General features: G+C 60.0%; 38 protein-coding genes, 1 tRNA gene and 4 pseudogenes (2 of these 43 only partly in view). 20 read left to right on the forward strand and 23 right to left on the reverse strand.

The annotated features are described in order from the left end of the window. Both OKW45_RS16590 and OKW45_RS16595 read left to right on the forward strand, forming a co-directional pair. Positions 1-1242 carry the 3' portion of a glycosyltransferase family 87 protein gene (locus OKW45_RS16590; RefSeq protein WP_429469910.1) on the forward strand. It extends 24 nt beyond the left edge of the window, so 1242 of the gene's 1266 nt are visible here — the last part of the coding sequence; its start codon lies off the left edge, out of view; the stop codon is at positions 1240-1242. 167 nt (positions 1243-1409) lie between these two features. Next, a complete protein-coding gene (locus tag OKW45_RS16595) occupies positions 1410-2093 on the forward strand; it encodes an ureidoglycolate lyase (RefSeq protein WP_429469912.1) in 684 nt (227 codons plus the stop codon). A gap of 125 nt (positions 2094-2218) precedes the next feature. Here OKW45_RS16595 and OKW45_RS16600 read toward each other — a convergent pair whose 3' ends face one another. After that, complete coding sequence (locus OKW45_RS16600) at positions 2219-3118, reverse strand: DMT family transporter (RefSeq protein WP_429469914.1); 900 nt, start codon at positions 3116-3118, stop codon at positions 2219-2221. 971 nt (positions 3119-4089) lie between these two features. Here OKW45_RS16600 and OKW45_RS16605 point away from each other — a divergent pair. Both OKW45_RS16605 and OKW45_RS16610 read left to right on the forward strand, forming a co-directional pair. After that, entirely contained in the window at positions 4090-4575 is a 486-nt protein-coding gene (locus OKW45_RS16605; RefSeq protein ID WP_018421551.1) for a hypothetical protein, read from the forward strand. A 392-nt stretch (positions 4576-4967) separates the two neighbouring features. Further along, positions 4968-5288 carry a DUF2278 family protein gene (locus tag OKW45_RS16610; protein ID WP_429469916.1) on the forward strand — a complete coding sequence of 107 codons (321 nt, stop codon included), beginning with the start codon at positions 4968-4970 and terminating at the stop codon, positions 5286-5288. Positions 5289-5519: 231 nt separating this feature from the next. On the opposite strand, the gene OKW45_RS16615 is transcribed toward OKW45_RS16610, so the two are convergent. Then, positions 5520-7412, reverse strand: a complete 1893-nt coding sequence (locus tag OKW45_RS16615) for a phospholipase D-like domain-containing protein (protein WP_429469918.1) — start codon at positions 7410-7412, stop codon at positions 5520-5522. Between the two features lie 884 nt (positions 7413-8296). After that, the gene (locus OKW45_RS16620) at positions 8297-9229 is read right to left on the reverse strand and encodes a LysR family transcriptional regulator (RefSeq protein ID WP_429469920.1); all 933 of its coding nucleotides are present in this window, start codon (positions 9227-9229) and stop codon (positions 8297-8299) included. 113 nt (positions 9230-9342) lie between these two features. On the opposite strand from OKW45_RS16620, the gene OKW45_RS16625 reads away from it, so the two are divergent. Both OKW45_RS16625 and OKW45_RS16630 read left to right on the forward strand, forming a co-directional pair. Further along, positions 9343-10740, forward strand: a complete 1398-nt coding sequence (locus OKW45_RS16625; protein WP_429469921.1) for an MFS transporter — start codon at positions 9343-9345, stop codon at positions 10738-10740. A gap of 229 nt (positions 10741-10969) precedes the next feature. After that, positions 10970-11068 (forward strand): annotated as a pseudogene (locus OKW45_RS16630) (integrase); the annotation flags it as partial. Between the two features lie 10 nt (positions 11069-11078). Here OKW45_RS16630 and OKW45_RS16635 read toward each other — a convergent pair. From OKW45_RS16635 to cysS, 4 genes are all read right to left on the reverse strand, one after another. Beyond that, positions 11079-13193: an acyltransferase family protein gene (locus OKW45_RS16635; protein ID WP_429469923.1), complete on the reverse strand. Its 2115-nt coding sequence runs from the start codon at positions 13191-13193 to the stop codon at positions 11079-11081. A gap of 297 nt (positions 13194-13490) precedes the next feature. After that, complete coding sequence (locus OKW45_RS16640; protein WP_429469925.1) at positions 13491-13802, reverse strand: hypothetical protein; 312 nt, start codon at positions 13800-13802, stop codon at positions 13491-13493. A 436-nt stretch (positions 13803-14238) separates the two neighbouring features. Beyond that, positions 14239-15042 carry a lipid II flippase Amj family protein gene (locus OKW45_RS16645; RefSeq protein WP_429469927.1) on the reverse strand — a complete coding sequence of 268 codons (804 nt, stop codon included), beginning with the start codon at positions 15040-15042 and terminating at the stop codon, positions 14239-14241. 301 nt (positions 15043-15343) lie between these two features. Then, a complete protein-coding gene (cysS, locus tag OKW45_RS16650) occupies positions 15344-16753 on the reverse strand; it encodes a cysteine--tRNA ligase (RefSeq protein WP_429469929.1) in 1410 nt (469 codons plus the stop codon). Positions 16754-18068: 1315 nt separating this feature from the next. Here cysS and OKW45_RS16655 point away from each other — a divergent pair. Next, a complete protein-coding gene (locus OKW45_RS16655; RefSeq protein WP_429469931.1) occupies positions 18069-26411 on the forward strand; it encodes an autotransporter-associated beta strand repeat-containing protein in 8343 nt (2780 codons plus the stop codon). A 432-nt stretch (positions 26412-26843) separates the two neighbouring features. Here the strand turns inward: OKW45_RS16655 and OKW45_RS16660 are convergent, their stop codons facing one another. Then, positions 26844-27431: a DUF4865 family protein gene (locus OKW45_RS16660; RefSeq protein WP_429473295.1), complete on the reverse strand. Its 588-nt coding sequence runs from the start codon at positions 27429-27431 to the stop codon at positions 26844-26846. A gap of 838 nt (positions 27432-28269) precedes the next feature. On the opposite strand from OKW45_RS16660, the gene OKW45_RS16665 reads away from it, so the two are divergent. The 7 genes and pseudogenes from OKW45_RS16665 to OKW45_RS16695 all read left to right on the forward strand — a co-directional run bounded on the left by OKW45_RS16665 (position 28270) and on the right by OKW45_RS16695 (position 34073). After that, positions 28270-28560 carry a hypothetical protein gene (locus OKW45_RS16665; RefSeq protein WP_018421542.1) on the forward strand — a complete coding sequence of 97 codons (291 nt, stop codon included), beginning with the start codon at positions 28270-28272 and terminating at the stop codon, positions 28558-28560. Between the two features lie 241 nt (positions 28561-28801). Further along, a pseudogene (locus OKW45_RS16670) lies at positions 28802-28870 on the forward strand (type II toxin-antitoxin system ParD family antitoxin); the annotation flags it as partial. Positions 28871-28986: 116 nt separating this feature from the next. After that, the gene (locus OKW45_RS16675) at positions 28987-32130 is read left to right on the forward strand and encodes a CheR family methyltransferase (protein WP_429469933.1); all 3144 of its coding nucleotides are present in this window, start codon (positions 28987-28989) and stop codon (positions 32128-32130) included. 9 nt (positions 32131-32139) lie between these two features. Continuing rightward, a complete protein-coding gene (locus OKW45_RS16680) occupies positions 32140-32514 on the forward strand; it encodes a response regulator (protein WP_429469935.1) in 375 nt (124 codons plus the stop codon). A gap of 7 nt (positions 32515-32521) precedes the next feature. Further along, complete coding sequence (locus tag OKW45_RS16685) at positions 32522-32965, forward strand: DUF3987 domain-containing protein (protein WP_429469937.1); 444 nt, start codon at positions 32522-32524, stop codon at positions 32963-32965. Beyond that, positions 32962-33462, forward strand: a complete 501-nt coding sequence (locus OKW45_RS16690) for a hypothetical protein (protein ID WP_429469938.1) — start codon at positions 32962-32964, stop codon at positions 33460-33462. The genes OKW45_RS16685 and OKW45_RS16690 overlap by 4 nt, the downstream gene beginning before the upstream one ends. A 14-nt stretch (positions 33463-33476) precedes the next feature. Beyond that, on the forward strand, positions 33477-34073 hold the full coding sequence (locus OKW45_RS16695; protein ID WP_429469940.1) for a hypothetical protein: 597 nt from the start codon (positions 33477-33479) through the stop codon (positions 34071-34073). Here OKW45_RS16695 and OKW45_RS16700 read toward each other — a convergent pair. Further along, positions 33965-35524 (reverse strand): annotated as a pseudogene (locus tag OKW45_RS16700) (IS3 family transposase). The gene OKW45_RS16695 and the pseudogene OKW45_RS16700 sit on opposite strands and share 109 nt — an antisense overlap. A 68-nt stretch (positions 35525-35592) precedes the next feature. On the opposite strand from OKW45_RS16700, the gene OKW45_RS16705 reads away from it, so the two are divergent. After that, on the forward strand, positions 35593-35802 hold the full coding sequence (locus tag OKW45_RS16705) for a hypothetical protein (protein ID WP_429469942.1): 210 nt from the start codon (positions 35593-35595) through the stop codon (positions 35800-35802). A gap of 850 nt (positions 35803-36652) precedes the next feature. Here OKW45_RS16705 and OKW45_RS16710 read toward each other — a convergent pair. The 6 genes from OKW45_RS16710 to OKW45_RS16735 all read right to left on the reverse strand — a co-directional run bounded on the left by OKW45_RS16710 (position 36653) and on the right by OKW45_RS16735 (position 44355). Further along, the gene (locus OKW45_RS16710; RefSeq protein ID WP_429469944.1) at positions 36653-37681 is read right to left on the reverse strand and encodes a hypothetical protein; all 1029 of its coding nucleotides are present in this window, start codon (positions 37679-37681) and stop codon (positions 36653-36655) included. Positions 37682-37933: 252 nt separating this feature from the next. After that, on the reverse strand, positions 37934-39004 hold the full coding sequence (locus tag OKW45_RS16715) for an alpha/beta fold hydrolase (protein ID WP_429469945.1): 1071 nt from the start codon (positions 39002-39004) through the stop codon (positions 37934-37936). Between the two features lie 59 nt (positions 39005-39063). Beyond that, positions 39064-40788 (reverse strand): AGE family epimerase/isomerase, encoded by a 1725-nt coding sequence (locus OKW45_RS16720; protein WP_429469947.1) that lies wholly within the window; start codon positions 40786-40788, stop codon positions 39064-39066. A 111-nt stretch (positions 40789-40899) separates the two neighbouring features. Then, complete coding sequence (locus tag OKW45_RS16725) at positions 40900-42306, reverse strand: UDP-N-acetylmuramoyl-tripeptide--D-alanyl-D-alanine ligase (protein WP_429469949.1); 1407 nt, start codon at positions 42304-42306, stop codon at positions 40900-40902. A gap of 2 nt (positions 42307-42308) precedes the next feature. Next, positions 42309-42974 carry a cupin domain-containing protein gene (locus OKW45_RS16730; RefSeq protein WP_113061945.1) on the reverse strand — a complete coding sequence of 222 codons (666 nt, stop codon included), beginning with the start codon at positions 42972-42974 and terminating at the stop codon, positions 42309-42311. A gap of 1132 nt (positions 42975-44106) precedes the next feature. After that, the gene (locus OKW45_RS16735; protein WP_429469950.1) at positions 44107-44355 is read right to left on the reverse strand and encodes a hypothetical protein; all 249 of its coding nucleotides are present in this window, start codon (positions 44353-44355) and stop codon (positions 44107-44109) included. Here OKW45_RS16735 and OKW45_RS16740 point away from each other — a divergent pair. Next, positions 44354-44527 carry a hypothetical protein gene (locus tag OKW45_RS16740; RefSeq protein WP_429469952.1) on the forward strand — a complete coding sequence of 58 codons (174 nt, stop codon included), beginning with the start codon at positions 44354-44356 and terminating at the stop codon, positions 44525-44527. The genes OKW45_RS16735 and OKW45_RS16740 overlap by 2 nt on opposite strands. 76 nt (positions 44528-44603) lie before the next feature. Here the strand turns inward: OKW45_RS16740 and OKW45_RS16745 are convergent. The 4 genes and pseudogenes from OKW45_RS16745 to OKW45_RS16760 form a co-directional block, all read right to left on the reverse strand. Then, a pseudogene (locus tag OKW45_RS16745) lies at positions 44604-45927 on the reverse strand (IS5 family transposase). 249 nt (positions 45928-46176) lie between these two features. After that, entirely contained in the window at positions 46177-47232 is a 1056-nt protein-coding gene (locus OKW45_RS16750) for a hypothetical protein (RefSeq protein WP_429469954.1), read from the reverse strand. Positions 47233-47631: 399 nt separating this feature from the next. Then, positions 47632-48681 (reverse strand): D-alanyl-D-alanine carboxypeptidase family protein, encoded by a 1050-nt coding sequence (locus tag OKW45_RS16755; protein WP_429469956.1) that lies wholly within the window; start codon positions 48679-48681, stop codon positions 47632-47634. 3 nt (positions 48682-48684) lie between these two features. Then, complete coding sequence (locus OKW45_RS16760) at positions 48685-50004, reverse strand: Mur ligase family protein (RefSeq protein ID WP_429469958.1); 1320 nt, start codon at positions 50002-50004, stop codon at positions 48685-48687. Between the two features lie 1163 nt (positions 50005-51167). Between OKW45_RS16760 and OKW45_RS16765 the strand changes: the two genes are divergently transcribed. After that, on the forward strand, positions 51168-51770 hold the full coding sequence (locus OKW45_RS16765) for an HD domain-containing protein (protein WP_429469960.1): 603 nt from the start codon (positions 51168-51170) through the stop codon (positions 51768-51770). Positions 51771-52356: 586 nt separating this feature from the next. On the opposite strand, the gene OKW45_RS16770 is transcribed toward OKW45_RS16765, so the two are convergent. The 3 genes from OKW45_RS16770 to hemN all read right to left on the reverse strand — a co-directional run bounded on the left by OKW45_RS16770 (position 52357) and on the right by hemN (position 55372). Continuing rightward, the gene (locus tag OKW45_RS16770; protein ID WP_429469962.1) at positions 52357-53577 is read right to left on the reverse strand and encodes a tyrosine-type recombinase/integrase; all 1221 of its coding nucleotides are present in this window, start codon (positions 53575-53577) and stop codon (positions 52357-52359) included. A gap of 201 nt (positions 53578-53778) precedes the next feature. Continuing rightward, a tRNA-Leu gene (locus tag OKW45_RS16775) sits at positions 53779-53863 on the reverse strand. Positions 53864-53986: 123 nt separating this feature from the next. Then, positions 53987-55372: an oxygen-independent coproporphyrinogen III oxidase gene (gene hemN / locus OKW45_RS16780; protein WP_429469964.1), complete on the reverse strand. Its 1386-nt coding sequence runs from the start codon at positions 55370-55372 to the stop codon at positions 53987-53989. 205 nt (positions 55373-55577) lie between these two features. Here hemN and OKW45_RS16785 point away from each other — a divergent pair, with 205 nt between their 5' ends. From OKW45_RS16785 to OKW45_RS16795, 3 genes are all read left to right on the forward strand, one after another. After that, complete coding sequence (locus OKW45_RS16785; RefSeq protein WP_018421537.1) at positions 55578-55853, forward strand: YkgJ family cysteine cluster protein; 276 nt, start codon at positions 55578-55580, stop codon at positions 55851-55853. 84 nt (positions 55854-55937) lie between these two features. Beyond that, on the forward strand, positions 55938-56531 hold the full coding sequence (locus OKW45_RS16790; protein ID WP_018421536.1) for a DUF1439 domain-containing protein: 594 nt from the start codon (positions 55938-55940) through the stop codon (positions 56529-56531). Positions 56532-56621: 90 nt separating this feature from the next. After that, the gene (locus OKW45_RS16795) at positions 56622-57458 is read left to right on the forward strand and encodes an undecaprenyl-diphosphate phosphatase (protein ID WP_429469966.1); all 837 of its coding nucleotides are present in this window, start codon (positions 56622-56624) and stop codon (positions 57456-57458) included. A gap of 72 nt (positions 57459-57530) precedes the next feature. On the opposite strand, the gene trmB is transcribed toward OKW45_RS16795, so the two are convergent. Continuing rightward, positions 57531-57671, reverse strand: the 3' end of a protein-coding gene (gene trmB, locus OKW45_RS16800) for a tRNA (guanosine(46)-N7)-methyltransferase TrmB (protein ID WP_429469968.1). 666 nt of this gene lie beyond the right edge of the window; 141 of the gene's 807 nt are visible here — the last part of the coding sequence; its start codon lies beyond the right edge, outside the window; its stop codon occupies positions 57531-57533.

A 57671-nucleotide genomic window follows, 5' to 3' on the forward strand; every position in this document is an offset into this window, starting at 1 on the left:
ACCAGGTCGAACTTCGGCGCGGGTGCCGCGCTCCTTTTGCTGATTGCGGTAGCCTGCCTCGCGCTGCGTATCCTGCACGTCGTCGCGAAGTTTCGTGGCAACGTCCCTGACGCCTTCGGCGATTTCAATTTCTACCTGTATGCCTTCAACGTCGTGCTGCATGACCCGGCGCGCCTGTACGATCACGACGCGCTCATCGCGTTTTTGCAGGGCATCGGCGCGCGCTCGACGGGCGACGACATCTTCTACGCCTACCCGCCGCAGTTCGCGCTGGTGTTTGCGCCGCTCGCGCTACTGACGCCGCTCGCCGCGAAAATCGTCTGGGTGAGTACGTCGATCGTGTTGTTCTCGGTGGCTTTGTATCTCGTCGTCGCGATGGCGTACCGCGGCACGGAGCGCAGCGTGAACCTGCTGCTGGTGGCGGTTGCGCTGCTGAGCTTTCCGCTCGTCGAAGATACCTACGATGGCCAATCGAACGAACTGCTGTTCTTCCTGTTGGTTGCGACTTTCGCGCTGATCGAGCGTGGCAAAGGTTCTGCCGCTGGACTCTTTCTTGGCTTTGCGATCGCGATCAAGCTCACGCCCCTGGCCGTTGCCGGCCTGCTGTTGCTGCGTCGCGAATGGCGGACGTTCGTGATGGCGAGCATCGTTGCGATTGCGTTGACGCTGATCACGGGAGCGCGCGTCGGCTTCGACGTTTTGTGGCACTACTTCGTGTCGGACATGCCGCGCCTGAACGGCATGGCACTGGCGATGAGCGGTGGCGGCGCGCCGATGAACAATGCCGTGAGGGGCGCGCTGCAGACGCTATCGGCGACGGTCGGCATGCCGGTGTCCGGTACGTTGCTGTCGATTGCTTCGCATGCGTTGGTGCTGGCTGCTTGCCTGCTGTCCGCGTATCTGGTGTTTCGCCGCCATCGGGACAGCCGCACCGACCACGCGCTCGCTTCGATGACGATGCTCGTGGCTTATCCGATCCTCGAGCCGATCCACATGGTGCTCGCGTTGATCCCGTTGCTGATTTTGCTGGGCACCGCTTTCGAAGCGCGCGGCGGGCAACTGTCGGCGCTCGGTCCGAGACTGGAGATGCTGCTGGCCGCGGTCGTCGTGGTCTTGCTGTTCTTTGCGGCGCGATTCGTGTCCTATACGGTCGCGGCGCTGATCATTTACGGGCTCTGTGTCGCAAGGTACTTTCCACCGTCGGGAGTGAGGCGGCGAGGGCGTGCTTACCAGCCTGGATGAATGATGATGCGACTTGCGATGTTTTCCGGACGATTGGGAATCGGGAAGATTGTTTGATGGTGCCAGGACCGGAATGGAAAAATTCCTGCTAACGCTTTGCTGGGGCGGGTTCGTGAAATTTGCCCGGTGCTGATACCGCCAACGTTCTACACCTGTAGACTGCCGCAATGACCCAAGAAATCGATTACCTCAATCCCAGCCTTCCTTCTGGCCTTCGGCGCGTGTCAATGCCCGTGGTCGATGCGACCCCAACAACGCTTGATGGATTCGGCAGACTTGTAGCCGACCCGAGCGAGTGTTTGATCGAGATTGTGCAGTGGCCGGCAATGGGTGCAAGGCCCGTTGACCCTGGAACCGGTGATGAGGCAGGCACCACCGAAGGCACATTTGTGAGCGAATGGCGCGGGGACATTCTGTACGGTCGAAACGAGGCTGTGGGCGGCAACTACATCCTTGCGTACGCAGTGGAGCCTGAAGCAGCCCGTGACGACAACACCAATGTACCTGAGCGCATGTTGCTTTGGCACGCGAACTACCACCCAGACGGTGGACAACTGTTCTTTCCTCTCGACCATCGCCCGTTCTACGTTCCCTTGGCGCTGCCCGGGGACGACATAGCGCCAGAGAACTTCGTGTGCTTTCGCTTTGACGGACAGCAGGGCCTCTACATCCATCCAAACATCTGGCACGAAGGTGTGTTCACTCTCGAAGGAACCCAGCGGTTCTTTGACAAGCAGGGCGCCGTCCACGCGCGCGTCTCTGTCGACTTTGGCCGCGAGTTTGGTTGTCTCCTCGAGGCACCGATTGCCCGCGACGCCCAACCCCTCCGAGGCGGCGGCCTACAGCGGTAGCGAGAAGGGAACACGCGCTCCCGACCCTCCAGGGACCTTCAGCTTTCGCGATAACGGCCGCTCGGCAGTCGGGGCAGAACTTGGTTGGCACCTAAGCGGTCTCTACGCTCGAACTCGCTCCGGCGTTAAACCGCTGGTCCCTCAGGAGGTTGTTCGCGGACCGCCACAGCGATGGAACTTCCAATAATTGATGCTATTCCAACGATGGATAAGAAACTCAGCGTCTCGCCCCATACGATGAAGCCGAGTAACGTGGCCCAAATGATACTGGTATAGGTATACGGTGCTAACGCTGCTGCACTCTCTCGCCTTACCGCGACAGTGAAAAGGAGCTGGCCCACCGTGGCGAAAACAGCCAGCAATGCCATGATCGCCAGATCTCTGAGTGTCGGAGTGCGCCAAGCGAAAACAAGAGACAAGCCGGTTACCACAGTCCCGAAAGCTGTGAAGTACAGAACGGTTATGCCGGAGTCGTCGCTGGTTCTGAGTTTTCGAATTTGAATCATGGAAAGCGCACCGCATAGGGCGCTTGATAGCAGAAGGATGGGGCCAATGAGATTCGATAAACTACCTTGAGGTCGCACCACCAAAAGAACACCTACGAATCCGATGCAAGCAGCAATGGCGTTGCGGGCTAGCAAACGCTCGCCGAGCATGAATGGCGCGAGAAGAATGACGAAGATCGCTTCTGAATAAACAATTGCGACGGCCTCGCTCAAGGGCAGATAAGGCAGTCCCGCGAAAAACAATGCTGAAGCGCCGAGCAGAGTCAGAGCGCGGATAGTCTGCCCGCGAATGTCAAGATTACGAATTCGAGCCGTTATCGAGGGTCCATGCATACTGACTGCGACAGCAGGGACCATCCCAAATAACATACGGAAAAACGTGACTTCGTTCGCGGGGTAGCTGAGCGCCACGGCTTTGCCAAGTGCATCGACGACCGCAAAACAGAACATGGATACGAGTATCAAAGCAATGCTTTGATATTGGGCGGTGCGCTCGGCAACGATATCGTTAAGTCGCATGTATTCTCGTTGGACAGGCTAGGCGGTTCGACGGACGACGAAACAGGAAGGAAGGCGGCTAGATTGTCGACGATCTCGCAGGGTTAGTCCAACGTCCGGACTTTGGCCGAACCCGGTCCAATAGCTGAATTGAGAACCGCTTGCCGGCCCGGCAGCGGATGATCGTCGCAGGTCGGCCCTCAACGGCCCTACGCGGTCGCGATGGCTCGAAGGCCGCTTCCAGCGGTACAGTGGTCATTCGTAGACACGGCATACCATTGTCATATCGTCCCAATGTCCCAAGCATTGTTACGTCTCCGAAAGCCGCTCAGCCGGCGACTCCCAATGCCTGCCCGGTGCAAAGCCACTGCATATTGGACTCGAGCGACGCTGCAATCCGTTTGATTGCGTTGAGCGGAGGCACCGCAATTCCCCGGCGCCAGAACTGAACAGTTCGGAGCACAGGCTTATCGCACTCGACCAGAAGCGCACTCGCGTGCGTGCAGTGGGAACGCGGGGACCGTTACAGCGACCGGATTGCCAAGGCATCCGATTGAACAGCAAATACGTGTGGGCTACCGCACACTGACCGTCGACTCCAAGCCTAAAGATCGCCATACATTGCCTAATCTCATAGAGAATCGCACCGGGCAAATTTGCGATAGAACAAGATTTCCTGCAGAGACGCAACTAAAAGCCCCGAAGCGCGGAAACAGACGGCACATAAAAATCAGCTTACTGAGTGAGGGCCATCTTCGCGGAAGCACGGTTGTTTCCGATGGTGACATCTCATCCTTGGCGCCAGAAATTGCGGATGGGTCGCCGGGCTTGGTGACGCCTTCGCTCACGGCTTTCGCATTTGCGTAGAAAACATACGCCGATCTCCCTCGTCAGTATCTCGTTTGGTGCACTCACTGAGTGCTTTCCACCGCTTATCGCGTCAAAGCGACGGCGACGTGATGCGGTATGCCATTTTGACATGAGGTGATGACATGCCAACAAATCCGAAATTCATTCTCGTCATGCGACACGCGGAGAAGCCGGCGGACCCCATGGACCCAAACTTGTCTGAACAGGGATTTGCTCGAGCCAGGAGCCTGGCCACGTACATACCTGAAACACGTGAGACTCTTGGGTCACCGGACTTTATCTTCGCGGCAGCCATTTCGAAGCATAGCGCCCGGCCATATGAGACGGTGGAACCGTTAGCAAAGGCGACGGGAAAACCGATCGACGCGACTTTTGCGGATCAGGATTACAGCGCTCTTGCCAGCACGTTGCTCTCGACACCGCCATACGCCGATCAGCAGCTCGTAGTCTGCTGGCATCATGGGAACATTCCTTCCCTGATGCGAATGCTTGGCTGCAAGGAAGGAGCCTATCCCAACCCTTGGGATCACAAGGTTTTCAATCTTATTCTGAAGGTCGAATTTGCTCACGGCACACCCAGCGTTTCGCAGATTGTAGAACCGTTCTAGCGAGCGCGGCTGTCTCGCCATCTTGTGTGACTGGCGGGCATGGAGTAGCGCGCAGGCTTCCGACCTGTGTGAGATCGACGACCTGCAACCCTCTGCGCTCCGGTCGTTTGCACTTCCTTTTGGTTGTTATCGACCCGGAGATCTGCAAAATGGCCAAAAACGTATATACCCTCTTCAAAGGGGGCGCTTAAATTCGGCGTTCCCTATCTTCACAGTTACAACGGCGATCACCATTACGTGATTGTGGTCGATGACGGAAACGACGGCCTGTTCAGGATTGTGGCCAATGTCAAGTCGGACAGCTCACAAGACGGCCCCGATGGATACGATGTTCTCTGCACGTGGAGTCAATTTTTCGATCATCCAATGGTCCCCGCGCTCAAGCCCTTCCAATGGGGCTTGCGCAACCAGGATTCCCGAAACTCGATTACGTGCACGACCCACGATTGCTTGACCTCGGCAGCACGAGGCCCATTGCTTTCGATACTGATGACGAGACAAATGACATCAATGATGTCCTGGACGGTATGCTGCGACTCGACCGCAGTACCGAGCCGGTGAAATATGTCTATCCGGGCAAAAGCGGCGACGACCTCAGGAAAAGCTGGACATCGCCTCAAGACGTCATTGCGTACGGTTTTGGCTTCCTGTTCGAACCGAAGCAGGATGGTCTCCATGAAACCCACATGAACCAGCGAAATCCAAAGCCATGACCGGGAAGTCACGTCAGGGACCATTCGTCGGAAAATGGCCCATTCCAGGATGGCGCGGTGATCGCGCAGGTTGCGCGACAGTTTTGAAGCCCTGTTTGTTGCTTTCCAGACGCAGCTTGTGCCCACCGACAATCGTGGAAGACCGGTTCGCCTCGGAGCCCACCCCATTTTGACGCTAAGCTAGGGATGCTGACGGTGACCCGCGGGTCACCGTCAGAAGCGGTTCGGAGATTAGCCAAGGTAACGAGCTAACGAGGGTGCTTGCATGTCGGACGTCTTTTGCCAGCTGGCGTCTGTCTTGAGAAACCCGCTCCATGGCCGCTTTCCGTCATGTTTTAGCTCTGCCTGAACACCGCGGAAGCGATAATGCTCGTACAGGTCAAGGACGTGGACCATGTAAGCCTTTGCTAACGCCGGGTTACGTCGAACGATGAGGAGATTGTCGTCATTCGCGTAGGATGCCTTGTAGCCGAGATTGTGACTTCCCGTCACCACCACGCAGTCATCGGCAGAGAGCGGATCAATCACGAGAATCTTGTCATGGATGATCGCGTTACCAGCGCTCAGCATCTCGCGCTCGAAATTACCCGTGATATCGCCCGCGTTCAGTGCATTGGCGCGCACGATATGCACTCCGCTCTCCTCGAATAACGACGGCTCATAGTGCGCGTCTGGTGTGTCTTCACTGTCGTCGTCACCACCGGCCGCTCTATCTTTCGGGCTGACGTAGTTAGGCATGGCCATCGGACTGCTGATTGCGCCATAGACCAGCAAGGTACTGTCCTTGCGGCCAATGTCGATCGCCTCCTGGATGATGCTGGTCGCTCCCTTCATGCCGGGCAGAAATACTGCGAAGAAGACAGCCTGCCTCGCGTTTCGAAGGAGACCATATACCTCAGTAAGGTCCGGCGGCAGAGCAGGACTCGTCGACGGCTTGTTAGCCTGACGCGTGTTGGGCGACCTCCAGAGACGAACGGCCCCGTTCGTCAGTTCAAGTGCCTTGAGTGGGGCAGCGTTTTGGCTACGTAGAGGCGCACCCTGCACGTTGCGCGTCGGAGCGGAGACAGGGTGGGGTTGCTCGAAATGTCCGCTGTCGTCGCGAAGTCCCTTCCAGTAGTCAAGGAACTGCTCGGCCAGTTCCTTGTGCTCCGCTACATAGCAGTTATTACTCTGGGCACAAAGGCCGTTTTGTGTCCAGTTCGTGCTTCCGGCGAGAACGGTTTGGGCCTGTCCAGTTTTATCAACGTAAACACCAAACTTGTTGTGCCCGATGTGAGCGTTGTTGTTGAACATCCGGTCGTACATCTCGGCAAGACCTGCTTCATGCAACTGGGCGCGGAAAGGCTTGTTCTCCAGGTCCCACTGTTCGGTCTTCTTATCGAGACTGGTATTGGAAAGAATCAAGTGAATTTTCGGGGCATGCTCTTTGATAAGACCGACCAGCAGTGGGTCGGTCAACTCGTAAAGGGCGAGAAATAGCTCACCTCCATTCTTCAGATGGTCGAAGAAATCCTTCATCATGACTGGAAGGTCGCCGGCGAGATACGCCCGGATGGGACTATCGACCTTTGCGATTTCCGTCTTGACATCGTCTTTCGTCGGCACGTGCCCCAGGGTCTGTTCCATTGCATGCGTTAGCCATTGCGTAGACAGAATGCCGCTGTTGAACGCCGCGTGCACCTCGTCGAACCTGCTTGTCACTGCGACCTGGTTGGTTTCTATTCCTTCGTCCAGATAGCCTAGCGGCACCGGCGCACCGCTGTAATCTGCCGCTGCAGGGGCTGGTACGGGTTCCAGGCCTTCACGCATACGAGCCACAGGGCGAACGAGATACTTCAGAACGGGATCAGCAGCACGCAGTGTTGCCTGGTCGCGCCGCTGACGCACCGTGAGGTCGCGCCAGGTAAATTTCTGGACCGGCCAGACGGACGTCGTTTCGGGCAACCATTTGGGATTGGACTGACCATCGAAGGCCACCCAGGCGGCGAGTACGCGTTTGCTGCCGTCCTCATAGATGCGCGTAATCTCGAATCCGAGGCAGTCAGGGATGGCTGCATCGACCGTCCATGCCAGGTAAGCGACAGCATTATTCGCATAAGCGTTCGCAGAACGGATGAATAGCATGAGGTCTCCTCACTTACGTTAATTAACTGAGTTACCGGCCGCATAGTTTGGTAATCGTCGACATAGTCAGTGACAAGCGTATGAAGTCACCGAGTCTAAACACGCTGCATAACGACACTCGCGATTTCCGCGGTGCGATATATCATCTTGCTTGAAAAGACTGATCGAGATCTGACCACACGGCGGAGACTGATTGTCCCGCGTTTAGCCCAGAAATACCCCGAGAATCGTGCCGTGCAAAATTCCCGTGACATCGTCGCACTCCCAAAAGGCGTAAATCGGAAGGAAACAGATGTCTGGCATAACCGGCCCAGCGCGTTGCACGTAGGCATAAGCATCGCGCGGTGAAACGCAACCGCTCCCGCGCGTACGCGGAATTGTGCGGACCTTGCGCCACTTTCCGCAGTAATGGAGCCGTTCCTACGGCAGGTTTCGGAGCCGACCGGAAACGCGCCGGTCGCAGCATCTGAAGAATAGCCGATGGGTTTGCGGATGCATGCCGATACCTCTGCGTTTTGCGCCTTCTTATCGTGCTTTTGTGGCCGTCTTCCCTGTTAGAGTTCTCGTGATGCGTTTGATAAATCGACGCAAACTGCTCAACGACGCGACTGGATTTTCTCGGCCGCTTCTGACACGATCGGCGGACAGCATATGTGGACGGACGAGAGCCGGGTTCATCTCTAAAAGGCCAATGACCGTTTGCACAGTTAGCCGACGTCTGACCGTCTGTCCAACCGGAAAGGAGAACGGCGAGTGGTGGCCAATCCGGGCAGATCGCGAACGCGCCAAAGCGACCCGTAGCAGTCAACCGGCCAGCATCTCTGATGGCCCGCTGACCGCGCGAGAACCGACGTTGAGAAGAACCCCGATCTCTGCGGCATGGGTTATTCGCTGTGCGAGCCGGAGTATTTCGATCGCACGCTGTGCCCCATAGCATCCGGGTTTTGACCGCTTTCCGTGAAGGCGGAATGCTCCGCCACGATTTTCAGCAGAAAGTCCATCACGGCCCGTACTTGCGGCGAACGCCGCAGGTCCCGATGTACAGCCATCCAGATATCTCGCGAAAAACGTTCGCCGTCGTATGTGACGCGTTGCAACTTCACGTCGGTATCTGCCAGGAAGCATGGTAGGCCAGCGACACCCGCGCCTGCCTGAGTTGCCGCCAGATGGGCATTGATATCGCTGATCTCGCAGGCGATCGGCCGTCCCCTTGCAACGCTCATCAACCATTTCTGCTGGGGCATGTCCGCGAATCCGGCATCGTAGGCGATGAACTCCCAGGCAGATGGATTGTGCAGGTGCGGATAGTCCCTGCTCGCGTACAGGTCGAACGACATACGCCCTAGCTTGCGTACCACGCTGGTCGCCTCTTCTGGCCGAACCAGCCTTAGGGCGATGTCCGCCTCCCTTCGGCTAAGGGAAACCTGCCGCGCCTGGGCAGAAACAGACAACTGGACGCCGGGATGTGCTAGCCGGAAGTCCGCGAGATGCTTTACCAGAAAATTGGCCACTAGCACCGGCGGTGCGCTCAACGTGACTTTGCCGCTCAGCGGGGACAGGCTGGCGTCCAGGAATCGCTCAATCGCATACGCGTCTTCTTCCATTCCCTGCGCCAGTTCGAACACACGCTGGCCAACCGGAGTGAGCTTGCAGGCCCTGGGGAGGCGTTCGACCAAACGGGTCTTGATTTCGTCCTCCAGTGCGCTCAAGCGTCGGCTCACCGTCGCGTGATCAACCTTCAGGCTGCGAGCGGCCCCCGACAACGTACCGATGCGAGCGACAGCCAGGAAATGGCGAATATTTTCCCAATCGAGCATCTGTGCATTTTCTCAAGGATGGTTTGCAGTTATGTGGAATATTCGCACAAAGCCGATATGCCTAACATCGAGACTCGTTCAGCCGATAAGGTTTATTCCAGATGAGCACGTCCATGAGCCGCGATCAACGCGGCACCCTCGCCGCCGCAGGACTGGGTTTTGTCGTCGTTTTGCTTGATGTCAGCGTTGTCAACGTCGCGCTCGATGCGTTGCGAGGCCGCTTCGCCACGGACGTGACCGGGCTGCAATGGGTGGTCAACGCGTACACGCTGGCATTCGCGTCGCTGCTTCTCACTACCGGCGATTTAGGCGACCGCTTCGGCGCAAAGCGAATCTTCAATGCGGGATTCGCCGTCTTTACTGTGGCATCGATTGCGTGTGGATTCGCTGACTCGTTGCCGGTTCTTGTGGCCGCACGCGTCGTACAGGGCATGGGCGCCGCGCTGCTGGTGCCCAATTCGCTAGCCATGCTGCGCCAGGCATTCCCTGAGACGGAGCAAAGAAGCCGCGCGGTGGGCTGGTGGGGTGCAGCGGGAGGCATTGCACTTGCCGCAGGACCTGTGTTGGGCGGCCTGCTGGTAACTCACATCGGCTGGCGCAGCATCTTTCTGATCAATCTGCCCATCGGCATCGCGGGCGTGACCCTGACTCTCCGTCATGCGGCGACAGCCGCACGAGCGCATAGCCGAAGCATTGATGTTGCAGGCCAACTGGCGGCCATTCTGGCGCTCGTCGCTTTAACCGTGTGTCTCACAGAAGCGGCCCGGTTCGGATGGCACCATCCGTTGGTCTACGGCGCGCTACTGTTCTCGGTTGCTGCCACCCTGGCTTTTCTGCGGCTGGAGTCATGCAGCACAGAGCCCATGCTCCCATTGGCTCTGTTTCGAACGACTACGTTCTCTGCGGCGTCGGCCGCCGGCGTCATCGTGAACTTTGCCTACTACGGTTTGATCTTTGTTTTTAGTCTCTTCTTTCAGATAGAGCAGCAGTTGTCGGCCCAACGGACCGGCCTCGCGTTTTTGCCGATGACAGTTGTTCTGATGGCAGTGAATGTCCTGGCGGGCCGGCTGCTCAACCGGATAGGCGCAAAGACACTCATGATTGCCGGCATGCTGATTGCCGCGTCGGGTTATCTGCTGCTGTTGCCGGTTCGCATAGACGGCTCGTACTGGATGCTGGTCGTGCCAATGCTCATAGCCGCAAGCGGCATTGCCTTAATGGTGCCAACCATGACAAACGTCACACTGTCATCCGTGGATGCTTCCCGCTCGGGCATCGCGTCGGGAATACTGAACTCTGCGAGGCAGGTAGGCGGCATGCTCGGGGTGGCGGTGTTCGGGTTTTTCGTACGCGATACCCGTCCTGATGCATTTATGCAAGGTATGCATCTTTCCATCGTGACCGCGGCGGTGCTTCTGCTGTGCGGCAGCGTGATGTGCCTGTACGGAATCAGAACGCCACGGCCCGTGCACATTGAGAACACTTCGAAGATTCTGGCCTCTGACAGATAAGACTCGATTCTTCAGATGTGCAGTCGCGCGCTAACGACAATGACTCATGTATGCCTGTAAGCCGGAGACGCTGGAGTTTAAGCTGAATGCCCGTTGATGGCCGACGGACTAAGCCGCTCGCGCGGTAGGGGCTACGGTCAGACGCCGGTGGTCAGAGAGAGGCCGGCATCGCGGTTCCGTATGTTGGCGAATGAGGCAATCCGCCTCGTTCTCCGGCCGGAGCCGAATCATGGCCTCCTCACAGTCAAACGTCAGTCCGCTGCGCCAGCGCATGAGCGACGACATGCGCATGCGCCAGCTTGCCCCCAAGACGCAGGACATCTATCTGCTTCCCCGCATCAGCTCGCGGACCCCGCTTCCATAAGCTTGCTGACGAGCTGCTTAAAGCTTGGCAACAGAAGCCTGTTCGCATAGCCGCTGAGGTGATCGCCATCGAAGACGAGCGGCCGGCCGTCGGCGGTGTGCGTTGAGCAGACCGAATCTGGGCACAGTGGTGGCAACGGGTCCCATACGCTAACTTCGGGGACCGCCTGCACGATGTGCGTATAGGATTCGAGCACCGGCGCCCGCAAGGCTTCCAGATCCGCACGGGCGATGCGGTCGCCGCCGGAACAGATGGGATTGTCGCGATTGAACCAGTCCGAACATCGGAACGGCTGGCTCCGAAACTCGGGTGTCGGCCCCTCCAGGATGACCTTCGCCCCTTTGGCTGCCAGTTTCTGCAAGATTGGAATGGCCTCTCGCACGCCGTCTACCCGGCTTTGCACGGCCTCTGGACCAAACATGTAGCCCCAGGCGCTCGAGTCGTCGAAGCGGGCCCACTCGTCGGAGAAACGTGGCAGCCGCAGCGAAGGCAGGAAGACTACGTCACCGGGCCTGACCTGCGCCTCGATTTGAGCGATTGCCGCATCCGTCTCCGGCGCACAGCTCGCCACCTCATCTTGTTTGCGCGGCAGCAAAGCAATGAACGGACAGCCTCCATTGTTGTACGCGAAGACCTTCACGCCAGTATCCCGGGCGAATTCGCGCAACATCCTGTTGTAGGCCATCGCGTGCGAATCGCCGATCACGTACAGGCGCCCGCGATAGGTCGCCGGAAGCGAACATCCCGCACGTGAATATGTCCATACGGGCCCCCCATTGAGCTTCGTCCTATTCCACGTGTCCAGACATCCGTCATTGCTGGGCTCAAGGGGGCGGCTCGGATACCAGTCGTCGGCACGTTGTGACACCACGCTCAGCGACAGATTCAGTTTCAGTTGGGCTGCCTGAATGCCGACCCACAACAGCGCTCCGCACGTCAACGTAGCTAAGCCCGCACCTACGAGAGCGGGACGCCGCATGCCTTTCAGGACCGCCGAGCGCCGCACAGGATTCTCGACGTAGTACCAGGACGCTGTCGCCAGCGCGAAGCTCAGTACGGCCGCAAGCACGCGCCAGACAGGCGCATCGATCCCCGTCGTCCACCGCAGCAGCACGATCACAGGCCAGTGCCAGAGATAAAGCGAATATGAGATCTTGCCGACGAAAGTCACCGCTGGTGAAATGAGCAGCCTGTGCAGCCAATCCCGCGGCGCTCTTCCGTGCAGCGCGTACAGTACGCCAAGCGTGCCGGCAACCGGCAGCAGCGCTCCCGGAAAAGGAAGCTGCTCCGGGCGCAAGACCTTGAAACCGGCCGCAAGCAGCACCAGCGAACCAACGAGCAACGCCATCGAACCCAGCGTCCCATTGCGGTCGATCACGCCGAGCGGGCGCTTCGCGAGCGCGAGGAACTGGTATAGCAGGATACCGGATGCCAATTCCCAGAAACGCCCTGGAATCAGGTAAAAGTTTAGCCCCTCATTTCGCCTCGAAAGCCACCATGCGCTCAACACGGACAGAGCGAGCCCGCCGGCGAACAGAACAACGCAAAGCGTCTTTCTCGGACGTTTGCTCACCCACATGAAGAAAAGCAACGGAAAGATCAGATAAAACTGCTCTTCTACCCCAAGCGACCAGGTATGCAGGTACGGGTTGAATTCGGCGCGTGGCGAAAAATAGTCATCACCGATGAACGCGAGCACCACATTGCTCAACCCAAAGAAAGCAAAGAAGCCGGTGTATTTGTTGGTATCGCTCAGCCACGCGTTTGGAATGAACAGTGCTGAAAACAAGCCGGTCACCAGCAGGCACACCACGAGCGCTGGCACGATCCGCTGCACTCGACGCGAATAGAAATAGAACACGAAGCGCGAAAACTGCATCGATTCGAGGTTTCCAACGGATGCGCTGACAACAAACCCGGAAACCACGAAAAAGATGTCGACCCCTGCAAGCCCGCCGGGTAACCACTGCGCGTACAGGTGATAAACGATGACCGACAACACTGCGACCGCACGCAAACCGTCGATGTATGCCGCGTGCGCAGGTCGGGTGAGTTGCGGCGCAGTAGTAGCGTTATGGCGTGGATTCATGGCATGAGAGTTAATGAGGCCGGTCGGAATCCGTGGACGCCAACGGGTTTAGCAGCGATCTTGTTGAGGTAGAAACGCTGCGTGAAAACCGCGGGAGACAGATAGCCAAGCTGCGCTTGTGTCCGCTGCCGGTTATTAAATAACCAGAAAAAGCGAAGGTGCCGTTGCCCTTTCTCTCGTTTGCTTTTACGTACGATTGTCACGTAAAAAGTTTAGGGAAATGTATAGGCCCGCGATGTATTTCGTGCGCTGCCCCACAGAAGCGATAAGAAATGTCGACTTCATCGTCGAGGAACTTCATCGGCGCGAACCGGAGGATCCATCGCGCATCGGTGCGACGCGCGTTGCCCTGCAGAACCAGCGTAACAATCTGCTTGCCTTCGCTGGCGTGCTGAACCAGAAGCTCGGCGCTACGGATTCGTCGCTGAACGCGAGGCCAAGGCTGCTGAATGCAAATGCGAGTGCCAGCGCGAGCTGCAACTGGCCGAATTGCTGGGGGCCATAGGCCCTTGCAAAGAGATGGTTGCTGGCAACGGCGGTGGCCGCGCTCACCAGCTTTGCGCAGGCAACACCTGTAATCGAGGACACCAAAAGCCGGCCTGCTTTCATAGTTCTTCTCCGGGACCTTGGCTGCAAGCACGATCGACCCGATCACCGAGGCGAGTCCGCCTTATCAGCAATGCATATCCTGGGTGCAAAGGATGGCGCGCCGCCGCTGACGGATGCCCCATAGCGGAACGTGGCTGGCACGCCCCCCCCCCCCCCGTAAAAAAGCCGGCGCACCCACCTCCCTGCAAGATCAGCCTCGGGCGACGACGTGCGTTAATCTCACGCGTACTGAGTCGCGCACAAAATCGAATCTCGCCCTCGCGTGCAGCAGCTTTCAAAACGCCAAAGTGATGCTTTCGAAACGCCACCGTACGGCTTTCTAAAAGCGCGACACTACGTGCTATGGCATGACTGATGCCGGCGCTAACGAATCCCGGAGCGGCCTTACTATCGCCGTGATCGGTCAATCACCGCGTCCGAGGATGCACACTGCGCTCTAAATCAGCTCGGCGACACGTACGATAATGAGCGCGGCCGGTACGAGCATTATTTGTGCGCACACGGTCCCGAGAACGCGCGCCCCGGCAAGGGTAGTGATCGCTCGCCGGAAGGTGTTTTCGGGGATTCGGCCTTCAATGACGTCGTCCGTCATGACGGAAACCTGCGGGTCAATGACCACCGCTAACACTACGGTCGCAAAGCCATTAATGACCGACGATAGATTGGCGCACGTCACGCGCAAATCTGGCTTGAGGTATCCCGCGTAGAGCGACGCGAAAACGCCGACAGTCCAGATCGCCATGGCGAAGATATTGAGAGCTATCACCGTCGCGGAGACACCGGTACCGCTCGCTAGCTGGGCGATGTTTTGGCGCGACGGAACCCGCGCGCCGTCGCGCAGATAGTTGATGCCGCCACGGCTAAAAATGTGGAGCAACAGGCGTGACAATGAACGATTGGCCTGGAAGTGCTCGACGGCGCGACTGAAATAGCGCTGGAACGTTGGGATCAGTAACGCGCCGATTATGCTTGCCGCCGTCGCGGTAATCAGGAAGAGCCGAAAGTCAACGAGCAGGCCGCCCTCAAGATGCCGAGCGATATCAAGCTCGACGCGCTTAGCTATGAACGGCCCTTGAAAGGAGTTCGCCGTGCGGGAGACAAGGGCGATGATTCCGAACAGAGAAAACGATACAGCGATACGCCGAGTGCGAACACCCGCAATCCGCACAGCGTAAGCCAGTGTCGCGATGACGTGAATTACGAATGTAAGTCCGCAGATGATAAAAAGCTGGGTGTCCATGCAATCCCGGCAAGGTTGGGCAGGAGTTGAAGTCTATCGGAGCGCCACCGCCCGGTTCGATTGTCACCGAATTGACGGTCGATACCGAAAGCCCGAAATTTGCCGCACTGCGTCCCGCGACAGAGCACGGCGATCGTCTGCGGTGTGCGCCTCATGCAAAAAGGCATAAAGCGACCAGGAGCGGGCCGTCGGTCGCTCGCCAAGCAGACGTTCAACCGGTCACGCCGAGCCGTTGCCATCTCGCCTGCGGTTGTGCGCCCGGCATAGCGCATAGGACGCACAGCCGCCAATCTTTCGAGCGTCATACGCAGCCATCTCCAGGTATCGTGGTTCCTTTGACAGTCCGGATCAGTCGTTGCCCGCACTCACCGTCTTCGATTTGCCATCCCAAGGCTCTCAATGTGTCACGTAGGCGGTCCGCTTGGTCCCAGTCTCTGTTGGCGCGCGCCTTTTCGCGCTGCTCGGCCAACGCAGCAATGTCTGCCGGGATATCCCGCTTGTCCGGCCGCCAATCGGGCAGTCGTAACCCAAGTACCGAATCGAAGCTGTCAACGGTGGCCCGTCGCGTGGCAGGAGGCAAATCGCTCCTCACCAGATCCCACAGCACGGCTAGTGCGCGGGGTAGATTCAGATCCTGATTGACCTCAGCGTTGAACCGGGCGACAAAACGCTCATCCGCCGTACCACCGGTGGGCCAACTCGCATAGACGTTGCGTAGCCGGTCGAGCGCGACCTTTGCGGCTTCGAGCGCATCCCAGTTGAAACGCAGGGAGCTTCTGTAGTGCGCCGTCAAGCACAGGTAGCGATACGCCAGCGGATCGACTCCGCGGTCGACCAGTGTCTGCAGGCGGAGGAAGTCACCGCCCGCCTTGGACATTTTCGTAGCGTCCAGCGTAAGGAAATGGCCGTGCATCCAGAAGTTGGCGAGCCGGGTACCGTGCGCGGCTTGCGTCTGCGCGATTTCGTTGCTGTGATGCACGGCGATGTGGTCTTCACCTCCGCAGTGAATATCGAACCAGGACCCCAGGTACCTGGCCGACATCGCCGAGCACTCGATGTGCCAGCCGGGAAAGCCGCGTCCCCAAGGGCTGTCCCATTCCATCTGGCGCCGGGAATCAGCCGGGCTGAGTTTCCATAGCGCGAAATCCGTGGCGCGCTTTTTCTCGCCTAGTGCAACCCGCTTGCCGGCTTGCAGGCCCTCATGGTCGAGGCGAGCCAGAAAGCCGTAATCGTCCTGCTTGCTGGTGTCGAAGTACACGCCATCTGCGGTCTGGTAGGTGTAACCGGCGCGTTCAAGGGTGACAATGAAGGCAACCTGATCCTCGATATGGTCGGTTGCGCGGCACCAGACCGAAGGCTCCAGCAAGTTGAGCGCTCGCCAGTCGGCCAGGAAAGCCTCTGTATAACGCTCGGCGATCGCCCATGCCGACTCTCCCGTTCGCCGGCTTCCTTTCTCCATCTTGTCTTCGCCGTCATCGGCATCGGAGACAAGATGGCCAACATCGGTGATATTGACGACGTGCTGCACGGGGTAGCCGTTTAGCATCAGGACGCGCCGGAGCACGTCTTCGAATACGTAGGTCCGCAGATTGCCGATATGCGCGTGGTCGTAGACCGTAGGCCCGCAGCAATACAGGCCGACGTGATCGGGTTGTATCGGCTTGAAGGGGCGCACGGCGCGCGACCAGGTGTCATACAGGACGAGTGGCATCGGAATTTTCGTGTGGTGGAGCGATCGTGAAAAACAAAAAGGCCACCGGTTTCGCAACGGGTGGCCAGTTGAGGCTTAGACGTGACGCAGATTGGCGCGCTAGACGCAAGCTCCCCCTGGCAGGCCGTGACAGCATGCGTGAACGAGGCGGGAGGGGTAATGGGCGTAAGCGAGCATGAAAGGCATGTTAGAGCCTGCCTCCCCTTGGGTCAATGTCAGTGAGCGGCCGCTTTCGAGAGCCACTGTCGAGTGACGGCTTGTGGCCGAAGAACAAACCGAAACGAACCGAGACGGCCGGTGACCGTCTCAGGCCGACCCGGAGCCGTCATCGAAACCGCTGGACCGCACGGCCGCTATCAATGGTGAAACAGACGCCGGAAATCCGAGCCTGTTGGCGATTTCACCATGTTTTTTAGCGAAGTGTTTTGGCAAGGTTCGAGAACTCATTGGTTCGCGCTGTAAACGCAAGCACCATTACCCATTGCGCCCTTTATATCTCCGCACTTATAACGAATCGCAAACAGAGTACAGGTGCCATAACATCATTTCTCATTGAAAAACCGGGGTCCATAGACAAAAATCCATAGGGCACCAGTGATTAACGCTTTTTACAGAATCGTCGGCGCACATAAAGTCGTGGTGACCAACCGATAGAGATTCCGAGTCTTTTTTTCTTTCTTTCCTGGACAATGCGCACCGATTCCGCAAGACGGACATCGAGGAGCTTGCCATGCAATATGACTCACCGAGCGTCACGACCGCGCATCCTAATATCAGTTTCGAGCCGACATTAGAGTTGCATGGACTGGGTCAGCATTTCGAATGGACCGGCGAGCTGCAATCTGCAATATCCGTGCTACTGCCGCAGTATGCTGATTGCATGAATCCCCCGTTCCAAAAGAATAAAACAGCGGGACACCCGGTATGTGGAACTCAAGCGCTGACGCATATTAGCAAACGATGCCTTCGCAGTCAGTCTCGGCCATTCCTTAATCTGCTCCACATCAACGCCGTTTTATACCTGTCACGCTTGCAGCAATATATAAATATCTTGCTATGCACATTTTCATTTTCATGGGCGAAGCCGCTCATACTCGTTCCGCTCAGCCTCGCGATTGTTCCCGCGGGGGCATGGGCAGCGTGTACGACGACAGCCAACGTCACAACCTGCAGCGGCACGACAAACCTCGGCAACACGCCGATCGGCAACGGGCCGTCAGGCCCCGACAATGCTGTTGTCACCGTTGCGCCGAACGCTACGGTCACGGCGGGCGACGCGAGCGCCATCAGCCTGCGTGACCGCGCAAACGTAACGGTGAGCGACGGCGCGAAGGTCACCAGCGCCGGCGGCTCGGGCGGCGGCTTGTGGGGCGCGGGCAAGAACACCGTTGAATTCCGTTCGAACGGCACGCTGACTGTCGGAAACGGCTCGACGGTCAGCGCCACCGGAACCAGCACCAACGCCGAGGGTGTCAACCTGCTCGGAGCGGGCAATACGGTCATCAACCACGGCACCATTTCCGCGATCAACACCGCGGCGATCTGGTTCGAGGACACTGTGATCGGCGCGGCCAATACCATCGACAACTATGGCATCGTCCGCACGGGTAACGGCTCGACCAACAGCGTCCTTGCGAACGTGATCGGCAGCCAGCACAACGGTGATGTGCACTTTATCAACCGCACGGGGGCGGTGGTTTATGGTGGGCTGTCGTTCGCAAGCGGCAATGATGAGCTTACGCTTTACCCGTCCTCCGTCGTAACGGGGGGATTCAACGGCGGCGGCGGTACTAACACGCTGAACCTGGCAGGCGAAGCCGGCTCCAGCGACACGCTGACCGGCAACGTCAGCAACTTCCAGACCCTGACGAAGACAGGCCTTGGCAGCTGGACGCTTTCAGGCGCGGTGGGCGCTAACGGCGGCAATGCCGCGCTCGCGGTCGACGTGCAGCAGGGCACGCTCGCGTTGACAGGTAATAACGCCAACTTCAATGGCACGGTACTCGTTGATCCATCCGGCACGCTGGAGGCTCGCGCGCAGAGCCTGCCACCGGACATCACCGACAACGGCCTCGTACGCTTCGTGCAGACGGACAACGGGACTTACGCGGGCAGCCTCATCGGCACGGGCTCGGTCACCAAGACCGACGCGGGCGTACTGACGCTCTCTGGGGCAAACGGCTACCAGGGCGGCACGCTCATTCAGGGTGGGACGGTCGCGGTCGATGCCGATTCGCGGCTGGGCACCGCTGCCGGCTCGCTGACATTCGACGGTGGCGCGCTCGAACTCGTTAACAGCTTCGATCTTTCCGCTTCGCGGGCTATTACGGTGACGGCGAACAACGGGACCATCCAGACCGATACCGGCGTCGCGAGCACCGTGAGTCAGTCCATCGGCGGTGCGGGCGCAATTACCAAGGCAGGCGCGGGGCTGCTGACTTTCCTGGGGAACAACGGCTATGCCGGCGGCACGACGATCTCTGGCGGCACGCTGCAACTGGGCAACGGCGGCACCACTGGCAGCATCGTCGGCAACGTGACGGATAACGGCGCGCTGGTATTCAACCGCACCGACTCCGTCAGCTTCGACGGCACCATCTCGGGTTCGGGCTCGGTGACGCAGTCGGGCCCCGGTGTGACGGTCCTCACCGGTAACAACAGCTACTCAGGCCCGACCACCATCGCCAACGGCTGGCTCTACGTCGATGGCAACCAGAGCGCTGCGACCGGACCCACTACCGCGGCCAGCGGCACCCGGCTCGGCGGCAACGGTACCGTCGGCGGCAGCGTGACGATGGCCGACGGTTCGACGCTGGGACCCGGCTCCGTGCCCGCGACGCCGGCCACGCTGACGATCAACGGCGGCCTCACGCTCAGTCCGACCACGAACCTCTTTTACAACATGGAGCAGGCCAATGTGGCCGGCGGTCAGCTCAACGACCTGACGGTGGTCAACGGCAATCTCACGCTCGACGGCGTGATCAACATCGTCGATCAGGGCCAGACGCTCGGGGCCGGGATCTATCGTGTCTTCAACTACAGCGGAACACTGACCAATGACGGCCTCGAGATCGGCTCGTACATGACCGCGCCGACTACCCCCCAGCAGACGTCGACCACGACCCGGCCGCTGAGCGGCTTCACCGTGCAGACCTCGATCCCGGGTCAGGTGAACCTGGTGAACCCCGGCGGACTCACGCTGAATTACTTCGATGTCGGGCCGAAGAACGATGGCGTGGTCAATGGCGGCAGCGGCACGTGGCAGGCCTCGGCGGGAACCACCAACGACAACTGGACCGGACCGGACGGCGCGATCAATGCGCCATGGACTGACGGCGCCTTCGGCATCTTCATGGGTACGGCTGGCAACGTCCAGGTGGACGACAGCCTGGGCGCGGTGACGACCAAGGGCATGCAGTTCGCGACGAATGGCTACGTGGTCGGCGGCGACGCGATCACGCTGTCGACGCCCTCGCCAGGCAGCTTCACGACCGTGCGGGTCGGCGACGGCACGGCGGCGAGCAGCGGCATCACGGCGACGATCAATGCGGTGCTCGCCGGCAGCGCGGGCCTCATCAAGGAGGACCTGGGCACGCTGGTGCTCAACGGCGCCAACACCTATACGAACGGCACCTACATTCTGGGCGGCACGCTGCAGATTTCGAGCGATGCCAATCTTGGCACGCCGGGCGTCGTGGTGACGATTGCCAACGGCTCGACGCTGCGCACCACGTCGAGCTTCAGCAGTAACCGTCTGATCCTTCTCACGGGCAGCGGCGGGGGCACGCCCGGCGGCACCATCGAGACCACGACGGGAACGCAGTTCACGCTCAGCGGGCCGATCCTGCAGGGCAGCCAGCCGGCCAGCCTGGCGAAGACCGGCGACGGCACGCTGGTTCTGACCGGCAACGATATGTACCGGGGCGGGACCACGATTGCGGCCGGCACGCTGCAGCTGGGCAACGGCGGCACCCTGGGCAGTATCGTCGGGGATGTCGCCGACAACGGCACGCTGGTGTTCAACCGCGCCGACACCGTGACGTTCGGCGGCCTCGTCTCGGGGACGGGACTGCTCAATCAGGCCGGAACGGGCACCACGGTGCTGACGAACAACAACACCTACACGGGCGGCACGACGGTCAGCAGCGGCACGCTGCAACTGGGCAGCGGCGGCACCACTGGCAGCATCGTCGGCAACGTGACGGATAACGGCGCGCTGGTATTCAACCGCTCCGACTCCGTCAGCTTCGACGGCACCATCTCGGGTTCGGGCTCGGTGACGCAGTCGGGCCCCGGTGTGACGGTTCTCACCGGCAACAACAGCTACTCAGGCCCGACCACCATCGCCAACGGCTGGCTCTACGTCGATGGCAACCAGAGCGCTGCGACCGGACCCACTACCGCGGCCAGCGGCACCCGGCTCGGCGGCAACGGTACCGTCGGCGGCAGCGTGACGATGGCCGACGGTTCGACGCTGGGACCCGGCTCCGTGCCCGCGACGCCGGCCACGCTGACGATCAACGGCGGCCTCACGCTCAGTCCGACCACGAACCTCTTTTACAACATGGAGCAGGCCAATGTGGCCGGCGGTCAGCTCAACGACCTGACGGTGGTCAACGGCAATCTCACGCTCGACGGCGTGATCAACATCGTCGATCAGGGCCAGACGCTCGGGGCCGGGATTTATCGGGTCTTCAACTACAGCGGAACACTGACCAATGACGGCCTCGAGATCGGCGCGTACATGACCGCGCCGACTACCCCCCAGCAGACGTCGACCACGACCCGGCCGCTGAGCGGCTTCACCGTGCAGACCTCGATCCCGGGTCAGGTGAACCTGGTGAACACCGGCGGACTCACGCTGAATTACTTCGATGTCGGGCCGAAGAACGATGGCGTGGTCAATGGCGGCAGCGGCACGTGGCAGGCCTCGGCGGGAACCACCAACGACAACTGGACCGGACCGGACGGCGCGATCAATGCGCCATGGGCTGACGGCGCCTTCGGCATCTTCATGGGCACGGCGGGCAACGTCCAGGTGGACGACAGCCTGGGCGCGGTGACGACCAAGGGCATGCAGTTCGCGACGAATGGCTACGTGGTCGGCGGCGACGCGATCACGCTGTCGACGCCCTCGCCAGGCAGCTTCACGACCGTGCGGGTCGGCGACGGCACGGCGGCGAGCAGCGGCATCACGGCGACGATCAATGCGGTGCTCGCCGGCAGCGCGGGCCTCATCAAGGAGGACCTGGGCACGCTGGTGCTCAACGGCGCCAACACCTATACGAACGGCACCTACATTCTGGGCGGCACGCTGCAGATTTCGAGCGATGCCAATCTTGGCACGCCGGGCGTCGTGGTGACGATTGCCAACGGCTCGACGCTGCGCACCACGTCGAGCTTCAGCAGTAACCGTCTGATCCTTCTCACGGGCAGCGGCGGGGGCACGCCCGGCGGCACCATCGAGACCACGACGGGAACGCAGTTCACGCTCAGCGGGCCGATCCTGCAGGGCAGCCAGCCGGCCAGCCTGACGAAGACCGGCGACGGCACGCTGGTTCTGACCGGCAACGATATGTACCGGGGCGGGACCACGATTGCGGCCGGCACGCTGCAGCTGGGCAACGGCGGCACCCTGGGCAGTATCGTCGGGGATGTCGCCGACAACGGCACGCTGGTGTTCAACCGCGCCGACACCGTGACGTTCGGCGGCCTCGTCTCGGGGACGGGACTGCTCAATCAGGCCGGAACGGGCACCACGGTGCTGACGAACAACAACACCTACACGGGCGGCACGACGGTCAGCAGCGGCACGCTGCAACTGGGCAACGGCGGCACCACTGGCAGCATCGTCGGCAACGTGACGGATAACGGCGCGCTGGTATTCAACCGCACCGACTCCGTCAGCTTCGACGGCATCGTCTCCGGAACAGGCCTGCTCAATCAGGCGGGGACCGGCACCACAGTGCTGACGAACGGCAACACCTACACGGGAGGGACAACGGTCAGTGCCGGGACGCTGCAGCTTGGTAACGGCGGCATGACCGGCAGCATAGTCGGCGACGTCACCGACAACGGCGCGCTTGCGTTCAATCGCTCGGACACAGTCACCTTTGGCGGCTCGGTGACCGGCACCGGCGCACTCAGTCAGCGTGGGACCGGCACCACGGTGCTGACCAACAGCAACACCTACACGGGAGGGACGACAGTTAGCGCCGGCGCGCTGCAGATCGGCAACGGTGGCACGACTGGCAGCATAGTCGGCGACGTCACTGACAACGGCTCATTGATCTTCAACCGGCTCGACGACATCACCTACGATGGGCGGATCACCGGCAGCGGTTCGGTGTTGAAACAGGGCGCGGGCACCGCGACTCTCACCAGCGGCAGCACCTACGCGGGCGGTACGACCATCAGCGCCGGCACGCTGCAGCTGGGCAACGGCGGCAACTCCGGCAGCATTGTCGGCGACATCGTCAACGATGGCACGCTGGCGATCGAGCACAGCGATGTGCTGCCGGTCGTCGGCAACGTGTCGGGCTCGGGCGGCATCGTGCAGCGTGGTACCGGCGCGGCCGTGCTGCTCGGAACGAACAGCTACAGCGGGCCGACCGACGTCGCGACAGGCGCGCTTTACGTCGATGGCGACCAGACGGCCGCGACCGGCATCACGACCGCGGCCAGCGGCAGCACGCTAGGCGGCTCTGGCATCATCGGCGGTAACGTCACCGTTGCCAATGGTGGCGCGTTGGCGCCGGGCCAGATCGGTGTCGCGCCGGGCACGCTGACGATCAACGGCAACCTGAATCTGAGCAGCGGCTCGATTCTCGACTACGGATTCGGGCAGGCCAACGTCGTCGGCGGCGCCCTCAACGACCTGACCGTCGTGCAGGGCAACGTGACGCTTGCCGGAACGCTCAACGTCCAGACGAGCGAGGCCGGCACGTTCGATCCCGGCATCTACCGCATCATCAGCTATGCGGGTTCTCTGACCAGCAATGGACTAGCGATCGGCACTATCCCGTCGCCGGATTTTTTTGTGCAGACATCCATTGCTCATCAGGTCAACCTCATCAATACCGCCGGCCTCACCTTCAGTTACTGGGATGGCGTTGCCGGACCCAAGGACGACAATGCCATCGAAGGCGGCAACGGCGCGTGGCAGAACTTCCGCGGCAATAACAATTGGACTGATGAACTGGGCGCGCCCAATGCCGCATTCGCCGACAGCACGTTCGCGATCTTCGCTGGGACCGGGGGCACGGTGACGGTGGATGGCAGCCTGGGAGCAGTACAGGCCGCCGGTATGCAGTTCGCCGTCAACGGTTACGTACTGACCGGCGGCCCGATCACGCTGGTCGGTTCGGCGGCGACGCCGGGCGAGTCGATCATCCGGGTCGGCGACGGCACCGCGCCTGGGGCCAGCTACGTTGCGACGATCGACTCGGTCCTTGCCGGCAACTCCCGGCTCGTCAAGAGCGACCTGGGCACGCTGGTGATGGACGGCGCGAACGCCTATACGGGCGGCACGCAGATGAACGGCGGCGTGTTGCAGGTCCGGTCCGACAGCAACCTCGGCGCAAGCAGCGGCACGCTCGGCTTCAACGGCGGTACCTTGCGAACCACCGGGACCTTCGCCACCGCGCGCGCGACCACTCTTGGCGACGACGGTGGTACGTTCGAGCCCATCGCGGGAACGACGCTCACGCTCGACAGCGGCGTCAGCGGGACCGGCGTTCTGACAAAGGCTGGTCCAGGCGCGCTGGTGTTCGCCGCCGACAACAGCTATACGAACCGCACGGAGATTAAGGCCGGTACCTTGCAGCTCGGCAACGGCGGCACGGCAGGCAGCATCGCCGGCAACGTGATCGACGATGGCGTGCTGGCGTTTAACCGGTCCGACACTTACACGTATGGCGGCAATATATGGGGAAGCGGCGCGGTCCAGCAGATCGGCCCTGGCGTGACCGTGATGACCGGCAGCAACACCTACACGGGCCCGACCTTCGTCGTAGCCGGCACATTGCGCGCCGGCGCGACGAATACGCTGAGTCCCGGTTCAGTGGTGGGTATTGATCCCCGCGCGGCCCTCGACTTGAACGGTTTCGACCAGACAGTTGCGGGGCTGGCGAACGCCGGGCTGGTTCGCTTCGGCGGTGCGCCCGGGACGACGCTGCGCGTGGCCGGCAACTACATCGGCGATGGCGGTGCGCTTGCGCTCAATACTTACCTTGGAAGCGATGGCTCTCCGACGGACCGTCTCGTCATTGACGGTGGCACGGCCACCGGCGCAGCGGCGTCACCGGCCATCGTCGCGGCGAAGCAGTCGGCGAAGGCTAACGGGGCCCTGGCCAAGGCAGCCGCGGCGAGCGGCGGCACGTCGCTGCTGGTGAACAATGCTGGCGGACCGGGCGCCAGAACCACCGGTGACGGCATTCTCGTGGTCGATGCCGTCAACGGCGCGACGACCGCGCCCAGCGCGTTCTCGCTCGGTACGCCTGTGGCCGCGGGACCATACGAATATTCGCTATATCGCGGCGGCGCCGCCGTCGGTTCGAGCGACGACTGGTTTCTTCGCTCGATCCTCAACTGTGCAACCGCTCCGGATGTAGCCGGATGCCAGCCACCGTCGTCGCCACCCGGAGCGTCGGCTGTGCCAGTCTATCGGCCCGAGACGTCGCTTTACGCGGCGCTTCCGTCACTGGCACTGAGCTTCGGAGGTGTGCTGCTTGATTCGCTTCATGAGCGTATGGGCGGCCAGATCGGACCTCAGGCCGACATGCCCTCCGGCGGCAATGCGAAGCAGCGCAATGCGCTCGGCTGGGGGCGCATCGTCGGTATCACGGGCACGCGGGACGGCGGCGCTTCGGGCATCTATAGCAATGACGGCCCCTCGTATGACTACCGCCTGTATGCGGCACAGGCGGGCATGGACGTTTATCAATCGAAGCAGCCGGATAACACTGCGGACCACGCTGGCCTCTACGTCGCATACGGCGAGATCGATGGCGACGTCGACCACTTCGACGGCAGCGACGCAGGCAATGACCGGATTAGCGGTGCAACCGTCGGCGCTTACTGGACGCACTTCGGCCCGACCGGCTGGTACGTCGACAACGTCATCCAGGGCACGCGATACAACGTCAAGGCAGACGGACCCACAGGCCACCTGGATTCGGAGGGCACTGGCCTTGGCGCTTCGGTCGAAGGAGGCTATCCGATTGCGTTCGGCAACGGCGTCGTGATCGAGCCGCAGGCGCAGCTCGTGTACCAGACCATTCATCTGAACGCGACGCACGACAACGCGGCAAACGTGAATTTCAGCGACGTCGAAAGTCTGACGGGCCGGCTAGGCGTGCGCTTGTCCCGAACCTGGGAGTTTGCACCCGGCACAGCCACCGCACCGGCGCGCAAGGCCACCGCATGGGTGCGGGCGAGCTTCATCAACGAATTCCTCGGACATCCGGTGACGGGCTTTTCCTCGGCGGACGGATATGTGCCATTCGAAGTGAGTGTTCACGGTCCGGGAGGAAAGCTTGACGCAGGACTGGACGCTCAGGTGTCGAAAAGCACGTCCGTGTATGGAAGCGTGCAAGGTCAGTTCACCGGAGGCGGGCATGCGGTGGGCGCCGAAGTTGGGGTGAAGGTCAGGTTTTGATCTTTGAACACGCTGGAATTCTTCCACCTCGCGGCGATCGAATTTCCTGCTCGCCGAGGGTTTGAGTTTTTCTGCCCACGCGCGTCGCTGGATGAGCGGGATGGACGGAAGCCGGCGCATGTGCGAGTTGAAGCGTCCGGTTCGACATTCGTCGGGACCCAGGAACTGCCTTTCTCCGTGATATATGCGTTGGTCCGGACCGTTCGTTTTTTCGCTGAAAACGGCAGTTGAATGTGTCCAGCGAGCGACCGGTTCTGGCCTCCGACCTCGTTCGTCGGACAACGCTCGAGGGAGGAAACCGCGGAGTGCACCTGGGCGGCTATGGGGATTGAAGTGGGTGGGTGACGCAGTCGGTGACGCGACAGTGGGTTAGAGCCGAAGGCTGGTTGATGCCGATGCGGTTGCAATGCGGTCGCACAGCGCATTTGCTATCTATTCTGTTGACGGCGCCAGTTCATCGAAGCCTGGGCGCGACAAGTGCAGCACTTCGTAGCGTTCGCCTGGGGCAACTGCTTCTGGTGTGTCGGCCCAAAGCGTGAAGGTGACACGCTCCCAGGAGCGCGGATCAATCGCACAGGCACTGGCGATCACACTACTATGCCTGGCGATATGCTCGACTTCAGCGACCGCATCTCGCGCGGCCTGCGCGAGATCGGCTTCGCGAGGAACGACCACTCGCTCCCGCGTCGCCGCGCAAGGCAATGCGCCGGACGCCGGTCCGCGCTGGCACAAGAGGCCCGACCATGTCAGCACGACGGGCCGTCCGAACGATTCGACGATGCCTTGGAAACCGCCTCCTTGCCACAGAAAACGGTTCATACCAGCGGTGTCATTCCACAAGTAGAACGGCGAATACTGGTTGAGCGTCGCACCTGCCTTGTCGCGCTCGCGGATCAGGTAAGCCTTGAGACCAAGGCCAGCGAACGTGTCGGTCATGTGCCCGCGGTCCGCGACGCGATTTCGGATGATCTGCATATCGTAGTCGGCGGGCAAGGTGATTTCATAATGCATCGCATACATGGTCGGGCTCCAGAGGCAGTAAATGGTGTCCGGGCTGTGGCGTATCAGGTAGAGAACGCCGCGCCACCATTGGCATGGGAATAAGTATCGTCCCATCATTAGCGGCGCGAGAATGCTGATGATAGTTGCCGGTCGTATTGCGCACGCCCGTGCTGGTGCATGGGCGTCACGATTCTCTCGACAGCGATTCGATCCGCGATTATTTGCATACGCATCCTGCAGTGTCTTTCTCCATCCGACAGCCTTGCACTGCGGTACCGGCGAATCCGCATGACACGTGGGAGATTTACGTAGCGTTGTAACTTTAGGCGTGGCTGTCTCCCGCAAGCCCGACCGGTACCACTTCCGCTAAATCCGCCTGCAGCGCCCGCTCGTGGAGACGCGCGAGTGTATGGGGCATGCAATTTGCGCTACTTCCAATGACCGGTCGAAGTGCAACAGGCCCGCAGGTCGCATGCATCCCGTTCACCGAAAGCCGGGTTGCAGCCAGGGCAGGAGGAATCTGCGATGAAACTAACTGCGAGACATTTTGTAATTGCGGCGTCGGTCGTGCTGCTGGCGATGAGCGCATCTGGATGCAAGCGGGCGGACAACAGTAGCGAGACCAGCGGCGCAGCGGCGGGCAGTAGCGGCACGATGACTAACCCCGCAGCGACCGGAGCGATGGGCGCAAGCGGCCCGGCGGCAGCATCGGGCGCCAGCCAGTAACGGAAAACACGTTAGCCCGCACACGTTAGCCCGCAAGTGAGTGGGTATCAAATTGGCAGAGGAAGCCGGCGGGAGCCGCCCCTCAGGAACATCGCAGCTCCCGATGAGGCTGGACTGAGGAGATTCAATCATGGAGTCTGCGATCCACTATCAGGTCAATATCTGCGGTGGTGATTTCCAGCACGTCAGGGACTGTTTCAACGACTGGAAGCGCCAACCGCTTGTTTATCGCACGGACCGGTCGATGTTCGAAGGCAAACAGGAAGTCCGTCCGTTGTCTGCCGGGCCGTTCAGCGATGGACAAGCAGCGCAGACCCAACTGGAGCAGACGTGCGACCCCTGTGATCCTTACGCCCTGGCGGCGGAAATCCGGGACGGTCAGCACGATATGTGGCTGGTGATGGCAGCCTACGAGGAGTAATGTCCGTTGCGCACGGGCGCTACTGAAGACGAGGCAGTCGACCCGTTACTCCGGTCGGCAAATTCGTGCCAACGTCCCAGGTTTCGCCCGAAGCAGCCGTTCCCCCGTGTCCGGGCGTTCGGGCATCACCTAACTTCACGATCAACCTCGCATGATCACAGCGGCGAGGTGCACCTGGCCGAACACTGCGTGAGACAAAATCTGAAGTTAGCGCGCCCGTAGACTCGGGTACGACAAGGTAGTACCGTCGGGCCGTTACCGCACGGCGAGCGAGGTGGTGCGGGAGGCGCTTCGCCTGCTGGAGTCATAGTTGTCGAACCGGGGACCGTCCACCCAGAATACCGTTGCGCCGACCAATCGCACCCCGGCCTCAGCCACTCGAGATGACGACCGCGAACTGTTGACGCAAACGCGTGGGAGAGATTTGTGAACGATGCATCGCGGTTCCCGGTTGCCGGCGTCGGCGCCTCGGCCGGGGGAATAGAGGCGCTAGACGGTTTCTTTCGCGGGATGCCCGCCGAGCCCGGCGTCGCTCTTGTCGTCGTGACGCATCTCGGCCCGGAGCGTGAGAGCCTGCTGCACGAGATCATGGCGCGATATACGGCGCTACCGGTACAGGTCGCGGCCGACGGTATGCCGGTGGAGATAAACAGCGTCTACGTGGCGCCGTCCAATGTGGTCCTCGGGATTGGGAACGGCCACCTCCGGGTTCACGTGCAGAGTACAAGCCGGCGCGAGCGCAAGCCCATTGACATCTTTTTCAGCGAACTGGCAAATGACCAGGGCGAACTGGCGGTGGGCATCGTCCTGTCCGGTGGCGACTCCGATGGCGCGCTCGGGGTCAAGGCAGTCAAGGAGCACGGCGGTCTCACCATGGCGCAGATCGCGGACGGATTCGGGCCGCAGCACGCAAGCATGCCCGAGAGTGCGATCGCCACGGGGCTCATCGACTTTGCCATCCCCGTTGAACAGATGGGGCCGAAACTCGCTGAATTCGCCCGTAGCACCTATGTGCTGGACGATATTGCCTTCAAGGCCAAAAACGCGGCGGAGCAGCAACAGATCGATGACGCGCGAAAGGAGATTTGCGGCATCCTGCGCGGCCAGCTCGGTCACGACTTCAGTGGCTACAAGACCAGGACTTTCATGCGCCGCGTGCAGCGGCGCATGCAGGTAATCCATGCCGAGTCAGTCGATGCCTATGTCGAACACCTGCGGCGCGATTCGCAGGAAGTCGGCGCACTGTTCCGCGATCTTCTCATCAACGTGACCAATTTTTTTCGCGACGCGGAAGCGTTCGAAGAGCTCGCGAATACCGTCATACCACGGCTTTTCGAGGAGCGCGGAGTGGACGATGTGGTGCGCGTCTGGGTCCCCGGTTGCGCGACCGGGGAAGAGGTCTACTCGCTGGGTATCCTGCTGCGCGAACACATGGATAAGCTTGCGAGCGTGCCCCGGGTGCAGATCTTTGCCAGCGATATTGACGAACATGCACTTGCAGTCGCGCGCGCAGCCAAATATCCTGGCCAGTTGCTCGATGGTGTGTCCCCCGAACGCCGGAAACGCTTTTTTATTCCCGACGGCGCGAGTTATGTGGTGGCCAAAGAGGTGCGCGACCTGTGCATCTTCTCGCCGCACAGTGTGATTCGCGATCCGCCTTTTTCTCGGATCGACCTGGTCTCCTGCCGTAACCTGCTGATCTATTTCGGCCAGGATGTTCAGGGACAGGTCATTCCGACGTTCCACTATGCGTTGCGTCCCGACGGCTACCTGTTTCTTGGCACGTCGGAAAGCGTCAGTCAGTTCGACGATCTGTTTGCACCGGTCGAGAAAAAACATCGCATCTTCCGTCGCCGGTCGGTGCCCGCACCGCACGTTCGACTCCCGCTGATGGTCTCGTCGATGCGGACCGGTCGCGCGGGCGAGCTGACGGCGCGGCGCACGGAAGTTGGCGGTGTTGCGCTGCGCGAGATGGTCGATGCTCAGGTGCTAGAGCGGTTTTCGCCGCCTCACGTGCTAGTCAATCGCGATGGTGATGTTGCCTACTATTCAGCGCGGACCGGCAAATATCTCGAACCGCCCGCCGGCATTCCCTCGCGTCAGATATTCACCTTGGCGCGCAAGGGCATTCGCCTCGAACTACGAACGGTGTTCCGCGAAGCGGTCGAATCCGGGCGCCCGGTGACACAGGAAGGCATACCGGTCGAGGAAGACGATGGACGCGTGCAGATGGTCACTGTGACGGTCGAGCCGCTCAACAGCCGGCCCGGCGTTGAGCCGCTCTTTCTGATTCTGTTCATTGATCAGGGGGCGGTCCTGAGCCGCGAAGAAGCATTAAGTCGTGCTCACGCTGCGCACGACGGCACGACGGTGCAGATGGAACGGGAACTGCGCGACACACGCGAGCGCCTGCAATCCGTGATCGAGGAATACGAGACCGCACTGGAGGAACTCAAGTCGTCGAACGAGGAACTCGTTTCGGTCAATGAGGAGATGCAGTCGACCAACGAAGAGCTGGAAGCGTCGAAGGAGGAACTGGTCTCGCTCAACGAGGAACTGCACACCGTCAATAGCGAACTGAACGGGAAGATCGAAGCGCTCGATCGCGCAAACAGCGATCTGCAAAACCTGTTCGAGAGCACGGCGGTCGCCACAGTTTTTCTGGACCGGCACCTCGTGATTCGCAGCTTCACGCCGGCCATGAAGGACGTATTCAATATCCGTCCGGCTGACCGGGGACGGCCCATCACCGACCTGGCAAGTCCACTGAATATGCCGGAGCTTGCCAGCGATATCGCGCGCACGGTGACTGAAGGCGAAGTGATCGAGCGTCGTATCGATAGCAGCGACCAGGCGATCAATTATCTGGTCCGTCTCGCGCCCTACCGGAATGGCGACCGGCGGGCGGAAGGTGTGGTGGTCACGTTCCTGAATATTACCGGCCTCACCCACGCCGAGGCGCGCCAGAAGGTGCTCATTGCGGAACTCCAGCATCGCACGCGCAATCTTCTCGCACTCGTTGAGTCAATCGCGCGTCAGACCTTGCGGAAGGAGCCGCCGCTTGAAGCATTTACCTCGCGATTGCGTGCCCTCGGGCGTCTGCAGGGGATTCTCGGAAAAGCGGCGGGCGAGCATGTCGATCTGGGTGACATCGTACGCATGGAGGTGGAGACGATCGCCGGTGTCGACGCTGACAACATTGCCATGACCGGCCCGAAAGTTCCCCTCGGCCTCGAATACGTTCAGAACATCATGCTGGCCATACACGAACTCGCAACGAACGCGTTGAAATACGGAGCGCTAAAAGACCGTCAGGGGCGGCTGGATATCCGCTGGCGTGTGGAAGACATACAGCAGGACCAGTCATTGCTTCTGCTGGATTGGCGGGAAAGCGGTCTGGCCGTCCCGCCCGACCCTTCGAAACGCGGGTACGGACGGCAGTTGATCGAACAGGCGCTGTCTTACTCCTTGCGGGCGAAGGCAGAACTGCTCTTTTGTGACGATGGGATTTGGTGCCGGATCGAAATGCCGTTTGAGCGAAAACGTTCCAATGCTGCCGACCAGACCTGAGGAAAACGGATGGGACAGGGTACAGAACTTCAGGGACGCCGGATACTGGTTGTCGAAGACGACTTCGTCGTTGCGCAGGCGCTTTGTGGCCTGATCGAAGAGGCCGGTGCAACGGCTGTGGGGCCGATCGGCTTTGCGGATGAGGCGCTGGCATACATCCAGTCCAATAAGGACGCCTTTAATGGCGTGGTGCTTGACGTCAATCTGCACGGGCAGAAGTCGTACGCGATCGCGGACTGGCTGACCGAGAACAGCGTGGACTTTGTCTTTACAACCGGCTATGGCGCGGAGGCGCTTGATCCGGCCTATGCCGGCTGCCCCCGGTGCGAGAAACCCTTCGATCCACGGGTTCTTTTCAGGCTGCTCGGTTCCAGCACTCTCTAGATTACGCTTGGACGGGATACACCCGGCGCTGGAGTCACACTTCGCGAAGTATCGCAAGCAGGTTCCGGCGCTGGCTTTGACATGCCATCTCGCGGACGGCGGGCGCGGGCCGGTCAGTGTCACGGCGATGGTGCGCGCACTCGCATGGGCCGACTACCTGAAGTCGCACGCGTTACGCGCCTACGGAACCGGCATGACGGCGCCGATGGACCGGGCGCGGGCGCTGCTCGAAAAAATCCGGGCAGGCAAATTGCCATCGTTACCGTTTGCGTTGAAGAAGATTTACGACGCGTGCTGGTCGATGCTGACGAACCGCGAAGAAGCCGCCGAAGCCGTCTCTATCCTGATCGAGCATGGGTACATGGCCGAAGTGGCGGAACGGAATAACGCGAGCAAGGGAGGACGTCCACGCGAACCGCGCTATGTCATCAATCCAGAGGTGACGAAATGAACCGCTATCTGGAGATGCTGAAATCGGAAAAGAGCCTACCCCACGAACCCGCAAAACCCGCAAAAGTGCCAACCGGGGGTTTGGCGGGTTTTGCGGGCGCACAGGGTGAACTCTTTTTGAAAAATGAGACCGTGCCGGCTGCATCAGAAAAACCCTCGTTCGATCACAAAACCGAACGCATCCCTGACTATTGCATGGGCGCGCTGCGCGATCCTGTCGGCGGGTTGTTTCTGCCGTGGGGGCCGTACCTTACTGCAGACGATGTGCGGCGTCTGCGTGCCGAACTGTTCACCGCGATTGTCGAACTGGCGGACGCGGAGCGCTGGACGCGCGAGCGGTACAACGACACGGTGGCGCGCGCTGCGCGCGGGCCACTGGCGGACCTGTTGCCGAACATCGAATACTTCAGCGCGAAGGTCCGCGAACTGCGGGCTGAGGCGACGGTGCGCGAAGTGATGGCGGCGCGGGCGTGGAAATATGACAGCAGGATTCGATAGCCGGAGGGCGTAACGTGGCAACGAAAAGGAAGGCGACAAAGGAGGCGGCCAGCGCGCCGCCACCAAAGCGCAACCCGGAGGCTCTGGGGCTGTCGGGCGAGCAGTACGACGACCCGGTAAAGCGCGGGGCGCTGATCGCGTCTAGTCCGGTCGTGCGCGGAGCCGTGACCGGGCGCAAGTACGCGGAGCCGGTGTTCGGGGCCGAGCTTGACCTGACAGCTTACCTGGCTGAACTGAACAGACAGGCCGCTGCGGTCCGGGCGGGTGACCTGTCCGGCGTGGAAGCCCTGCTCGTCACGCAGGCCAACACGCTCGACATGATCTTTAACCAGTTCGCGCGCAAGGCGGCGTTCAGCGAGTATCTGAACCAGATGCAGGCGCATTTGTCGCTAGCGCTGAAGGCGCAGGCGCAATGCCGTGCGACGCTCGAAGCGCTAGCCGAGATAAAGAACCCGCGTCCGCTCGCGTTCGTCGGCGCGCGTCAAGCAGGTTGTCGCCTCACTCATGCAGCCAGAGGCTGTTTATTTGCGCCGATCGACGCCATCTCAACGACTGAGTCACGTTCGGGGTTAAGCGTCACGGCACCAACCGGTGTCCAGTTGCGCGTGTGACACGACCAGCGGGCCGGATTGCATGCGCGCGCCTTCACGTACAGTGCGTGACGTGCCGCGAGAAGCGCACGATCGTCGCCGGCATGACGCTGCGCAGGCGTCACGTAGCGGATGCCGCTATGACGATGCTCGAAGTTGTACCACTGCACGAAGCCGGCAGCCCAGTTGCGAGCAGCGTTCAGGTCCTCGAAGCCTGTGACCGGAAACTCCGGCCGGTACTTCGCGGTTCGGAACAGCGCCTCGGCGTAGGCGTTGTCGTCGCTGACACGGGGGCGTGAGTACGACGGCTTGACACCCAGCCAGTGGAGCATCGCCAGCACGGTCGTGGCCTTGAGCGTCGCACCGTTATCGCCGTGCAGCACCGGCCGGGTCTCAAGGACGGCAATGCCTTCGGAGAGCGCCGTACGACGCACGAGATGAGCAGCGTGTTCGGCCGCGTCGCTGTCGTGCACCTCCCAGCCGACAATCTTGCGGCTATACAGGTCCAGGATCAGGTACAGGTGGAACCATCGACCTGTTACCGTTGCCGGCAGAAACGTCATGTCCCAGCACCACACCTGGAGCGGCGCCGTTGCGACGTGCGTGGTCGGCGGCCGGGCGCTCGAAGGCGTTCTGGCACGACCACGGCGCGTCATCTGCCCATGCTCGCGCAGCACGCGCGCAAAGGTCGATTCGCTGGCGATGTACACGCCTTCGTCAGCCAGCATCGGCACGATACGCGCCGGTGGCATGTCGGCAAAGCGTGGCTCGTTGGCTATGCGCAGCACGTTTGCCCGCTCCTGCGGGCTCAGGGTGTGCGCGGGCAGTGGGCGCATCGCGCCGGGCCTGGCGTCGCCCTTGACGAGCCCCTGATGGGCCTTCCAGCGTTCGCACATCGATTCCGGCGACCTCGCAGGCCAGACGCAACCGTGCGCCAGCCCGATTGGCCGATTCGATTTCCCGGGCCAGCCGCTGGCGATCCTCGAGGCCGATCATTCGTCCTCGCCCTTGTCCGTGTTGAAGATCGCCGCGACTTTTTTTGACAGTACCAGCAGCGCTGCTGTCTCAGCCAGCGCCTTCTCCTTGCGCCGCAGGTCGCGTTCGAGCTCCTTGATGCGGCGCTGATCCTGCTTCGTCTGCCGCGGGCTCGCGCGGGCTTCTTCGGGCTCGGCCAGCGCCTGCGTGGCCGCTTGCCGCCACTGCGCCAGAACCTGCGGATACACGCCATGCTCGCGGCACCATGCATTGCGCGCCGTCTCGTCCATCGCCGCCGTGTTCAACACCGCCTCGAAACGGGCGGCCGCTGTCCATGCCCGCTCGCGAGCGGGCATGGACAGCGCATCACTGCGCCAGCGCTCCAGCGTCTGCGCGCCCACACCGATCTCTCGCGCAACCTCTTCCACCGATGCGCTCTCCGGCGGCAGCAACCGCGCCACCGCTCTGTCCTTGAATGTCTTTCCGTAACGCGCCACCTTGTTCTCTCTTTATCGCCCCCAGATTCCAATTTTATCCAGGCGACAACCATTGTGACGCGGGGGGCGTGAAGCAGGCGAACATCGCGAACGGGCCGCAACAGGTGAACAACGGGGCCGCGCCCGAACCTCGCGCGCGTGGGAAAAGCGGCGAAGCGGCGAACGGACTATTAACGGACGATCATGGGACGACACTGGACGGCGGAGCAGCGGGTAAAGCAGGCCGAAGCAATCCGGCGCTGGAAGCCGTGGGAAAGATCAACGGGACCGGCGACTGACGCGGGGAAGGCTGCGGCGAAGCTCAATGCGCTGAAACATGGAATGCGCTCGGCGTACTGGCGCGACGAACGGCGGCGCGTGAATGAACTGCTGAGTGAGTGCCGGGAACATCTGTCGAAATACCCCTCCCGCAAGCAGCGGCAATAATTCGGAAATTATTCGAGTACGGTGCCCCTCTTTTAGACTGGAAAGGACCGATACAGGGATATACGTATGAATGCACGGCCATAGAACCGGATTGCCATCCAAATATAATGGAGCCACCATGCACCATCAAATAAAGACGGAACAATACGCTGTCACTACGGTGCAAATCAGGTGCTTACATATCGCTCGCCACCTGGCTCGCACCGCTCTGGGCAAAACTGGCCGGGTGCGCCGCTAAGCTCCGTTCCGTTCGGACTATGCCGATGCGCGCGCGGCGCCGCTCTTCCTGCTTGCTGCGAGCTGGGCCGAGCCGTGTGAGGCGGTATTGCGCATCGCGTCCTAGCGACTGATCCCAGCGTCGCTTTGCTGGATGACCGAGGCGCGCTACCGGCTCGACGTGGCCATTGCTGGTGGAACTTGCGTGGCTTTCGCCATCCCGGTTTGACCGCCTTATGAGCCGCTCTGGAGACGCGTCCGTCAATTCGTTGCGGCGCACCTTTACTATGTCCTTCGACGCCGCCGGCGACATTGACGATCTGAGATGGTTTCCGGCCTATAACCCCATTTCAACTCAGCCTGCGCGACCGTCGAAGTACTTCTGTTCGCGCGTGGCGCGGTCGTCTGCTACGAGCGGATCCAACGCCAGCGCGACAGCTTCCGCGCGTAGATTGATAACTACGCGCGGAAGATAGAATAAAAAACTCACTCAATCGCCAGAAACGCATCGATTTCGGAATTTCTGACTCCAGTGCGACGAACTGCACGTTGTATGACTTTAAGTATCCGCGCATCGTGCGACGCGCTCGACTGATTTTCACCCCATTGATAAGGAGGCCAACCATTCAGGCTTGACACGACAGTACTTTCAGCCTCAAGGGACTGCAAAACAGCGCTCAAAAAGGCGAACCCTCGAACGTAATCATCCTTGAATATTGAAGTGCCGTCTGTATACGTAGCATATCGGAGAGCATTCGGAAGATGCATGACCTCATCGGCCTCATCCATAAAGCTCGCTAGTCGGCTCCAAAAATCATAAGGAAAGCTTTGCGCAAACACTTGCGACTGCATTTCTGCCATGGACGCGGGAAGCGGTTGTGCCAGACCTGGAGCCGGATGCAGAGATCCCGTTCGAATCACCCGTTCTGCCCAATTGGCGGTCGGCTCAAGCAGCCACGGCCTCTTGAACTCCATGTATCCGTACTGGTATAGATGAAACAACTCATGGGAAACAACGCTCCATGACCCTGGGAATTTATCCAATCGGTCGGAAATATCAAGTCTTATCGAACATGCATCGCCCCTTTGGGGGACTGCCGAATAGCTGGCTGGTTCGCTGTAGGCTAGTCCATTCCCGGACATATTTCCCACGTTTATGTCAATGTATGAAGCGCCTCGATAGCGTGCGCTCTCAAGAGGATCACGAAATCCCAGAAGATTGAATGCTTTTCTGGCCGCATCTGCCTGGCGCGCTACGTTTTCAACGTAATCGGGCACCCCGTTAGAATTGGAATCCGTTTGATCGACGAGCTGATTATCGCCGCTATGTGTATAGAATACTCTTATGCCACTTCCCTCTAGCTCATATTTTTCCGTGAGGGACGGTATAAAACCCGTCGACATCCGATTGATTGGGCATGGGTTTATTGACTCGGAATGGACGCCCTCGGTGAGAAATAAACCCCCAATAAACAGGGCGAAGGCTGCTTTCGGACTTTTTCTTTCAAACGGCATTAATGAGCTCCTTATTTTGGTTCGATCTTCTGGAACGTTAATGAAGACGAGAGACGTGTCAATTTCACTCGCCGCGTGCTACTGAAAGAGTGTGTGTGTGCCTAAGGATAGAACGGTGAGTCGGAGTGACGATTCCTGACTCACCCTAGGTTGATTTCCGAGTCGAGGAGGCGATGTCTTGTGCAACTGTCGCGTGCCATACTGCTCGCGTCGATATCCAGATCCGAGCAGTTCGTATACATGACGTGGGGACTACGGGTTGACCCGCAACAAGTCAATTTCCTGCAGCGCCCGGCGCACATCCTTCTCCGACTGCCCCTGGGCGAGCAAAGATGCCGCTCGCTTGGCATGTTCGGCCAGCAAATGATGCAGAGGCGGCGCAGCATGGGCATAGATGTGGCGCGGGTTCAGCCCGATAGAGCGCAATCGACGCACGTAGTACAGCTGACTGTAAAACGGAACGCTGCGATCCTCCGGATCCGAGATCACGTAGATGCCCGGCATTGGCTCTCGCCGGATATTGCTAATCTCGTCGACGGGGTCATAGTAGGTTGTGGCATCGTCAAGAAGCTTGCCAGGAATCTCGCGCCGGTACTCCCAATAGGCGCTCACCTGTTTGACAGAAACGAGGCCGGAAGAGAATACGGCGGCCTCGATATCCGATCGCTTGTTGAGCAAAGCGGCCGCGATCTGACCGCCCCCGGAGTGGCCAGCCAGGATGAACGAGGAGACCTTGAAGTCCTCCTTCAGAATGTCCAGTGCACGGCTCATCAACTCGATCTCGCGCGGCCTGCGCCTGAGGTTGTGGTCGCCCGAGGAGCCATAGATGCCTGGGCGAGCAAGAAAAATCACGGGGCGCTGTGCCTCGGCTGACCACGCCGCCAGGTCCTTTTCGATCTTCATCGGCGAGGCGGCCACGTAAGCCCGGCTAATGTGCCTGGCGCCTTTCGAGGTTCTGAGCATGACGTCACCACTGAAGTAGACCAACGCGACGGAGTTCTCGCCATCGGCAAATCCGTGGGTGTAATACCTGATGCATTCGCCGCTGCCGTTCACTTCGATCCACAACCCGTTGGGCACGCGAGCGCAGTGCTCAGGAGAGCTCAAAGCGCCGTTGAGCGCCTCCTTCTCATCAAAGCGATCTCTCTCACGCGTGATGCGCAATTCCTGGGGTTGTGGTTTCTCAAAGGGACCGAGAAGATTTTCATCGCGGTGACTGCCTGCTGACAGTCCCCCGATCCCAAAGGCAACGAAGACGAATTTGGAAAACCTCCAGCGCGCGACGCGCCACTTCCGATGCATATAAATTCTGATTGAACGCATAAATATCGATGCAAAGACTTCTGCGCTTCATTCGGTCGACGGGAGCGTGAACCTCATGCTCAAGCGGCAGACCGCATGTCGCCAGCGTCGCGGGGGACGTGCCTTGGTGCCGAAGTCTGCTGTTCGTTGAGATACTTCAGATACGCCACGAAGCCGGACAGGTAGTGCTCCACGTCGTCGATGCGCACCCGGAACCCGTGGTGTCGAATGAAGAAGCTGCCCACCACCCGGGCGGGGTTCTTGAAAAACATGGCCAGTTCCGGGAAAAAGTGACCGGTCATCAGATACCTGGCGCGCTGTTCGAGGGCTTTATAGAACTTGTCAAGATCGAAGCCTTCCAGCAGATGTGAGAGTTCCGGCGTGGACTGCAGGCGTGTGATCATTCTTTCGGCCGCCATCATCAATTCCAGCAAGGTGGGAAAGGTAGTGATGCGCTCTAGCACGAAGTCGAGGTGATCTCGCACGTTGTCCAGGCCGAAGCGGAAGTAACGCTCCTCCGGCTTGTAGAGCGTGAGTTCGTTGACGCAATAGCTCAGCCAGTGGTCATGCGCCTTCCAGTGCGTGGCTTCGATGAAATAGCCAACGGCCCGCTCCACCGCCTGGAGCCATCTTGGATCCTTCGTCAGACCGTACAGCCGCATCAGGCCGAAGGCGGCTTCACCATCGTAGTAGATGATTCGGCTTTCTTCCTTGACGCCTAGATCTGGATAGTGAAGCACATGCACGAAGCGCCCGGTCGACGGGTTTTGCATGTGGAGGATGCCGAGCGCCAATTGCTCGAGCAGCGGCACGTACCTAGTGTCGCCGGTGAGCTCGGTGTACTTCGACAGCGCCAGCACGCAAACCGCGTTACCGCCGAGCTTGATTTCGTCTCCCGTATCCACGAGGAACGCTGCCTGCGTGCCCGAAGGAAGCGTCACGTGATGTATGAAGTGCTCAGTCAGATGGGCCAGCGCCTTGTCGATGGCTGTCTTGTGTTGAGGGTCGCCTGTAAGCTCCCATCCTTCGAGCATGGCATAGGTCGAACTGGCATGCCGCAAAGTGTTGTACGTAGGAATGGCACGATCGAAGCAGGGAAACCATCCGTAGTGGTACTTGCCCGATGAAGTGACCTGTCGTGCCAGGTACCCTGTGCTCGTGGCAATCACCTCTCGCACGTACGTCGGATCCCACGCCGGCAACATGCGATGACCACGGTTTCGCCCCTCGTGCTCCACGCGATGCACTGCCTTGCCGTCAGTGAAGACAGTTCGGGTTTCGAAGAGCCACACGGAATCTTGTGGCTGTGTGGGCCATTTCAGTTCATGTCCGAATCGACGCTGGCCATAGCGCTTGAGATTGGTCTCATTCGGCGTTGCTTCGTTCTTGGTCCCATCGTACAGCACCGCATTGGCGCCGATCTCGGGCTCAAGCATCGCCACCGAAAATGCCTGGTCGAAGGCAATCCCGAAGCGAAAATAGTTGCGCTTGGTGGCGGCAAGGCCTTGCGCCAAGGTCTCCCAGGTCATCTCGTGCACCGTGTGAACCACATCTACGCGCAGCCAGAGCACTGACAACGTGGCGTCATGGCGTTGCCATGCGTTCAACAACTGGGCGCCACGTCGCCAGGCGGAGTCGAACTCCTTGTTGCGCGCGACAACGACATGTGCCCGATCCTTGCCTGTACAGGCGGAGAGGAAAAGTACACCCGGCTTACTTTCGGCGTCCGGCGACGCCGCACGGCATTCTTCCCAGATATCGACGGCGGCCGGCCGCGCGATAGCCAGCAACTGGCTCAGTCTCATGAAACTATTCTCCTTACCACTGGACGTAATGCGTACTCGGCCCATCGCACAACAGCGTGCGGAAGCAATCGAAGCCAAGGCTGAGAAGGTGGCTCAAACGCGGAAGCGCGATCATGCTGCTGCGGCCGGCACCGGCCGCAGCAGGCGAGTGACGACTTGCGTGAGGCCGATGCCGTGGGAGCTCTTGACCAGCACCACGTCGCCGTCCTTCATCCATGCATCCAATGCCGCCAGCAGGGCGTCTACGTCCTCGAACCACTGCCCCTTGATGTCCCCATGCAGCCGCCTGGACAGAGCGTGCGTCAGCTTTCCACACAGCAAGACCCGGTCGGGGCGCGCTGCGCGCACGTCGGCCTCCAGGGCCAGATGCATCGCCTCCGCATCCTTGCCGAGTTCAAGCATGTCGCCCAGCACCAGAACTCGTGAAGCGTAAGGCACTTCTTTGGGGGCGGCGTCCGAGAGTACCTGCAGCGCGGCACGCATCGACGCAGGATTGGCGTTGTACGCCTCGTCCCAAACCTCAATGTTCCCGTTCGCATGAACTGTGCGCACGCGCCGACCGCGTCCGGGCAAGGGCTTGAAACTGGCGAGTTGCCGCGCCACCGACGACGTGGGCAGGCCCATCGCGGCAGTTGACGCCAGCACCGCTGTCGCGTTCATCGCCATGTGCCGGCCGGCGGCACCGAGTTCGAAGTTATGAACCTCCCCGAAGACGTCGACGCCGACTGTTGAGCCCTCAATGCGGATCAACCGCACATCGCAGTCCTTGGTACTTCCAAACCGCACAACGCGAAGTCTCGCCGCTTGGGCGCTGGACTCGAAGATCGGGAACTCTGGCATGTCGGCATTGATCACCGCAATGCCCCCAGGGGCCATGCCGGTGTAAACCAGAGCCTTCTGCCGTGCGATCTCGGCTGTGTCGCCAACGCGCGCCACGTGGGCGGGTGCAATAGCCGTGACGATGGCTACATGAGCCTGAATCAGCGCACTGCATGCTTCCATGCGCGCGAACGCTACCTCCTGAACCCAGAAGCTGGCGTTCCGGTTCATCGAAGCGATATTCCACCCGATTCCGAAGAGCGAGTTCGCAGTCGTTTGACTGCAATCGCTCGGGCCCACACCGCTCAGCGCATGGGCGGCCATCGCGACCGTGGACGTCTTGCCTACGCTGCCCGTCACGGCGATGACCTGCCCCCTGAAGCGTCTGCGGCTGTCGCGCGCCAGTGCTGCTACTGCTTCGTTCAGATCTTTCACTTCCAACAGCGGACCGCCCCAATGGGCTTGGGCTTCGCCGGTTTGCGCAATGCTGCCCGCAGCCCTTGCCATCAGCCGCTCGAGTACGTGAGGCCGCAGACCCGAGGCCCCGGCCCGCGCGAGCAACATCTGCGTTTTGCGGAACTGGCCCTGTTCTGCGCAGATGCCGTCGCATCGCCATTCAGCGGAAGGCGGAGCTGTTCTCCAGCGCCCTTGCGTGACTCGGGCGAGTTCGTCGGCGTTCCAGCCATTTTGAATGTGCATCCTCAGCCATCCATCGAACGGGTGAAGAGACTCAGGTCCACGGCGGGTTTGTCTGCGCGCGTGACCGGTAGTCGGGGTTCGGCGAGCATCTCGAACGCCGGATTCTCGCCTAGGCCCATCAGCAGATGCACTCGTTGCGATGCTTCGTTGCTGCGATTGACAGCTCGATGGTTCACGTCCACCCGCACCAGAAAGGCAGATCCGTCTGCAGGCAGATGAACGCTCTCGATGCTGCCGTCGGCGCGCTGCCACTCGAAGAAGCAGTTAGGGTTGGTAATGATGGGGACATGCAAGCGCCAAGTTTCCGCGTTCGCATCTTTGTGTAGCGGCATCTCCGCGCCCTCGCTTTCCAACTGCATGATGCGCGCCCGATAGGGCTTAAGCCCCCCGCGGTTCAAAGTATCAATGACATGCATCAGGCAGCCGCTGCAAGCCGCGGTGGGCGTCACGCCACGCACGCTGGGGCCTCCTGGCGCAATACGCCGGATACCGTCGTCCATCGCTCCATCGCGGCTGGTCACTGCCCAGCCCACGTAGTCGACCCTGTTGTCGCGGTACGGTGTCGAAGGCATCTTCTGGATGCGCTCGATGAAAAGCGTACGCAGCGCCTCAGGGTCCGTCTTGAAATTTTTCAGACGCGCGAACATGACATCTCTTGACTGCTTCATAGGCTTTCCTGATTCCACGGTTTCCAATTGGCGGTGAGGACGGCGCCCCAACATCGGTGCACGCAGCGATGAGGCATAGCGTTGTGCGACCTTCCCCGACTCAGCAGCGTCGCCAGCGCGGCGCTCGATTGATTCCCCTTTGCATCCGAAGCGATATCGCTTGATTCTGGGTTCCATTGTGGCGACGTAGCGATGCTTACTGTACGTACAAAAAGATGGGCTTTCGAATATATGAAAACCGGGCCCTCTCCTTTTGCCATCCCTCGCTACCATCGTATGTATGTTCAACGAAGTTAGCAGAATGGGCGTTCGGCTAACAGAGCAGATGGGAGCGTCAAAAATTGTGGGTAATCGCAAGACCCGCGCTCGCGAATTCGGCTGCAATGCAACGGGCGCACGCGGATCGATGATCGACGCGGCATGTGTGACCTGATCAGCAAGCAGCACGACTGGCGCGAGCACATCACAGCCATCATGACGGTGGCAGGGATACGCACGCACAGCGGACGGCGCGCATCGCCACCCGGCCGGATATCTTCAAAGTGTTCGCGACTTCTCGCAGCCTCATCCTGTGAGAGCCGTGCCAGAATTTTTTTCACTGACAGCATGTTTTGCAGTTCTCCAAAGCAACGGGGGCCCCTTCTGGCAGCCCCTGATAGACGCGCCCAAATCGATTATTGCCACGGCAACAGGAAGATTTCGCGAAAGCTTATCTCACTCCGGCAGACGTTCGCAATCCTTCTCAATCAGATTTGACATTGAATCATACTGGTCCTATAAACCGATCAGGATAGCTATGCGAAACGGCTCATAATCACCGTAAATATTATTTAGCACCACGAATGATTATCGGCTTCATGAATCAACAGCGGATACGCGTCACATTGGGAGGCTAATTGGGGGCGTTCGACGAAAGCCTCCAGTTTTTGCAAAAAAAAGGCACACGGACCATGAACCGGGAATCGGTTATCGTCCAATAACGCGCAGTGGTTCGTGGCAGCGTAGCTGAGTCCCTCAACATGGACCGCGAAAGGTTGCGCCATACGTTAGCTCGCGTCATCGAGCGCCACCAGTTGCGCTGGAAGTATGCCCAGGCACTCGCGCACGCGTGGGCATCCGTGAACTGGAGTTGCTATACGGTGATTTCACAACATGCGCAACGCTCGAAGAACTTGAAAGGAAATATGGGTTCGATCTTCACGACATCATCGACCGCTGGGAAACGCACCGGGATAAGGAGTCGGATATCAATAGTTCCCTGAAGCTCGTTGAATGGCTCAGGCGGCTCAGGAAACCGGACGACAATGACGACTGACGCCTGCGTGTCGTAGTTCGGAACGTCACTCGACCATTTCGGGAAGCTGGTAAACCACGAGCTCATGCGGAACTATCATTATTACCGTTACGAGCGGGAAATGTGCGAGGCACAGCAGCAGCTCGGGGCGTTCCTCGCCCAGACATGCAGGGACGAGATGCCGCAACTGCAGAATCCCGAGTACGAAGCCTACTACCTTGGCCCCGAGGACGCGCCCGCCCCGCCCAAGGCAGCATGAATGGTCATCAGAACGCCAAGCTGGTGCCAACGATAACTAGTCGACCCTGAACAATTCGTTTTGTCGGCCGCTGAGCTCATGCTGTTGGCACGGCGGCAACGGTATGGTTGAGCAAAGCGATAAGAACGAGGGCGTAAAAAAGCCTCAGTTTCCTGAGGATCATCCTCAGGTTGTGACCGGCGCCGCACAGCACCGCGTGCATCGCATCGCCCAAGGCGCCTTTTACCCAGTTCCGATCGAGTTTTCCATCCGTTTTCATGTGACCGATGGCTGGTTCGATGGCGCTGCGCCGCCTGATCATCGCACGTAGTCCGCGCGTAATGCAACGCCGCAAACCCGGGTGGTAGATCTTCACGCCGTCGATGGCGACACCCTTGTATCCACGGTCGACGATGGCGACTTCCGGCGTAGCGTCGCTCAGGATTGCCGCCTGCTCCAGCGCTTCAGCCAGCGTGTGACCGTCGTACGGATTGCCCGGCATCGAGCGCATCCCAACTACCAGTCCTTCCTTGTGTGTCGTCGTGATCGACACTTTCACGCCGAATTCATACGGCGTGCGCGCCTTGCCCTTGGCCAGACATTCGACTTCCGGTGCATGCAGCGCATAAAGCTTGTTCTTGTCCTTCGCCTTTTGCGCCAGGATGCGCTTCGTCCGGCCAATCAGCTCCAGCAGGGCCGCACGGCCTGAGTCTGCCACCTGGGTGACCTGTCGCTCCACATCACGCATCACCCTTCCAACGCGCGAACGCAGCGTACGCAGTACCTTCCGCATGCGCTTGTACTGCTTCGCGTGAGCGTAGCGGCCAATCTGCAGCCGCCAGACGCGGCGCCTCGCGATTGTAGTTCTGCCGCAGCTTCAGGCCGTGCCGTGCGGCGGCCTTCACCAGATGTTCGCGACATCGCTCGAGCAATCGTGAGTCGGTTGGATGCGCAATCGCCTTCTCCATGACGGTCGTGTCTACAATCACCCGCTTCACGCTCGAGGCCTTGATCACGCCGGCACGTTTGGCCGCTTCGATCGTTTCGGCCAGCAGCTCTTCAACGCCGACTTCCCCAATCCGCTTGCGCCAGCGCGTCAGGCTCGACGGATCGATCGGCGGCTCGGTCTGCAAATGGGTTTCGCCGGTGAACACCTGCCAGTACGGGTTCTCCACCCATTGCCAGACCACCTCTTCGTCGGACAGGTCGAACGCGTGCTGCAGATACAGCAGCCCGGCAATCAGGCGCGGCGACGTTGCCGGTCGCCCCCTGCGCGACGCGAAGCTCTCGCTCATCGACACACTCAACCGATCCCAGCTGATCAGGTCGGCCAGTCGCACCAGGGGATGCTTCAGGTTGATCTGCTCGCGCAGCGGTTGCCGGAAGAAATCTCGCTCAATTACAGGCGTCTTCGGACCCATCCGTACCTCGCCAGAAATTGCAGGATTCACGCATCAATATGCCAGGCCCCTGCAATTCCCACAACACCATTTCGGACTCAAAGCCTCACTGCACAGGGCTCTGCAGATTATTCAGGGGCGACTAACTATCGCGCTCAACTCCTCAACGTGTATCGCTTCCCGGATCTTTCGTGATCCGGGGATTCTGTTCAGAAATTCCGTCTTGCGAAACAGCTGAAACTAGCTCTCCAGAAACATTCAAGTCGATTTCTACTGAATTTGCAGAAAGGAGTTAAGTTCCGGGTTGGATATGCCAGTATGCCTCACAGCCTCTTGAATCGTTCTTAGCAAGCGATCGTCGTGCGCAGGCGATGTTTTGTCTGCGGCAGGCCAATTATACGGATTCAAACCATTTTGATATGAAACCACGTTGTCTTCTGCACCAAACGACTGATATAGCTTGGAAACCAATGCGGCACAACGTGAACTTTGGTCTTTGAATACAGGTTGCCCGTCAGTATATTTTTCATTTGGTAGGCTGGCTGGCAGTCTTAGATTATTCGCCGGCACGTCAATTAAATCTATCAATCGACTCCAAAATCGATACGCCATCGCACTATTGGGGTTTGCGATAATATCATTTTGGAATGTGGTTTTCATCGTTGGGAGTGAATACGCCGCATCTAGAGGAAAGAAGTCGTTCACGCGGAAGACAAATTCTGCCCAAGTTGCAAGAGGCTCATTAACCCAAGACCTTTTGAAATTTGTTTGCCCATACTGAAAAATATGGAACATCTCATGCAGAGCCACATTCCAGCCTGTAGTGAATGGACGCGTTAGTTCCAGTCGCGATGAGATGTCTATACGTAACGTGCAATCATCTCCCCGATTGGGTGCCGTCGGATACGAAACAGGAACATGATAGGCCAGTCCGTTGTACTCCATATTGAGAATATTGATGTCTATCTTCTCAACAGCTCGGTACTTTGCACTATCGAGAGGATCGCGAAAACCGAGGAGATTATATGCACGGCGGGCGACATCCGCTTGTTTAGCTATGTTTTCAATGAAATCTGAAACGCCATTTCCGTTAGTATCCAGCAGGGATACGGCGGGAAGTCGATGATCCGCCCCCGTGGTTGGGGCTTGCTCGGTATAGAATATGCGAATTCCGTCTAATTCGTATTTTCTTTCCAGTTTATTAAGCTCAGCGTGAGTCTCAGCTTTACATGGCACAATACTTTCGCGGGCGTTTGTTGTTGATATGGAAATCAGAACAAAACACGTCGCAAACGGAATTTTCCACTTTTCAAGGATTATCTCCAAATTTATGACTTAATATTTAAGTCAATCGGCGGGTTGATCTAGATGGCATAGCGCCGATTCGGGCTCGCAAATCATAATCAGCAGTTTTCAGTCCTCCTTAATGTTAGACAACACTTCGAAATCGAATTCGACCGTCACGGTTGGCACGCTTCATCTGGCGATAGTGCAGCCGCCCCAACACCGATGCAATCCACACACAGCGTGCGTAATTACCTGTGGATACAGTAAATTCCAGCTTTTCTGTGCCTTCGAGATTGGCACGCGCGTACTCAATGGTGCAAACGCGTGTTTAGTCCAAATGGAATTGACGCCTCCCACCCGTGAAATCGAGAACAAAGAAATGACAATGTCGGGGTCCACTCTACTCAGGCGGCCAAGGACCGTTTCAGGCGGAGCGGGTCAGCCTGGCGTCCCGCGAGGCCAATCGCGGCTACGCTTTACCGCATCGAGAATGCACCGCAGGTCGGTATACAGCGACATTTGATCGGGCGCGCGCAGTATTACCGTAACAAGTGGATCGCCATTTGGCGCCTCCGACAGGATAGCGACGTTGTAGCAGTCGGGCAGGAGGGTTCCCGTCTTTCCGCCTAACACGTCGTAGTCGTTAATGACCCTGACGGTCGAACTGATCTTCTGTTCCCGAGGTTCCGGCCCAGCCACCTGCATGACATGGGTGGGCGTTTCCCAGCAAGCCATGATTTCCGGATATCGCGCCACCGTCAGCATGAGCTTTGCCATATCCGCGGCCGTCGTCAGCTGCCCACGGGCGGGCTGACCACTTGGATTTCTGAACTGTGTTTGGCGCATCTCCAATTCTGCAGCCTTGGCATTCATCTCCACGACAAACCGTTCCCGCGCATCTGTTCCTGAATTACCCTCCACGTCGAGGAGCAATTGACCAAATGTTCGTGCGACTGCGTTTGCAGTGATGTTGGATGAAGGGAGCATCAGATTGGCGATTGCATCGCGGAACACGACCTTATCACTTGGCTTGACATTGATGCCCGATCCTCCAACGACGTCCGCTTCGTCGATGTCTAGATAATCGGTGAGAGATCTTCCGAACCTTGGCATAAGGTCGAGCATCACGACCGCTGTCATCAGCTTCGTCAGCGAGGCCGGCGGCAAAGACCTAGCAGACGACTTGTCGAAGAGCAGTTCGTGCTCTTCCTGTTCTCCCTTTGCAGCTTTCAGGCTGATGGCGCTCTGAGCGTCGATTTCGGGAGGCGAATAACGTAAGAAAGGACGTGGGGCCGGAATAGCACTCTCCTTGCAAACTTGTATCGAGTCGAGTTGGTTGATCTGTGTGCGAATAATTCGCGGCGTTGCTCCGCTAGCAATCAGCGCGGCCGCGAGCCGCGCCCCTGACCAGAGAGGCCGTAGAGACCGCGCAGCACTGGTCCCATACCGAGGCGAGGGTGGGCCTCGGCATGACCAGCAGTTTTCCAAGGCTTATGAACTGCTCCTGACCGGGGTTACCTGGGCAGGCGAGCTCAACAAGTGATTCACCGCCTGGGTCAACCCAATGCTGTTCGAGCCCTTGACAAGAACCACGTCCTTCTCCTTTATCCAGCGGTGCAGTGCCGGCACTAGCGCACCGATATCGGTGAACCACTGACCGTTGACATCCGCCTGCAGTCGCTCCCATAGCATCCGCATTTGGTGGCCACAAAGCAGCACCCGATCCGGGTGCAATGCACGCACATCGGATTCGAGCGCGAGATGCATGGCCTGCGAATCAGCGCCGAGTTCAAGCATGTCGCCCAATATCAGTACGCGCGAAGCGTGGGGAGCGGCATCGGGACCAGCGTCCAACATCACCCGGAGTGCCGCACGCATCGAAGCTGGATTGGCGTTATACGACTCGTCCCAAACCTCTATTCGCCGATTCGCGTAGTTCACATTGTTGCGTTGTCCGCGTCCCCGCAGCGGCACGAAGCTCCCGAGCTGTCGCGCTGCCGGCGACACTGGTAGGCCCAAGGCGGCGACGGCAGCCAGCACGGCGGTTGCATTCATCGCCATGTGGCGGCCTGGTGCGCCGAGCTCGAATACATGCGTCACGCCGAAGATTTCCACCTGAACGGTCGCTCCTGCCATTTCAAGCAGCCGAGCGTGGCAATCGCTTGCACTGCCGAAACGTAATACCTGCAACTGCGCTGCCAGGGCGGCCGACTCGAAAATCGGAAATTCCGCCATGTCAGCGTTGATGACGGCAATGCCTCCGGGCGCCATCCCCGTATAGATCAAGGCCTTCTGTCGTGCGATCTGTTCGGTGCTGCCAAAGCGGGCGGCATGGGCGGGCGCTATGGCCGTGACAATCGCGACATGGGGTTTGGTCAATCTGCTACAGGCGTCCATGCGCGTTGCTGCCACCTCCTGTATCCAGAACTTCGCGTGCCGGTCCATCGAGGCGAGGTTCCACCCAATCCCATACGGAGAGTTCGCACTGGTCCGGCTACGATCGCTGGCTCCTGCGCCGGCCAGCGCGTGGGCTGCCATCGCGACAGTGGAGGTCTTTCCCACGCTGCCTGTCACGGCAAGGACCGTTCCTTCGAAGGGTTGCGGGCGTCGGTGCCTAGCGCCGCCACAGCATCGCGCAGGTCTGCCACCTCGAGCAGGGACTGATCCCCATACGCGTTTGCTTCGCCAGCCTGAGCCACGATTCCGGACGCTCTGGGCGCGAGGCGCTCTATCGCCGCTGGTCTCAAGCCCACAAGGCCGGCTGGTGCCAGGAGCATCTGCCCTTTGCGGAACTGGCTCGGTTCCGCGCATATGCCTAGGCTTCGCCAGTCGCTCTCCCGAGGCGCAATTAGCCAGCGGCCGCCAGTCACTTGTGCGAGTTCGGTCGCAGACCAGCCAGCAGTCATGTCGGAGGCACACTCTTCATGCAGTCTCATATTTTAGTCAGCCAGTTGGTATATAAAACAATGCAGTAGATTCAAAGATTCGCACACCTTACAATGCTTTCATCCGCTTGTCGATGACGAAATCCGCATGGCAATCAGATACGCGGGTGATTTGACTTTAATTAACAATTATGCGAAACGGCTCATAATCACCGGAAATATTATTTAGGATCAAGAATAATTACCGGTTTCATGAATCAACAGCGGACGCGCGTCACATTAGGAGGCTAATTGGGGGCGTTCGACGAAAGCCTCCAGTTTTTGCAAAAAAAGGCACACGGACCATGAACCGGGAATCGGTTATCGTCCAATAACGCGCAGTGGTTCGTGGCAGCGTAGATGAGTCCCCTCTGGTGCATCGGACAGCGATCCGATTGCCTGCACGAAAGAATAGCTCTGTCACGATCAGTCGCCCATTTTGGCGAGCGTTGCTTCCCGCTGGAAAGATTTGTTTTTCATGTGACGGGACCGGACCATGTCCACCGCGCATTGTGACTCTCAAATGCGGAGGTTCGTCAGTCTCAAAAACTCATCCTGCTGGATCCGCTGGCCGCGTTCGTGGACGTCGGCAGTGAACAGATGTATGTTCCGGTCGGGGTAACAAGCCAGAAGTGTTCGGTACCGTGACGTCACAGCTACACGCATTGCGCGACTGGCTGCTCGGACAGCGCGTGCATTCGGTAGCGATCGAAGCAACCGGCGTTTACTGATTGCCGTTGTACGGTGAGCTGGAAAGCGCCGGGCTGGGAGTGCGTATGGTCAATGGCAGGCAGGCGCGCAACCTGCCGGGCAGAAAGACCGATATGGCTGATTACCCTTGACCTTAGTTCTCCGGTGTTTGAGGATAACCGCGACGACTGATACGGCATACGAAACGATTGTGCCTGGAAACGGACTGCGCCTTATGCGCCTTCCACGCTTCCATGAGTAGCCACCGCTACGCAGGAAACGCCACGTATCTGCATCGTGATGTTGAGATTTGTCCATGCGGCAAGACGACGAAACATGGCGGTTTGACGGGAGATGACGATGAAGGAAAGCTGCAAAGACCAGGATTTCGCACTGATAGGCCGCGCGCGGGCGTTTGCGCTTGGTGCGCATGCCGCCATAAACCAGCGGCGCAAATATACGGGCGAGCCTTATGCAACCCATCTGGCCGAAGTAGCCGAACTGGTAACAGGAGTTCAGGGTGCGACCGCGGAAATGGTTGCTGCCGCCTGGTTGCATGATACGGTCGAAGACACTGCTGTTCCGCTGTCATTGATCGAGACGGAGTTTGGTACTGGCGTCGGTCGGCTCGTGGGCGAACTGACCGCAATCTCGACACCTGATGACGGCGACCGGGCCACGCGCAAAGCCTTGGACCGGGCGCACACAGCGCACGCATCGGCAGACGCGCAGACGATCAAGGCGGCTGACCTCATATCGAACCTGCGTACAGTTGAGGTTCGCGACTCGGAGTTCGCAGCAATTTACATGCGCGAGAAACGGCTACTGCTCGACGTGCTGACGCGAGCCGACGAACGCCTCCGAAGTGACGTACGCACGATGATCGATGATTACTTCAGCCGGCAAGGACTGACGGGTGCGCCTGATGGCTCACCGCTCGGGGCCTGCCCCGTCGGTTGCTGACCGTCCATCCATAGGTGTCCCATTGTCCAGATTCCAGAAAAAGCAGGGGGCGCAGATCATCTGTTTCCGCTGCAACCGGTGTGATGCGCCAGTTACACGTGTTTTGACCGTGGGAGAATGGCGCACTACACCACACGCGGCGGCGAGTCGTGGAAATGGGGCGAGCCCTGCTTTCCTGCGGGCTTCGCCATAAAGGAGCGCGGCGATGTGTGGAAAGCCTATACCGGTTGCTGGCTCGTACAGGTGGACGATGTTATTGGGTTGAGCGTCACGGAACTGGTTGAACGAACGCATGGCTGCTGCGGCATGACAGGTAGGCGAGGCCCCAATCTCGTATGCCGGTGCGGTGAACACGTGGCAAGCGCCGAAACCGATTGCACCGTTCCAAATTTCGTCGCGCTTGGCAAAGGCCGGGTGCATGCCGTGAGGCCGCGTCTTGACGCTAACGCTCTGAAAACAATGTGACTCTGGCGAGTGAAGCTGGCGTGCTAGTTGGCACGACAGCTTAGCTGCAAGACCGAACATGCGCTGCCCATGCGTCCATCATCGGGCGGCGCTGCTCCAAATGGTTGTCCCGCTGAAGTAGTCAGGCGACCGTCCCGCCTTTGATCGGAATGACTTCGGCGCCGGCCTTGATTCGGTCAAGGTAATCGGCCCACTCCTGCATCATCTCGCGGCGCTCGCGAATGAATTTTGTGCGGTTGTACGCCGAACCAAGGTTGTCCGGTACAGCGTGCGCGAGTTGATGCTCGATCACTTCCGGCTTGTGTTCCAGTTCTTCGTGCAGGATCGTCCGCGCCATCGCCCGGAAACCGTGGCCGGTTATCTCGGTGCGCGTATCGTAGCCAAGCCGCCGAAGCGCGGCATTGATAGCCGCTTCACTCATCGGGCGCTTGATATCGCGTGCGCCGGGGAACACGTAGCGGCCGCTACCCGTCAGCGCCCGCAGTTCGCGCAGGATCGCGACGGCCTGTGCCGCCAGTGGCACAAGATGATCCGTGTTGGTTTTCGTGACGCGGTAGCGCCATTCCCCCTTGTCCAGATCGATCTGCGCCCATTCAGCCTGTCTCAGTTCGCCGGGACGCACAAACAGCATGGGCGCGAGCCTGAGCGCACACAAAACCGGGAACGTGCCGGAAAAGGCATCGAACGCCCGCAACATCTCCGCGACCTTGACGGGCTCGGTGATCGAGGCGAAATGCGTTGTTTGTGCAGGTGGTATTGCCCCAACCAGATCGCGTGTCGGATCGGTTTTGCAATAGCCCTCCTTGATCGCGAAGCGGAACATGCGGCTTATTTCGCTGCGCAGGCGGTGAGCGGTAAAGCGAGCGCCCCGGGTATCCACGCGCTTAAGGACCGCCAGAATCTCGGGGGCATCAATGTCGGTGATGGGCCGCTTGCCAAGCCAGGGAAACGCATCATTCTTGAAACGCGCTAGCGTCTTTTCATACTGCCCGGTCTCAACAGACTGACCGCGCTCTTCCATCCACGCGAGCGCGACGGCTTCGAATGAATTGGCAGCAGCAAGGCGGGCGGCGCGTTTCCCGGCCTTTTTGGCTTCCCCCGGATCAATGTTTGCCGCCAGTTTTTCGCGGGCGTCGTCCCGCCGTTTGCGGGCATCGGCGAGGGGCACGTCTGGATAGACGCCAAGCGCGAGGCTCTTTTCCTTTCCAGCGATACGGTATTTGAAAATCCATCGTTTGCTGCCCGCTGGCGTGACCAGCAGCAGCAAGCCACCGCCGTCATACCGCTTCTGCTGCTTTTCACCTGGCTTCGTGTTACGGATCGTGGCATCGGTCAGCGCCATGTTTGCGTCTCCGGTTGTCGCGCCGCTGCGGGGGTCGTTTTCCATCCGACGGGCGCTTGAATCGTGGAAACCCCCGAAACGACCCCCTTATGGGGGTTGTAATCGGTGGTGAACCTTTGGAGGCTATAGCAAACAAAAGCCCCGCTCAGCTTTATCTGGCGGGGCTTCGTAGTGAACCGTTGAAATCGGTTGGAGAGTATTTGGTGCCCAGGGCCGGAATCGAACCGGCACGCCTTGCGGCGGGGGATTTTGAGTCCCCTGCGTCTACCAATTTCACCACCTGGGCAGATACTGCAGCGCGCGCACCGGGAGTTCAGCGCGCGAGGAAGACGCAGATTATGGCCGAAAATCGGTAGACGGGCAAGTCAAGTGCCTTCACCTGCCACAGCGCGTTCGCGGCGAGTGGTGCTCAGACCGTGCGCGAGAATCGTGTGAGCGTCTGCTCGCCCAGATAGCGGTCAAATACCATCGCGAGATTGCACACGAGCATGCGGCCGGCCATTCGCACTTCGAGCTTGCGTGCGCCGAGCGAGATCAGCCCGTCGTCCTCGAATGAACGCAGACGCTCCAGTTCCGGCGCGAACATGTCGGCGAAGTGGATGCCGTACGCCGCTTCGAATTCGTCGAAGCGCAGTTCGAGGTTGCACATCAGCTGCGTGATCACGTCGCGCCGCAGACGGTCGTCGGCGGACAGGCGGATGCCGCGCGCGATCGCGAGCCGGCCCGCATCGATCGAGTCGGTGTAGGCGGGCAGCCCTCGCGCGTTCTGCGCGTACACATCGCCGGCCTTGCCGATCGACGAGGCGCCAAAACCGATCAGATCGCACTCGGCCCGCGTGCTATAGCCCTGGAAATTGCGATGCAGCGTGCGGTGCGCCTGCGCGCGAGCGAGCTCGTCGGTGGGCAGCGCGAAGTGATCCATGCCGATGTACACACAACCCGCCTCAGTCAGCCGTTCGACGACCCGTTGCAGCAGAGCCAGCCGCTCCTCGCTCGACGGCAGCGTTGCGGGATCCATCTGGCGCTGCATCTTGAAGAGCCGCGGCATGCGCGCATACGCGAACACCGACAGCCGGTCCGGCGCCAGTTCGAGCATCGTGTCGAGCGTGTGGCTGAAGCTCGCGACGGTTTGATGCGGCAGCCCGTAAATCAGATCGACGCCGATCGAATGAAAACCGTACGCGCGCGCCGCCTGCATCACCGATGCGGTCATCTCGAACGGCTGGATGCGATTGATCGCCTGCTGCACGCGCGGATCGAAGTCCTGCATGCCCAGGCTCAGCCGGTTGAAGCCGAGGCGGCGCAGAAGCGCGACCGTGTCGGGCGACGCCTCGCGCGGATCGACCTCGATCGAATATTCGGCTAGATCGTCGGGCAGAAGTTTGAAGTGCTCGCGCGTCGCGGCCATCAGCTCGGCCATCTCGTCATGCGACAAAAACGTCGGCGTGCCGCCGCCCCAATGCAATTGCGATACGGGCCGCTGTGTATCGAAACACGCCGCCTGCAAACCGATTTCGTGTTTGAGCCGCTCAAGGTATGGCCGCGCATGCGCGCGATTTTTCGTCACGACCTTGTTGCAGCCGCAGTAGAAGCACACGGTGTCGCAAAACGGAATGTGGAAGTACAGAGACAGATCGGTCGACGCGGAACTCGGGTCGGCGGCCGCGCGGTGATAGTCGGCGGTGTCGAACGATTCGCGGAACTGCGGCGCGGTCGGATAGGACGTATACCGGGGACCATTCGCGCTGTAGCGCGCGAGCAGGTCGGGGCGGAACAGGGTGTCGGTTTGGGACATGAGCGGTATCGGACGGTGGGCGGCTCTCGCAGCGTGCCGCGTGTCATGGTCAGTCAGCAGCTTTGAGCTTACGTGCGTGCCCGCGGGACCCGATTGTGTAAAGAGGTCGCGCGGACAGGCAGTGGCACAATGCGGGTCTGGCAACACGTTGCCAAGGTTTGAGTTCAGGAAAGATGACGTGGATCAAAGGTTGAACAGTGCACGGATGGACGCTCACGCGTGCCGTCCCGATTGCGGCGCGTGCTGTATCGCGCCGTCGATTTCGAGCCCGATTCCAGGCATGCCGAACGGCAAGCCGGCGGGCGTTCGCTGCGTGCAACTCGGTGACGATCTGCGCTGCGCGATCTTCGGCCGGCCGGAGCGGCCCGCGTGCTGCTCGGGTCTGCAGCCGCAACTCGAGATGTGTGGCGCGAATCGCGGCGAAGCGCTCGCGTGGCTCACGCGACTCGAGGCGCAAACACAACCGGCATCCCATCCATGACGCGCGGCATGCGGTAAACGCCGTCGCTGACCACACCCGTCAACGCAAGCCGATGTCCGCAAGGGCTTCCACAGGAGATTTCGCATGACTCGACCCGCAGCGCCGGCCCGGCGCCGCTTTCTGCGCGCTGCGCTGACCGGCTGCAGCGTGCTTGGCATCACTGTGTCGCTCGCGGCTTGCGCGAGCCCGACGTTTCCGTTCATGCCGTCGCACTACACGTTCTCGCAGAAGCAGGTGCAGGAGGCCGTGCAGCGCAAGTTCCCGTATCAGCGCACGGTGTCGCAGGTGTTCGACGTCGCGCTGAGCAATCCGGTGGTGGGCATGCTGCCCGATGCGAACCGCGTGCAGGTGAAGCTCGACGCGCGTTTCGCGAGTCCGTTCCTGCAGCAGCCGGTCGATGGCGTGTTCACGCTGTCGAGTGAACTTGCATACGACGCGGCGAGCCGTTCAGTGATCCTCAAATCGCCGAGTGTCGACAACGTCAGTGTGAGCGGCGAGGCGCAGATGTACACGCAGCAGATCAACGCGGCCGCGGCGCTGCTCGCGACCCAATTGCTGACCAACTATCCGATCTACACGTTCAAGCCCGAGCAGCTGCAATTTGCCGGCGCCAACTACGAACCCGGTACAATCACCATCCTTACAAACGGCATACGCGTGCAGATCGTCGAAAGATGACTGGCATGCGCGGCCACGAGGGCCGCGCATGCCAGTCATGACCGTGCGGCCCCATTTCGTTGCAGTAACCTACCGCGATAAGGGGCACGGATGGACTGGCTACTGGCTTGCAAGGCGCTGATTCTCGGCGTGGTCGAGGGTTTGACGGAGTTCCTGCCGGTGTCGAGCACCGGGCATCTGATCGTCGTCGGCAGTCTGCTGGATTTCTCCGACGAGCACGCGAAGACCTTCGATGTCGTGATCCAGCTCGGCGCGATTCTCGCCGTGTGCTGGGAGTTTCGCCGCCGCATCGGCAACGTGATCGTGGGGCTGCCGAGCCAGCCCGAGGCGCGCCGCTTCGCGCTGAACGTAATCATTGCGACGATTCCAGCAATCGTGCTTGGCCTGCTGTTCGAGAAGTCGATCAAGGAGGCGCTGTTTTCACCGGTACCGGTCGCGTTTGCGCTGGTCGTGGGCGGCGTCGTGATCCTGTGGGCGGAGGCGCGTCAGCGCGCGCGCGGCGATGCGGCGGTGCGGGTGCGCAGCATCGACGATCTGAGCCCGCTCGATGCGTTGAAAGTCGGCCTCGCGCAGTGCTTCGCGCTGATTCCGGGGACCTCGCGCTCGGGCTCGACGATCATCGGCGGCATGCTGTTCGGCATCGAGCGCCGCGCCGCGACCGAGTTTTCATTCTTTCTCGCGATTCCGATCATCTTCGGCGCGACGGCCTACGAGCTGTACAAGGACTGGCACCTGCTCAGCACCGATGCGCTCGGCAGCTTCGCGCTCGGCTTCGCGGCCGCGTTCGTCAGTGCGTTCGTCTGCATCCGCTGGCTGCTGCGCTATGTCGCGTCGCACGACTTCACGGTGTTCGCGTGGTATCGGATCGGCTTTGGCCTGCTGATCCTGCTGATCGGTTATAGCGGCGGGTTGAGCTGGGCCGATTGAGAATTTACCGTGCGATGAAAAAAAGGTCCGCGTATGCGGACCTTTTTTTCGTTGGCTTGCCGTCCCGTCGCGTTACGCGGCGCCGCGCTTGCGGAACACGAGATCCCACACGCCGTGTCCGAGCCGCAGGCCGCGCCGCTCGAACTTCGTCACCGGACGATAGTCGGGCCGCGGCGCGTAGGTGTCGGCGGTGTTTTCGAGCCGGGGATCGGC

The sequence above is a fragment of the Paraburkholderia lebeckiae genome, assembly GCF_050436225.1.
Lineage (GTDB): Bacteria > Pseudomonadota > Gammaproteobacteria > Burkholderiales > Burkholderiaceae > Paraburkholderia > Paraburkholderia tuberum.

What these genes read in the sequence shown, in the direction of transcription:
- OKW45_RS16720 (WP_429469947.1), bottom strand. Translation starts at nt 40,788, where the DNA reads ATGAGACTGAGCCAGTTGCTGGCTATCGCGCGGCCGGCCGCCGTCGAT.
- OKW45_RS16790 (WP_018421536.1), top strand. Translation starts at nt 55,938, where the DNA reads ATGACTCGACCCGCAGCGCCGGCCCGGCGCCGCTTTCTGCGCGCTGCG.
- OKW45_RS16715 (WP_429469945.1), bottom strand. Translation starts at nt 39,004, where the DNA reads ATGCGTTCAATCAGAATTTATATGCATCGGAAGTGGCGCGTCGCGCGC.
- OKW45_RS16770 (WP_429469962.1), bottom strand. Translation starts at nt 53,577, where the DNA reads ATGGCGCTGACCGATGCCACGATCCGTAACACGAAGCCAGGTGAAAAG.
- OKW45_RS16645 (WP_429469927.1), bottom strand. Translation starts at nt 15,042, where the DNA reads ATGGACACCCAGCTTTTTATCATCTGCGGACTTACATTCGTAATTCAC.
- OKW45_RS16605 (WP_018421551.1), top strand. Translation starts at nt 4,090, where the DNA reads ATGCCAACAAATCCGAAATTCATTCTCGTCATGCGACACGCGGAGAAG.
- OKW45_RS16620 (WP_429469920.1), bottom strand. Translation starts at nt 9,229, where the DNA reads ATGCTCGATTGGGAAAATATTCGCCATTTCCTGGCTGTCGCTCGCATC.
- OKW45_RS16765 (WP_429469960.1), top strand. Translation starts at nt 51,168, where the DNA reads ATGAAGGAAAGCTGCAAAGACCAGGATTTCGCACTGATAGGCCGCGCG.
- OKW45_RS16635 (WP_429469923.1), bottom strand. Translation starts at nt 13,193, where the DNA reads ATGAATCCACGCCATAACGCTACTACTGCGCCGCAACTCACCCGACCT.
- OKW45_RS16785 (WP_018421537.1), top strand. Translation starts at nt 55,578, where the DNA reads ATGGACGCTCACGCGTGCCGTCCCGATTGCGGCGCGTGCTGTATCGCG.
- OKW45_RS16795 (WP_429469966.1), top strand. Translation starts at nt 56,622, where the DNA reads ATGGACTGGCTACTGGCTTGCAAGGCGCTGATTCTCGGCGTGGTCGAG.
- OKW45_RS16760 (WP_429469958.1), bottom strand. Translation starts at nt 50,004, where the DNA reads ATGCGCGGAACCGAGCCAGTTCCGCAAAGGGCAGATGCTCCTGGCACC.
- OKW45_RS16625 (WP_429469921.1), top strand. Translation starts at nt 9,343, where the DNA reads ATGAGCCGCGATCAACGCGGCACCCTCGCCGCCGCAGGACTGGGTTTT.
- OKW45_RS16660 (WP_429473295.1), bottom strand. Translation starts at nt 27,431, where the DNA reads ATGTATGCGATGCATTATGAAATCACCTTGCCCGCCGACTACGATATG.
- OKW45_RS16615 (WP_429469918.1), bottom strand. Translation starts at nt 7,412, where the DNA reads ATGCTATTCATCCGTTCTGCGAACGCTTATGCGAATAATGCTGTCGCT.
- OKW45_RS16735 (WP_429469950.1), bottom strand. Translation starts at nt 44,355, where the DNA reads ATGAGCTCGTGGTTTACCAGCTTCCCGAAATGGTCGAGTGACGTTCCG.
- OKW45_RS16730 (WP_113061945.1), bottom strand. Translation starts at nt 42,974, where the DNA reads ATGAAGCAGTCAAGAGATGTCATGTTCGCGCGTCTGAAAAATTTCAAG.
- hemN (WP_429469964.1), bottom strand. Translation starts at nt 55,372, where the DNA reads ATGTCCCAAACCGACACCCTGTTCCGCCCCGACCTGCTCGCGCGCTAC.
- cysS (WP_429469929.1), bottom strand. Translation starts at nt 16,753, where the DNA reads ATGCCACTCGTCCTGTATGACACCTGGTCGCGCGCCGTGCGCCCCTTC.
- OKW45_RS16725 (WP_429469949.1), bottom strand. Translation starts at nt 42,306, where the DNA reads ATGCACATTCAAAATGGCTGGAACGCCGACGAACTCGCCCGAGTCACG.
- OKW45_RS16680 (WP_429469935.1), top strand. Translation starts at nt 32,140, where the DNA reads ATGGGACAGGGTACAGAACTTCAGGGACGCCGGATACTGGTTGTCGAA.
- OKW45_RS16640 (WP_429469925.1), bottom strand. Translation starts at nt 13,802, where the DNA reads ATGAAAGCAGGCCGGCTTTTGGTGTCCTCGATTACAGGTGTTGCCTGC.
- OKW45_RS16690 (WP_429469938.1), top strand. Translation starts at nt 32,962, where the DNA reads ATGAACCGCTATCTGGAGATGCTGAAATCGGAAAAGAGCCTACCCCAC.
- OKW45_RS16610 (WP_429469916.1), top strand. Translation starts at nt 4,968, where the DNA reads ATGGGGCTTGCGCAACCAGGATTCCCGAAACTCGATTACGTGCACGAC.
- OKW45_RS16665 (WP_018421542.1), top strand. Translation starts at nt 28,270, where the DNA reads ATGGAGTCTGCGATCCACTATCAGGTCAATATCTGCGGTGGTGATTTC.
- OKW45_RS16600 (WP_429469914.1), bottom strand. Translation starts at nt 3,118, where the DNA reads ATGCGACTTAACGATATCGTTGCCGAGCGCACCGCCCAATATCAAAGC.
- OKW45_RS16710 (WP_429469944.1), bottom strand. Translation starts at nt 37,681, where the DNA reads ATGCCGTTTGAAAGAAAAAGTCCGAAAGCAGCCTTCGCCCTGTTTATT.
- OKW45_RS16595 (WP_429469912.1), top strand. Translation starts at nt 1,410, where the DNA reads ATGACCCAAGAAATCGATTACCTCAATCCCAGCCTTCCTTCTGGCCTT.
- OKW45_RS16740 (WP_429469952.1), top strand. Translation starts at nt 44,354, where the DNA reads ATGCGGAACTATCATTATTACCGTTACGAGCGGGAAATGTGCGAGGCA.